The following is a 57671-nucleotide window of genomic DNA, read 5'->3' on the forward strand; positions in this document are numbered from 1 at the left end:
AGATACGCCGTATATGGTAATGTTCCTGGACATATCACAAGCTATAAAGTCGGCGATCAGTTCAAGAAAGTAGGTAGAACAAGCGGGGTTGTTACGGGTACAGTTGAATCGATTCACACGGATATCCAGGTGAATTACGGCGATTATGGGAATCTGGGTACGATCACCTTCAAGAATCAGAGTATTATTCGAGGGAAGGGTCCTGTCTCTTTACCGGGGACTCTGGCTCCGTCTGGCTCACGAAAAAAGGTAATAAAGCCGCTGCCGTCAATTTCGCAGGCTCAGATAACGGCCTTCTATCCATCTCTTACCCCATTGACTGGTTCATGAAAGTATTCGGTGCCAGAGTAGCGAGGAGTGGTAAACATGCCCTCTCCTTACCGGACCGAGGTAAGCAAAAACGCTATGTGTATACACATCCCTTATCCGCCAAAACCTTAAAAACGATCTCCTGTCGCAAGACATCAGGTAAGTCGAAATAGTCCCATGGCATAGCAAGCTTGGCGCAAGAAATAATAAGCTTCAAATACAAAGTGAACAGGACCTGACTCCGTCAGGTCCTGTTCAAAGATAATAATTGTATAAATATAATGATGTGGTTATTCCATGAAATCCTTCAGACGCTTGCTGCGACTAGGATGTCTCAGCTTACGCAGTGCCTTGGCTTCAATCTGACGAATCCGTTCCCGCGTAACGCCGAACTCCTTACCCACTTCCTCCAGCGTACGGGAGCGTCCATCATCCATCCCAAAACGCAGTCGAAGCACATTCTCTTCACGTTCAGTAAGTGTATCCAGTACTTCCTCCAGCTGCTCGCGCAGCAGTTCAAATGCGGCTGCATCCGCCGGTGCCAATGCTTCATGATCCTCAATGAAATCACCAAGATTGGAGTCATTCTCCTCACCGATTGGCGTCTCTAATGAGACCGGCTCCTGCGCAATTTTCATAATCTCGCGGACCTTCTCTGGCGTAATTTCCATCTCAGCTGCAATCTCTTCCGGCGTAGGCTCGCGGCCAATCTCCTGCAGCAGTTGTCTCGATACGCGGATCAGCTTATTAATTGTCTCAACCATATGCACCGGAATTCGGATCGTCCGGGCCTGGTCAGCAATTGCTCTCGTAATCGCCTGACGTATCCACCACGTTGCATACGTACTGAATTTAAATCCCTTGGAATAATCAAATTTCTCTACCGCCTTGATCAGACCCATGTTCCCTTCCTGGATCAAATCGAGAAATACCATACCCCGGCCGACATAGCGTCGTGCAATACTAACAACAAGACGCAGATTCGCTTCCGCCAAACGGCGTTTCGCTTCTTCATCCCCTTGTTCTACCCTTTGTGCCAGCTCAATCTCTTCTTCAGCCGACAACAGAGGAACGCGCCCTATTTCTTTAAGATACATTCTGACCGGATCATCGATTTTAACCCCAGGAGGTAACGAAAGGTCATCTGTCAAGTATGATTCAGTATGTTTCAAATCCTCTGCCATCAGTCAGACCCCCACCTTAAAAATAAAAAACAAATAACTCCACTTTCAATATTTCTACCAGCAGTGTGCCTATTTGACAATTTAGTGCGTTTATGCTAATATATATCTATATTGCATTGAAAACGCCTGTGTTTTGGCTATCCGTCATTTTATCATACATATTTAATAATTACAAGTCAAATTTAAAAATAGATACGCAGATCCATATGGATCTGCGTTTTATTTTTTACGATTTAAGATTTTTGTCTTGAGACAATGAGTACGTCTCGCATCGTAGATCCGCGAAGAAGATGCATTGACAGTGCTTCACCCGTCAGCAGGCAGAGCCCCTTAGGCACCGTTTGCCCGATAATAATCTGTGAGGCGCCTAATTCCTCGGCCCTTGCCAATAATACCGCTGCTGTCTCCTTCCTACGCTTCATATGCAATAACTCAAACTTCCCGCCTAATTGCTGAGTCAAGTTACTGATCCTCTCTAACTCAGGAGAATCATCTCTCATATTATGATGCCCCACATAGGCCACATGCCACTCGGCTTTAAGACGATATGCCAGCCTAAAGCCTCTGCGAATGATCCGCTCAGCTCCAGAGTTATGATCAATACAGACGAAGATGATCTCTTTCTTACGCCACGGTCCCCGTAACGATGTTCTCCTCTCCCATGACTCCAAGCGTTCATCCACATCATCTGCCAATTCACGCAGCGCCAATTCTCTAAGAGCAATCAGATTTCCCATCTTGAAGAAGGAATTCAAAGATTGCTCTACCTTAGACTGGGCGTAAATCTTCCCTTCACGCAGTCGCAACTGTAGCATCTGCGGGGTTACATCAATTAGCTCGACTTCATCCGCCATTTGCAAAATCGCATCCGGAACCCTTTCCCTGACCCTTATTCCAGTCAAACTTTCCACCGAGTCATTCAGACTCTCCAGATGCTGTACATTGACTGTCGTAATTACCGATACACCTGCTTCAAGAATCAGGAGAATGTCCTCATAACGCTTCTTGAATCTACTTCCCGGAACATTAGTATGCGCCAATTCATCGATCAGAACGACCTCAGGGTTACGCTGCAATATCGCTCCTGTATCCATCTCCTCCAACTTTGTTTGACGATATTGTAATTTCATTCGCGGAATCAATTCCAGCTTTCCGATCTGTTCCTGCGTCTCCCGCCGGCCATGGGTCTCCAGTAATCCAATGACGATGTCGATCCCCTTAGCTCTAAGCTGATTGCCTTCACGTAGCATCGTATAGGTCTTGCCGACGCCTGGGGCAGCTCCGATATATACTTTCAGAGATCCCTTCTGCAAGTGCTTCTTCCGCTGATCCGCTTCCTCCAGGCTAGATCTGCGAAACGTTGTGTTCGCATGATAATCTGATTTGAAGGAACGCATGGCCATAATTCTCTCGCCTTCGGTCTCGGCACGATCAGCCATCAGGAATAAATCTGTGTTCTGTAGCTTACGTAGCAGTCCTTTGATCACCGAACCTCTTCTTATGTCTTGCCATGCACTCATTCTGGAATGGCCCATCACGATTCGGGTAATGTTGCGTTCCAGCGCAAACTCTGCCAACTGGCCCGCTAGCCTCCTTCTGCCCAGTAAAGGAAGTTCCAGAAATTCAGCGCCGATCTTGCTGCATAACTGCTGAATCGAACTTTTGAAGGCTCGCTGTTCCTGCGATAATTTGGTGCCTGGTTTCATAAATACGGTAACAATAACCTCACCATTTAATCGCTTGGCAATTTGTTGCCCGCGTCTAATATAGATTGAGCCGTTCCAATGATACTGAACAGACACTAGAATCCGCTCCGCTGTGCCAGAAGGCCCAACAAGTCCCTCCGACATACGGTGCTTATCTAACATATCACTTACCCCATCGGCCATAAGCCGAAGAGACAGTTCGCGAAGGACAGCAACATTGTCCCTACGACAGATAGCTGGATTAACCTTTTGACCGAGCACCCCTTCTTCAATCCGCTTCAATAAGGTCTCGGGTGATACATCGATGAATCTGACCTCGTCAGCGAGATCAAGTGTCTCCGGCGGTACCGTATCTTCTGCCTGTATTCCCGTGTATTGCTGGGCGATCAGATCAGCACCAGACAATTCATATACATTGATCGTCGTAATCACACTGATTCCCTGCTCTAGCAGGAACAATATATCCTCCAGCCTGGTTGCAAATCGAGCTTCTTCCCGATTGCGGTGGGCAAGATTGTCAACGAGCACTACTTCGGGATTACGCTGCAATATTTGTTCTAGTGGAAGGTCCTTCTTCTCACTTCCCTCCTTCATCCAGTGAAGGCTCGGTAGTCGTTCTATCCCCACAAGCTGTTCCACCGTCTCTTGTCTCTGGGAAGTCGATACCGCACAAGCGATTACATCGATCCCCTGTGATCTCAGAAGCTGCCCCTCGCGTAGCATGTGATAGGTTTTGCCCGCACCGCTGGTCGCACCAATCAGCACTTTTAATTTGCCGCGCCTCATTCGCTCAATATACTGCAAAATTTCTTCTGGCGTCTTCCTTCGATAGGTCATTGACTTCTTCACCCCCCACAAGTTATTAACACGTAATTTAGGTCATAACGATCTACGAGTTGCTTCTTGAAATCTGCTCCTTCAATGCCATATTAAGCTGCAGCACATTCACTCTTGGCTGGCCAAAGAGACCAAGATCCCGTCCTGTGGTTGCATCCTGAATTAGTAATTCCAGCTTCTCTGCCGAGATTCCTGTCAACTTACTGACCCGCGGAATCTGTGAATCAGCAGCTTGTGGTGTGATATGAGGGTCAAGTCCAGAGCCCGAATTCGTAATTAAATCAATCGGCAACTTGCTTACCGGTACATCTGGATTGTCCTTCTTCCATGCTTCCAGAGACGACTCCATCCGCTGCATGAGCAGTGGGTTGGAAGGTGCGTAATTGCTGGAGCCTGAGCCCGCTCCGTTATACCCGATACTGGACACCCGCCCTTGAAACAGTTTTGGGTCGGTGAACGACTGACCGATCAACTCAGAGCCAACGACCTGCCCTTTGCTATCCTTTACTAAACTTCCGTTAGCCTGCCAAGGGAACAATACTTGCGCCAGCCCTGTACATACTAATGGATAGATGATTCCGCACAGAACGATCAGAACGAGGCTGAAGCGGAGGCCAGCCCATAAGGCCGTACTCGAAATGGACAACAATGATTGCTTATTAGGCTTGATGACAGCCATATAGATTACTTCCTTTCTGACACCTGATTTAGATCCATAAATGAACGAACAGATCAATTAGCTTAATTCCGAAAAATGGAGCCACAACCCCGCCTAGTCCGTAAATCAGTAAGTTTCTGCTTAGAAGGCGTTGCGAGCTCATCGGCCTGTACTTGACGCCGCGCATGGCAATCGGGATCAGCAGAGGAATAATCACTGCATTGAAGATCAATGCGGACAGTATAGCCGAGAGCGGTGAACCGAGCTTCATTATATTAAGCGTGCTCATCTCCGGAATCGCAATCATGAACATTGCTGGGATGATTGCGAAATATTTGGCAATATCATTAGCGATACTGAAGGTGGTTAACGCACCGCGAGTCATCAAGAGCTGCTTGCCAATTGCTACGACCTCAATCAATTTGGAAGGATCCGAATCGAGGTCCACCATATTGGCCGCCTCCTTGGCGGATACAGTACCACTGTTCATCGCTAACCCCACATCCGCTTGCGCCAGCGCCGGAGCATCATTTGTTCCGTCGCCAGTCATTGCAACCAATTTCCCCTCGGCCTGTTCACGTCGAATGACTTCGATCTTATCCTCCGGCGTACATTCGGCGATATAGTCGTCCACTCCCGCTTCTCTTGCAATCGTAGCAGCAGTCAGAGGGTTATCGCCCGTACACATAATGGTCCGGATCCCCATCTTGCGAAGCTGCTCGAATCGCTCCTTCATGCCGGGCTTAACGGTATCCTTAAGATGAATAATGCCATAGATCATTTCATCGACTGCAACCGCCAGCGGGGTTCCACCAACTGTAGCCACACGCTTGGCAGCGGCCTCTAGATCGCTTGGAATTTGCCCGCCTTGGTTGCTGACCCATCTCATCATCGCATCGACGGCTCCCTTGCGTACCCTCCGGCCATCCTGCAGATCGACACCGCTCATGCGTGTCTCTGCTCTGAACTCGATGCTCGTTCCGGAGGAAGCTAGCGTCTCATCAAATTCAAGGCCTCGCTCTCTCAGTAATTCAAGTACAGAACGTCCTTCCGGCGTCTCGTCGAACCTTGAAGAAATAGCTGCCCAGCGGGCTAGCTCAGCTTCTTCCTTTCCTCCAACCGGAAGGAACTCAGCTGCCATCCGATTACCGTACGTAATCGTCCCTGTCTTATCTAGTATCATCGTGTTAACATCACCAGCTGCCTCTACGGCTTTGCCTGACATCGCAAGAACGTTGTATTGAGTAACACGATCCATACCCGCAATCCCAATGGCAGACAACAAACCGCCAATGGTCGTTGGTATCAGACAGACGAGCAGTGATATTAGCACAGTAGTCCCAAGATGGATATTCAAATAGTCTCCAATCGGCTTAAGCGTAATGACGACGATCAGGAATATAACCGTTAATACGGTGAGCAAAGTACCCAAGGCAATTTCATTCGGTGTCTTCTGTCTCTCTGCCCCCTCGACCAATGAAATCATCCGGTCGATGAACGATTCGCCAGGATCACTTGTGATTCGAACTATAATTTTGTCACTAACCACCATGGTTCCGCCTGTAACAGAGCTGAAATCCCCTCCGGCTTCTTTTATGACAGGTGCCGACTCTCCAGTGATTGCTGACTCATCCACTGAAGCTAATCCTTCGATGATCTCACCATCTCCGGGGATCATCTCCCCTTGGGAGACGACAACAATATCGCCTTTGCCAAGTTCAGAGGAAGCTACGCTGATCGTGCTGTTACCGACTAGTTTGTTAGCCATGACCTGCTGCTTCGTCTTCTTCAGGCTGTCCGCCTGGGCCTTCCCCCTTCCTTCTGCAAGGGCTTCTGCAAAATTCGCGAACAATATCGTGATAAGCAGGATCAAGAAGATGACTACGTTATATCCCGTGTGGTGATCATCTCCCAATAAACGAGGGAATATGATCTGCAGCAATACGAGGAATGCCCCGATCTCTACCACGAACATTACCGGATTTTTGATCATTAAGACCGGATTCAGTTTTTTGAAGCTATCCAGTACAGCCCCTTGAATCAGTTTTCCAGTTAACATTGATTTACGCTTAGTGCTCATCTTTGGCACACCTCTTCGATCTATTTTAGCGTCAGAAATTCGGCAACAGGACCTGCGGCAAGAACCGGTAGAAAAGTTAAGGCTCCGATTAGCAGTACAGTTCCTATGAGAATCCCAGTGAACAGCTTATTATCTGTCCTCAGCGTACCGCTCGTCTCCATAACGGGCTCTTTCAGCATTAATGATCCGGCAGCTGCAAGCAAGGCAATCATGGAGATATAGCGGCCCAGGAGCATGACAAGACCGGTCATGATATTCCAGAATGGGGTATTGTCCATAAGCCCCTCGAAGCCGGAGCCGTTATTCGCTGCTGAAGATGTATACTCATACAGCATTTGCGTCATACCATGATATCCCGGATTTGTAACTGCTCCGTATCCTAATCCGGTCATAGCACTAATAGCGGTCGGAACAAGTACGATCAATGGATGAATAAGAATCGCGATCGCGATCAGTTTCATCTCCCTTGCTTCAATCTTCTTGCCGAGGAACTCCGGCGTTCTACCGACCATGAGTCCACAGATAAATACACCGAGAATGGCATACATTAGCATGTTCATAAGACCGACGCCTTTACCGCCAAATACCACATTCAGCATCATCTGAGCCAGAGCTGCCAGGCCACCAAGCGGGGTTAGCGTGTCGTGCATATTGTTGACGCTCCCCGTAGTCGCTGCTGTAGTTACAGCCGTAAATAGCGCAGAGCCGACTACTCCGAAGCGTACTTCCTTCCCCTCCATATTTCCTTGCGAAGCATCAATACCAAGAGATCCGAATAACGGATTGCCTGCCTTCTCGCTAAAATACACCAGAGACAAAAATGCGAGAAACAAGATCAGCATAGCCGAGAAAATAACCCAGCCTTGTCTTTTGTTGCGAGCGAACAAGCCGAACGTATAAGGCAGTGAAGCACTGATGATCCACATCGACCACATCTCGATCACATTCGTTAATCCGCTCGGATTCTCGAATGGATGAGAGGAATTCGCCCCGAAGAATCCGCCACCATTCGTTCCAAGGTGCTTGATTGATTCCAGCGAGGCCACAGGCCCAAGCGAGATTCGCTGCGCCGCTCCTTCCAGCGTGCTCACTGCTGCCGACGGGTGCAAAGTCTGAGGAACCTGAAGAGCAACAAGGAGTAGCGTCACAAGCAGAGCCGATGGCAGCAAGATTCGGACGATCGCTTTTACAAAATCCTCGAAGAAATTTCCGATTTTCTGCCCTCTCCCTGTAATTCCGCGAATAAAAGCAATGGCGGCACACAAACCTGTCGCAGCCGATGTGAACATCATCATCGTGATTACAGCCATCTGCGAGAAATAACTAAGTCCTGTCTCGCCGCTATAATGCTGTAAATTGGTATTGGTCATGAAGCTGATCACCGTATTGAATGCCAGCGTAGGCTCCATACTGCCGCTTCCTTCAGGATTCCAAGGCAGCCATGCCTGCAGAGTAAGTAGCAAATAACTGACGGTCATCAATACAACATTTGTCGCCAGCAAGCTGATCACATACTTCTTCCAATTCATCCCTTCGCGCCGCCTATAGCCAGCAATATTGAAGATGAACCGCTCCATTCCCCGAAGATACGGTCACTGCGATTCGGTACATTTGAGAAGACATAATATATATAAGTTCCAACTGGCTTTACCAGCAGTACAATCACGCCGATCACGATAAACATTTGTAAATAATCCATGGCATTCACCTCATCAGAATTCCAACTTAATATTTTAAAGCCCTATAGCTCAAGTCCTGATTTTGCTGCAAGCAGGAACCCAACCTCTCCGCTCACGGAATGGATGACATAAGAAGCTCCCAGCCCTTTGTAAATCATGCGCGGATTCCTGTTAGGCGTGATTATGAATATTGAGTTATTGGTCCAATGCCGACAAATCTGCAAGTAGCGGCAGGTTAATGTCGTACTCAGTTCAAAAATATAGCAACAACCGATCGGAACCGGTGGTAAGTCCCAACTCTCCTCATCATCTGTTTTAATCCGCAGCATACGACTAACGCCTAATTTACGTAGGGCTTCCTCCTCCTTCTTGTTGTTCACCAGAACAATGAAATTACGCTTCATCGCCATAAGCAGCAGGATAAATTTTCGGCCTACCGGATTCGGCGATGCTACTAGAACAAACTCTCCCTCCACGGTTAGAACACCCTCCTTGAATGTGTAGAGGACAGCACGAAAGAAGCCGCAGGAAAGATAGTAACCTTCCCCGCGGCCGTATGGCGTGGTATTAACTCCACTGCCTACTCTTCGGTGGTTGCCTCTTCCTTAACGCTTACGAGGTTAGCTGACGGATTCGGGCGTGGAAGTCGCCCTACCTTGGAAGATCCGATCTCCCAAGCGATTCACCCCATGGAACTAAAACTTGAGCCCAGTAATACCGGACATTGTGAAGTTCCTGTTGGTTCCCCCGCTGTTGCAAATTAGTGCAGCATTCAGCGAATTTGATTGATATGACATCAATGATTTCAGTAACATTTTTCAAATTCAAGCGCAAAAAACCACAGAGGCTAATGGTCCTCTGTGGCCGAATTCGTTGCGGCGCGCAGTCACCTTTCCTCTCTCATATCCACGCTGACGAGGTTAGCTGACGGATTCGGGCGGTGAGAGTCGCCCTACCTAAGTAGAGTCCATGGTCTCTACTCAGGATTCACCCCTGTCCGAATCGATCCTCAGTGGCTCTCACACCACCTTTGGCCATTCAGACGATTGAGCTGCCCGTGCTGATCATCACACCGCAAGCTCTTGATGGTTCCCCCGCTCTCCGGAGGATCCCGGAGATTAAGCGATCAGAATTGGTTAATATTGATTCTGGATTGAATCATACCGCTGCCGGGTTCAACTGTAAAGCGAACTTCCGGCTAAAAAAGCGTTAAAATTAATGGAATACGAAAATATATCGCTTACATTAAAGCAACTCTCTCTAATTTTCGCTATAGCTCATTTCTGCTCATTATTTTAAATTCTTTTTTAAGGTTTCCAAAGATTATAGTAACCGACCTCTTGACTCTCCCCTTTACTGGAACGTTATACTCGGTAAGCAAGTTCAAGCCTATCTAAATTACCTGCAGGGATGTGTAGCCATGTTCAAAATCAGTGAATTCTCAAAAATCAGTCAAGTATCTGTCAAGACGCTTCGCTACTACGATCAGTTGAATCTACTTAAGCCCGACTTCACGGACAAACATACGGGTTATCGGTATTATTCAGCGGATCAAATGCTCCAGTTGAATCGTATTTTGGCATATAAAGAGCTTGGCTTCTCATTGGATCAAATCCGTCAAATGCTGGACGAGCAAATTCCGATCGAACAAATCAGAGGCATGTTCCGGGTTAAGCAGAATGAGATTCTGTCTATTCTGGAGAAAGAACAAGCCCGGCTTACCCGGATCAAAGATCGGCTCAGCTTCATTGAGAACGAAGGTGCAAACTTGACCAGGCACGATGTTATTTTAAAAGAAGTCGAGCAACAGCTCGTGATGTCTTACCGTCAGAGAGCTTCATTGGCTCAGATTCCCGAATTGTTCCGGCAGCTTGACTCCCAGCTTCCCGGCTCCACTCCGTCTTCTTTAACGCAGATGGTTCTTTGGCACGGCTGTGATGAATGTGACGATGATATTGATATTGAAGTCGCACGAGTGCTCCCGCAGGAACTGACGAGTCGTCCTCCATTTATCGTAAAGCAGCTTCCCCAAGTTCCGCTAATGGCTACGCTTGTACATCATTGCCACACAACAGCACCTTGCACAGCCAGCACGGAATTAGCTCTATGGATCGAACGCAATGGATATCGGATGATAGAAAATGAGCCTCGGCGAGAGATCTGTCTTCCCCATAACAAATCGATCGATCCGGAGGCTTATATAGCTGAAGTTCAAATTGCCGTCGTTAAAGCTTGAAATCGGAGAGTTAAATATCAGAAAGGGGTTCATATGACAAATTATCATAAACTGTTGGTGTTGAATTTATTTGTACTTACCTTCGTATTGGGAACGAGTGAATTTGTCATTATCGGACTGTTGAGCGAGGTATCTGTGGGGCTCCATATCGGGATTTCAACCGCAGGAAGCTTAGTATCTGTCTTTGCGATCACTTTTGCGATCGGTACTCCAATCCTGACGGCTGTATTCAGCAGGTTCGATAAATATCCGCTGATGTTATCTTTAATTATTATTTTTATTGCCGGAAATATAATATCAGCAGTTGCCGGCTCTTATGAGCTCCTCCTATTGTCCAGAATGATCACCGCGCTTGTAACTGGGGTGCTGATCGCCCTTGCCATGTCAGTGGCCAGCGAGAGTGTACCGTCGGAGAAAGAGCATCCGCTATCGCTATCATTTTTGCCGGATTTACCATCGCAAGCGTCGTTGGGGTGCCCCTTGGCACTTTAATCGGACAACAATACGGCTGGCATATGGCCTTTTGGTTCACCTCTTTATTGGGTGTCATATCTTTGATCGCAAGCTCTGCAACGATTCCCAAAACACTCCAAGGACATCGTAGTTCATTGCAGCAACAACTCAAACTATTTGCTAATTCGCGCATTATCATTGCGTTTTTTATTCCCGCATTCAGTATTGGAGCTACATATACCGTATACACCTACCTGACCCCGATTTTACAGGATGTAATGGCTGTTCCTGCACAATATATTAGTCTTGTATTTTTGCTCTACGGCGTGGTATCCATTTTCAGTACGTTCATCGGCGGTAAGCTGGCGGCAAGAAATGGCATCAGCAAGCTGCGGTTCGTATTTCTGGCGCAGGCCCTCATTCTCGCTTCACTCTATCTGTCTTCCCATTCGCTCGTCACAGGTTTAATCACCATTTCTTTGATAGCTTTGCTAGTATACACGATGAATTCCACCATGCAGCTGTATTTCATCGATCTGGCCGATAGGCACTCTCCAACTGCCAGGGATTTGGCCTCCTCGTTAACGCCTGTGTCCGTCAATGTAGGCATTGCCCTCGGTTCGACCCTTGGTGGCTTCGTTACCACAAGCAGTCGATTGATCGATGTGTCTTGGTCCGGTGGACTAGTAGCGATTGCCGCAGGTGTTTTGGCTGGAATTAGCTACCGTCTGGATCATAATAACTCACAGTCATGCAGTGACTCAGCAGGAGAAAATTGTTGAAACTACAACTTACAACCTAAAAATTTTCACTCATGTCTCTCCTTAGCTATAATAGAGTTAGTTCATCATTTTGCCAAAAAGGAGCGATATCCGTGAAACTAACATATTTGGGACACTCATGCGTCTATGTGGATACTGGTGATCATCGTCTGATCATTGACCCGTTCTTGACAGGAAATCCAAAGGCAGCAGCCCTGGCGGACGACATTGAGGTTAATTATATTCTGCTCACTCATGGACATTCAGACCATATTGGGGATGCTGAGACGATAGCCAGAAGAACTGGCGCTACCATTGTTGCTATTGTTGAATTGGCCGGCTTCTTTGAACAGAAAGGACTAAAAGCTACTGGAATGAACCTCGGGGGCTCTTATATCTTCCCGTTTGGCAAGCTGACTTTCACACCAGCTCTCCACAGTTCTTCCGTTGAAGTGAACGGAACGAATGTCTACCTAGGGGTTGCCGCAGGTATTGTGCTTAACATTGATGGCTTCACTGTATATCATAGTGGCGATACCGCACTATTCAGCGATTTGAAGCTGATTGGAACTAAACATAAGATTGACCTCGCCTTTATCCCGATCGGTGATTTCTTCACCATGGGACCGGAGGATGCCCTGCTTGCTGCCGAATGGATCGGTGCTAAACATGTAGTTCCGGTTCACTATGATACATTTGGTATCATCAAGCAGGATGGCATTCAATTCGCCAACGATCTGCAGAAGTTTGGTATAACCGGGCATGCTCTGCAGCCTGGTGAAAGCCTGGATCGAGCTCAATTGGAGCGTTAATTCCCCATCTCTAGGACGCACGCCACTCTTTGCGGGACAAAATAAAAATAGCTGCTTATAAGCAGCTATTTTTATTTTTCAGACTATTGACCATCCCTTACAACTCTAGCTATGATGAACAAAACAGCCCCCGTATTTGCTTCGAATCGTAGGTTAAAATGGATACTGTAGAAAACCCATTTCAGAGCTACAAAGCAAAAGGAGGCTGTCATTAATGCAGTTTACCACAAAATACGTCGGTTTAGATGTATCAAAAGAAAAAATTTCCGTTGCCATTGCAGATGAGGGACGAGAATTGCCACGTTACTACGGAACTATAGCACATACACCTGCCGCTCTTCGGAAACTTATCAAGGAATTAGGTCCTGCAAATTCCTTAGCATTCTGTTACGAAGCTGGTCCGACTGGATACGAAACACACCGCTGGATCGAATCTATGGGAGCAAGTTGTACCGTGATTGCCCCTTCCCTTATGCCCAAACGGCCTGGCGACCATGTAAAAACGGACCGCCGGGATGCGGAGCAACTCGCTCGTCTTTTCCGAGCAGGTGAGTTGACCGCGGTTCATATACCATCGCGAGATGACGAAGCATTGCGGGATTTAGTTCGTTCCCGTGAAGCAGCCAAGGAAGATGCGCACCGCGCTCGTCAACGGATCCTTAAGTTTCTCCTGCGCCATCAAGTTCATCCGCCAGATACCATCAAACGTCGTTGGACAAAGAAATATCGCGCTTGGCTGGCTTCATTGTCATTCGAACATGAAGCGATGCAGGTCGTGTTTACCGAAATGATTCATGCGCTCGAGGAAGTTGAACAACGCATGGGCCGTTTAGAAGATGCGCTTCTTAGGCAAGCCACAACGGGTGCAAAGGCGGTTGTGATTCAGACCCTTCAATCCTTGCGCGGTGTTGCGCGTCTTACGGCGATTACCATTGCTGCGGAGATTGGCACGTTCGCGCGGTTTCGCTCGCCTGCTCAGCTCATGGCCTACTTAGGTCTAGTTCCTCGTGAGCATTCGTCAGGTCAAAGTACACGACGAGGTTCTATGACCAAGGCCGGTAACAGCCATTTGCGTCGAACGTTAGTGGAGTCAGCATGGAGCTACCGTCATCGACCTGCTGTAAAAGGTGAACTAGCGAACCGCCTAGAAGGATTGCCTCCAGACGTACAACTTTTGTCTTGGAAGGCACAAGAAAGATTGCATACGAAATATCGACATCTTGTTTTTGGAAAAAGCAAACCTAAAAACGTAGCTATTGGTGCCGTGGCCAGAGAATTAGTCGGGTTTATTTGGGCGGTTGCTCGGATTGCAGAACAACCTCAAAATTCTTATTTGTAAAAAGGGGAAAGGGTATAACCCGGTTCTCTCCACAGAAGTCGTTCATGAGAAAAGAAAAACGGGTATAAGTAACTGCTTTAAACCTATGAAGGATTAACCACCGGAGCATTAGACCCGGGGCAAACGAAGGTTTAGGAGAGAATTTGCGAGTTTCGTTTGCACTAGGTGACAAACTGAACGTGCGTTTCTAGCTGGCAATCGCTCTCCTTGACGAAGGCATTGAATGTGGTAACCAACCCACGGATAGCAGCGTGCCGACCGTCGCTCGCTTATTTGCTCCCGCGCCTAGTGCTTCGATGGAAATACGATGGTTGACAAAAATGTTCATAGCAACGAAACTACAGATCGTTATTTTCGCAAAAAAAGTAGTAAATGAATCTAACGAAACACCATATCGTTATTTGGTCTAAATACTGTCTAAAAAGCATGATTTGGGCTCAATAACGATACCCAGTTTCGTTAGAAATCTCAACGGCCTAAATTAACGCAAATAACGATACCACGTTTCGTTAGAAGTGCCTTGGACACGCTTAGGTTCTTACTAGTCCTCTAATTCCTTGCCCTTCGTCTCAGTACCAAGCCACAGTACGGCAATCGCGCCGATCAGAACGGTAACGAAGAACAACCAGAAGATCGAGCTAATAGCGACCTCACGAGCAACTAGCCAGCCAACCAGGAATGGGGCAATAACCCCACCGACCCGGCCAAAGGAAGCAGCGAAGCCAACACCAGTTGACCGAACTTTTGTTGGATACAACTCCGGAGTATAGGCATACATACCGCCCCACGCCCCAAGGTTAAAGAATGATAAACAAATTCCCGAGGCAATCAACATTCCTTCCGTCGTAGCGCTGCCGAACCAGGCCGCGCTCGCAGCAGTCAGAACAAGGTACAAGACCAATACGAACTTCCGACCAAACTTCTCTATGAAATAAGCAGCCGTGAAATATCCCGGTAATTGAGCCAGTGTCATAATCAACACATATTCAAAGCTCTTAACGAGACTGAAGCCCTTCAGCACCATAACCGACGGCAGCCACAGAAACATCCCGTAATACGAGAAGACTACAGTAAACCACAGAATCCAAAGCATGATCGTCGACCGACGATGCGGTGCTGACCATACAGATTGCAGCTTCTCTCCTATCGAAAATTTCTGTCTCCCCGCATCTGATTGTGCGATGAACCTCGGAGGGTCCTCAATGGACCTGCGTAAGTATAGTGCGTACACGACAGGTACCGCACCAATAACAAAGGCTGTCCGCCATCCGTACGACGGAATCACAAAGTAAGCAATCAGCGCTGACAGAATCCAGCCGATGGCCCAGAAGCTCTCTAGCAGCACTACCGCCCGGCCCCGATCCTTGGCAGGAACGGATTCCGAGACTAAGGTTGATGCTACGGGCAACTCGCCACCAAGCCCAACCCCCGCGATGAAGCGTAGCACGCACAGTATGGCAAATCCAGTAGCAGCAGCGGACAAGCCGCTAGCGACAGCGAAGATAACCAACGTCCAGAGCAGAACTGCTTTACGACCGAACTTGTCGGCCATGAGGCCGGCCAGTGCGGCTCCGAATACCATTCCGATTGAGTTAATACTCGTGAACAGGCCTGTTTGCTGCGGGCTTAACCCCCAGTCGACCGCCAAAGCAGCGGCGATAAATGATATGATCCCAACATCCATTGCGTCGAACATCCAACTGAAGCCGGCGCTAAATAGCAACTTCCTCGTCTTCGGCTTCGTCGCTAATTTCGTTGCACTCATTGTGCCACCCCATTCTCCACTCATATCTCTTTATATCTATCTAATTATATACTTCGGCTATACCGACATACTGCGGTCACGCTTGATCATATTCCGATTTCTGAACCAGAAGATGACGCTAAGGGCAACTAGAAAAATGATATAACCAAATATTAATTTACGAAGATCCGTATTCGGAAATAAGACCGATGCACTTAATATTCCATACAGCCATATTCCGGACAAATTGCCGATCATATTCGACCATGCATACGATGACATCTTGATATTAGAAATAGCTGACATGAACGAGATTAAATTGTTAGGCATAATGGGTAGGGTACGCAGAAAAATTACCCCCCATACACCATACCGTTCCAAACCTCTTTGCCATTTCTCATATTTTTGCAGCTTATGCATCCATTTGCGATTGAACCAGTCGGAGAACAAATAACCGCATAGTAAATATACGATCATCCCGGCTATCGCCCCGGCGATCCAGCTGGCTATAAGTCCGTTCTTGATTCCCAATACAGAGATATGCAGCATGACGATGGTTGCAAACGGGAAAATGCCAATCGTTCCTTGAAGAAGCGAGAGCGGAATCGTGATGATCAGTATCGAAAAACCGCCCAACTGTGTGGCCTCAATCAGCCAATTCGTCCATTGTTCTATCCATGCGTTCAAGCGATTCTTCTCCATTCTCGACTTTTTGGTCAAAGTTAGTTTTCAATTCTTCTTCCTAAAATAACAAGGTCTCGTTCGACCCCATCCATTTTAGCGACACGCGGTAAGTGTCCCCACTGCTCAAACCCAAATTTTCCAAGCAGTGAGAGACTAGGCTGATTATGTGCAAATACAAAGCCAAGCAGTGTAGTTGCTGAAATTTGTGGACAATAATCGATAGCTCGCTTTAGCAGAATGCTCCCTAGTCCCTTACCACGACTTTCAGCAGAAATGTAGATGCTGATCTCCGCTGTGGCGAGATACGCAGGACGGCCATAGAAGGATTGGAAGCTGAGCCAAGCGACGATCCTTCCTCCTTCCTTGAGCACCCATAGCGGTCTAAAATCCGGCGTGTGTTCTTCGAACCACGGCAGTCGGCTCTCCACAGTGATCGGCTCCAAATCAGCAGTAACCATCCGTCCAGCAATCGTCTCATTATAAATTTCTACAATACGGCCCAAATCATCTAGGACAGCATCTTCAATCGTATATTGTTCAATCATCTGTGTTCCACTCCTAGATCTATTCAGCCTACTGAATGTTAACCTTTTATTATCTTCTTAAACTGTTTGATGATGCCAAAATGCATCCCTTCATGGTACAGGCTAAAGCTTAGAAATGATCCGATACGGTCCATCGTGAATCCAGAGCTAGTCGTGAAAGGCTGTATCGAAGGTTCATTCAAACGCCCAGTTAATAGTCTTCTGATCTCGGACGGCTGCTCGCCTACTAATCGACACACTTCCTCGAATTCAGGTCCTTTCCCCGTCCAATCCAGCGGCGACGTACCGTTGGCGAACCATTTCGGATACTGCTCCGGGAGACCCGAGGGAAGTCCTGCGAGGAGGAATGCGAAGCGATCTTGTACGACGGCGATATGCCCAGATTCCACAAAATATTATTACGGAACCCTTCAGGGATCGTTCGCACTTCCTCCTCTGTCAGCCCCTGCACCATTTTTAAAGTTTGGCTTCTAATAAATTCAAGCTGATCAAAAATAACTTCATCCGCACTCATTCTCATAACCTCCTTCAATGTCTTTACATCTCTAATTTAATCTGAACATAGTGCTCGACCAATGGGAAGGGATCATAGTAATGATGCAGCAATGCCTTCCATTCTTTGTATTGAGGAGACTGTCTGAATCCTACTTCATGATCAGTAATCGAATTCCATTTAACGAGTAGAATGTACTTATTCTCCGTCTCTACGCATTTATGTAGCTCATGTCCCAAATATCCGCGCATTTGTGAAATGATCTTCGATGCCTGCCGGAAGCTGCTCTCGAAATCGTTAATCGTACCCGGTCTCACCTGCAGATGGGCTACTTCAAGTATCATCGTCACCATCCCCTCCGTTTTCCTGATTATAGCATGGTGTCCTGGCATAATGAATCGCTTATTTTTCATTCGATTGAATATGCATCTGATCCGCTTTCTATATATAATTCTACGATCTCCTGATATTTGCGGAACAAAAGGATGGTTCATCTATAAATGCAAAAGGACCTACAGATCCGCTTATTAAGCAGAACTGATGGTCCTTATAGCATAGTAACTCTACATCGCGCAGAGACGAGAATTACCTCAAATGCTAAGAGCCAAGTACAACCCGATCATCGCTCAGCTTATGACCGCTAATCCGTTCAAATTCTCCCAGTAGCCCTTCAATGGTCAGATGTTGCTTCTCGTCTTCATGTATATCGAGGATGATTCGGCCTCCATCCATCATAATCAGCCGATTTCCAAGGCGGATCGCTTGCTCCATATTGTGCGTTACCATCATGGTAGTCAGCTTCAGCTCACTAACAATCTTCTGCGTGAGTTGAGTCACCAACTCAGCCCGCGCCGGGTCTAATGCCGCGGTATGCTCATCGAGCAGCAATATCTGCGGCTCAGTAAATGTAGCCATCAGCAGACTAAGCGCTTGCCGCTCACCACCGGATAGTGTGCCTACCTTGGCACGTAGTCGGTTTTCAAGACCGATGCCAAGCTTGCTTAGCTGTTCTCTAAACAGTTCTTTTCTGCCTACCTTAATACCAATCGACAGCCCGCGAGACTTGCCACGTGAGTAAGCCATCGCCAGATTCTCTTCGATCGTCATATGCGGGGCAGTTCCAGCCATCGGATCCTGAAAGACACGGCCGACCCAACGACTACGCTTATGCTCAGGCAAATCCGTAATATCATTGCCAGCAATATGAATCGTACCGGAATCTGGTTTCAGTGTACCCGAGATCATATTCATCAGCGTTGATTTCCCCGCACCATTACTGCCGATCACAGTCACGAAATCCCCAGGCTTCAGCTGCAGATTCACGTTAATCAGTGCGATCTTTTCATCCACGGAACCGGGATGAAATAACTTAGACAAATGTGTAATTTGCAACATCACAGCCCACCTCCAACACTTCTCTGTTCAGTGTCAGAGACTAGTTCCAAGGAGCGCTTACGAGCGAGCGACTTCTGCTTCCATGATCTGCGCAACGTTGGTAGAACTAAGGCTATGATAACGATCAGCGCGGTGAGCAGCTTTAGATCAGTCTGTTCCAGCCATTCGATCCGTAGTGCTAGAGCGACAACTAGACGGTAGACAATGGAACCAAGCACGACAGCCAACGTTGCAAAAAATACATTTCGAGCTCCGAATATAGCCTCACCGATTATAACGGAGGCAAGCCCGATGACAATCATCCCGATCCCGGCGGAAATGTCAGCAAATTGCGACTGCTGGGCAATTAACGCACCAGACAAAGCGACGAGTCCGTTCGATAAGCTAAGTCCCAGAATAATCGTATTGTCAGTGTTAGCGCCAAAGCTTCTGATCATCCGTTGATTGTCTCCCGTCGCCCGTAGCGCCAGCCCAAGCTCTGTACGAAAGAACAGATCAAGCAGCAGCTTGATGGCAATAACAACAAAAGGCATCAGCAGAAGCGGCGACACGGAGCTGAATACCGTCTTCTCCCCGATCAAGCCTACATTCGGCTTCCCCATAATTCGCATATTTATTGAATATAATGCGATCATCATCAGAATTCCGGATAACAAGCCGTTTATACGGCCCTTGGTATGGATAAGCCCCGTAATCACTCCGGCTAATAGTCCCCGCCAAAGGCACAAATTGTAGATATCCAAGCGGGTGTGCCATTCGTGATCATAATGGCCGCGATAGCCCCGCCGGTTGTAAAGCTTCCATCCACGGTCAAATCCGGAAAATCTAAGATTCGAAAGGTGATGTACACGCCGAGTGCCATCAGTGCATATAACAATCCGGATTCAAGGGCTCCGAGTAATGAGTTCATCATGATGATACTACCTCCTAATCTTGGAACGCCTATTCGAGGATATTGTTCACCTTATCCTGAACCTGGTCCTTCATCGTATCTGTAACCGTAATCCCTTGAGCCGCAGCAGCTTTCAAGTTAATAATAAGATCGAGTTTCTCTGGTACTGTAACCTTCAGATCTCCAATCTTCTTGCCTTCCTTGAGAACTTGCAGCGCCATTTGCCCAGCTTGGTATCCATGGTCATAATATTTGAAACCTATCGTTGCAAAGGCACCCTTCTCAACAGAATCTCGATCGCTTGAGAAGAATGGAATATGATTGTCATTTGCGACTTGAATAACGGTACTAACTGCTTCAACTACTGTATTATCAAGCGTAATATAAATCGCATCAGCGCGGCCTACCAGAGATTCTGCAGCTTGCTTCACCTCTGAAGTATTTGTAACTGAAGCTTTAACAATCTTGATGCCGTGCTTCTCCAGTGCCTTCTCAGCTAAATCAGTCATAACAACGGCATTCGGTTCGCCCTGATTAAGAACGACACCAACCGTCTTTACATTTGAAAAGTTCTCTGCAATAAAGTCCATTAACCGGCTAATCGCCTCTGGATTCGTATCAGAGGCTCCAGACACATTACCGCCTGGATGCTCCAGATTGTCTACCAATTTAGCATCTAGTGGATCAGTAACCGCTGCGAACATGACTGGCGAATTCTTCACTTGGCTAACAAGCGCCTGAGCTGGTGCCGTCGCGATGCCTAGAACCAGATCGTACTTCCCACCAGCTATTTTCTGGGCAATCGTCAAATTGTTATTTGGGTCACCTTGCGCATTGTTGTAATCCAGCTTCAGATTTTCTCCTTCTACAATCCCCCCATCCTTCAGCGCTGCTATGAAGCCTTCACGGGTAGCATCCAGTGACGGATGCTCCACGATTTGCGAGATGGCGATCTTGTACTGCTTCTCGGAGCCTGAGCTCCCACATCCGACCACAGCTACAAGCATTATCGAGATGACTAATAATAGACCGATTTTTTTCCTCATTTCCAAAAACCCCCTCAATTAATTTACCACATTAATAATTTACTTAATCGATGCGAGCCCCGGTTAACGCTTTTATCCGCGAAAGTGATAAAGCGAAAAAATGTGATCTTTCCCACTTTTCCGGAAGATTATATTATTCTCATATTAAATGGCGGTCAATTTCTAGTCAATCCATAATCTACTATTTTTTGAATTTAGATCATCTGGGCATAGAAAAATAAGAGATAGGCCAGAATCTGACCTGCCTCTTATTTACATCTACTTATGAGCTTCGTTCTACATACTGCCGCTAGTGCTTTCGCTCCATATAAATATGCTTCGCCTTTATCGTCTCTCCTGAGATCTGCAGCAATCCGAACGAATACTTCAGTTCACGTCGTTTGTCGGTGGGAGAACCGGGATTGAACAGTAGCAGATTATCCTCTCTCTTTAACAAGGGCTTATGTGAATGGCCAAACAGGATAGCATCTACCTGCTGCCCCTCGAAAATCCGTATTGCCTTCTCTCGCGCATTTCCGCGGCCTTCTGGCAGAAAGCCATGGGTAAGCCCAACTTTATGAGCGCCGAGCTTGATGATTTTGTGATAACCAAACCGCTGAATGATTTCCTCAGGATCATTATTGCCCGCCACCCCTTCAACCGGGGCGAGTGCAGACAGCTGCCTGTAGACCTCCATACTAGTCCAGTCCCCTAAATGGATAATCAGATCCACATTGCGAAAATAAGAGACCAACACGGGCGGAAGTGCGGATGCTCTCTTCGGCATATGGGTATCTGATACAACTCCGATCTTCATCGCTTATCGTAGCGGCGAAGCCGCCATACGAATATACGTATGCCTTCGGCCGCGTATCGCGATGGACAGAGTCATAATATTGTCCGGAATCGCTATTCCGGTATATCCTGCATCACCGATATGAAACACATCGGCTCCCGCCCTTTTTGCACTTAAAGCTATCGCTTTTATTGTCTCCGTATCAGCGCCCTCTTGACTCGTACCGATCGCAGCCAGAGCAAGGGCCCCCTTCTCCTTCACCTCAGCGAAAATCACAGCAAGCTCCTCTTCACGAAGCCCTGGTACCGTACCTGGAGCAGGCAGAAGGATAATATCTGCTCCGGCTTCGGCAAAAGCAAGGGCCGCTTCCCGGTCGATCACTTTGCCGCGTGTTCCTGCACCATGCATTTTCCCGGCGATAATCAGTCCGCCAAAATGCTCATTCGCGAGCCGGATCGCCTTAGTAATCTGTACATTGGTTACTCCTGTCTTCGGATTTCCTGTCAGACATACGAAGTCGGCCCCCAATTCCTTCGCCTTAGCTAGACTCTCAGCTGTCGCTCTGCGTCCCTTAGGCAATTGGCTTAGTTGCTCGAGCGCTTCCGCAGATTCATCAACTGGCTCCAGATTAATCCCAATGGGCAGTCCAGTTAATCGCTTTACCTCAGCGATCGGATTCTGGGTATGCTGCTCTTCGCCGGTTGGATGAAACACATCATTTGGAACAAGCCCACGAACTACAGGGTTAAATACATCGAACACATTGAGCAGAATCATATCTGCACCGAAGGCCTTAGCCAGTTCTGCATTGCTGACCTCTGGCAGCATCGGCTGCGAGACAGACACCATCTCCGCGATGACCGTTCTCCCTTCGGACGCAAGAATCGCTCCCTTCAACTGTTCACGCCTCATCCCGCGGAAATCAGACGCCCGGCAATCTAGAATTCTCTTCATCGACTCACCTCATTTTTATATTCATCAGCATCCAAGCCTTATACTTTAAATCGCTTCATGCACTATATACCACTATAAATCGTCTTATGATGAATTATAACATTTCCTGTAAATTAATTCCTAACGGATAAGAAATATCTCTACTTAGCAGTCAACCCTGTAGTATAATGTTAAAATGTTTAAAAAATCATGGTTTTGGTCCGGTAATCGGGCCCAAGGAATGGAAAGGAAGAAATCACTATGAGTCTTACAGCAGATGGTTCATCTGTATCTACACAACAGCCTCAAACCCCATCACGCCGTCTGCAAACGGTGTTAATCCTAGGCTGCTTATCGGCCTTCGGTCCATTTTCACTGGATATGTATTTACCAGCGCTGCCTTCTCTAGCTAAAGATCTGAATACGACAGCATCGATGGCACAGCTTAGCCTGACCGCCTGCCTGCTCGGTCTTGCTATTGGCCAGCTTATCGTTGGCCCCTTGAGTGATGTTCGCGGTAGACGGATGCCGCTGATCATTTCAATGACGATGTATGCCATCAGTTCCTTGCTCATCGTATTCGCACCAACCGCAGGAATACTTAACATTTTGCGTTTCATTCAAGGCCTATCAGGTTCAGCCGGAATCGTTCTATCCCGAGCAATCGTCCGGGATATGTACTGGGTACCGAGCTTACTAAATTCTTCTCGATGCTAATGCTTGTTAACGGGGCGGCACCGATTCTGGCACCGATCTTTGGCGGTCAACTGCTACAATTTGTCTCCTGGCGTGGCGTGTTCGTCGTGTTAACCATCATTGGCGTAATTATGATGCTGTCCGTATTGTTGGGTCTTCCTGAAACTTTACCTAAGGAAAAGCGTCAATCCGGCGGATTGGGAACGACACTTCATACTTTCCGCAAATTGCTAAACGATCGCTTATTTATGGGCTATTGCTTGTCCCAAGGCCTAATAACTGCTGCAATGTTCGCTTATATATCAGGTTCTTCATTTGTATTGCAGAACATCTACCAAGTATCTGAACAAACTTACAGTCTGATCTTTGCTATGAACGGGGCTGGAATCATTATCGCTAGTCAACTTACTGGCCGTCTGGCTGGTCGCTATAAGGAGACCTTCCTGTTGCGTATCGGTTTGGCCTTGGCTGCGGCGGCCTCCATCGCTCTGTTGATAGCAATCCTCCTGCATGGCGGTTTAGCATCAATACTGATTCCACTATTCTTCGTCGTCTCCTGTGTCGGGATTGTCGGAACCGCTAGCTTCACTCTAGCCATGCAAGATCAAGGTGAATCAGCAGGAAGTGCATCCGCCTTACTTGGATTATTACCTTATATTCTCGGAGCAACCGTAGCCCCATTAGTTGGCCTTGGCGGCGAGATGAACGCGCTGCCGATGGGTATCGTCATCGCCGTAGCAGATATCGGAGCGGTCATCTTTTATCTGCTTATCGTACAAAGAAAGAATCATAATATGAGGAAACATAATTTCAACCAATCTATGTGAAAAAACCTGTAATGAGGAGGTTCTATAAAGATGGCTAAGCTGCTATATAGCATCGGAGGGGTTCTCATCTTTGCTGGACTAATATCGGGTTTCCTTTATTATGGATGGGGTGAGCATGCCTGGGGTGCAGCATTTATCGTTGCCATATCAGGATTTCTGTCAGGAATTATCTTTGTTGCGCTAGGTGCGATCATCGAACGTCTCGATATGAATGCCTATTATTTAGAAGAGATTCTGCACAGAACACCCGCACCACCGGCTAGCGATAAGCCTCGTCCAGCTCAGCACTCATATCTTAAGAACAATAATAGGAAAACTTCGCTCGAGGCACTAAAAGGCTACAAAATGGACGCTAAAGACTAGCCAGCATTATTACCATCTTATGACCATACTTCATTTACAGCAAAAAGACAGCATTTCCCACAGTCAATCGTGAACCGATTTTCTGTAAATGGAGATGCTGTCTTCTATTAATGTTACTATTTCAAGCCTTTAACCTCGAATCCATAGATGCGCGCTGCCGTGTCTCCACCTTGCGTCGGCTTCTCAACGATCAGCCTTGCATAGCGGGCAGAGGTCAGTGCAATCGCATGCTTGCTGACTCCCTTTGTATTGTCATTGACAGTAACTGCATCCGACCAGTTCTCTCCGTCCAGACTCAACTGAATTTTGAAGACTCTCGTATTGAATGCCGCTGGCTCACCGCCAGCTTCGGCATGCTTGATGATGAATTCGCTAACCTTATGTTCGGCGCCCAGATCAATCGTCAGTGTATGCGGAGCATCACCTACCGCACACCATTTCGTATGATCATCCCCATCAACAGCAAATTGCGGTGCTTCCTTCTCATTGACGAAACTGGATGCAGACGCCTTCTGGTTCAAGGCAAGATCAACAACACCACCAGCCGCCTCCTTGGTCACCGTAATCATTTGACGGCTGACTACATCCTCGCCTTCACTATTTTTAGCTGTCAGCGTTACTTCGTAGGTTCCTTCTACATTATAAGTAACAACTGGATTTTGCTCTGTACTAGAAGAAGGCTCACCACCCGGGAAGCTCCAGTTCCAGCTCTCAGTAACTTCAGACGATTTATCCGTGAACTTCACGCTATCTCCAGGAGCGATCAGAGTCTGATCCGCTTCAAATGCGGCTACTGGCTTTGGATATGCCGGCCACTCAAAGGTCACGCCCGCTGGCTTACCTGCTTCATAATGACGATTCAACGGAATGACCACCAGCTTCGTTGCTATTTCCTTATCAAGCCGTCTCATTTCCGGTACATAGTAAACGGTATTCCCGGTCAGACCCATCAGCTCGTATTTACCGTCCGGCTTCACGCGGTAAACCTGATAGTACAGTACATCCTCATCATTCTTAGGAGCACTCCACGACAATCTAGCGTCGCCATAGATACCATCACGGAAGTCATTTTCCGTGACTTTCAGGTCTGTGACAGCCTTTGGAGTCTTGGCCTTATCATTCACATTCGTTACAGCCAACTGACCGATATTCACTTGATAATCCTTAATGGCGGTCGTGCTCTCGAACACTAGCGATAAGCCAACGATTGTCCGACCTTTATATTGATTCAGACGAACCTGGCCTTGCAGCCAATCTTTGCTGTCCCCAGCCTGCGTCCATTTCTTCGGTTCAAAGAAGGTATACTTATTTGGAGCATCTGAGAAGGCAACGCCGATCTTCACCTTACCAGCCTGTGAATTCGCTTGATAGATCACCGACAATTCGGTCGTTGCTTCCACCGATATATTTGCCTTGTATAGCTTCAGGTGCGTCGGATTCGCTGGTGACAAGTCACCTTCCAACTTCAAGGAACTACCTCCGTTATACGCTGTGCTGAAGTCAAAGCTCGGAGCAAGTGGTGTCGCCCCATCCTTGGTCTCGGCGATCCAACGCCATGTTGGTAGAATATCCTGTAAACTGCGGTTGCTCCAATCCTTCTCGCGCATGATCTTGCCGTTAAGCGCATACAAATGTCCGTTACCAGTATTAAAATGAGTGATAAACTCAGAGCCGTCAATCACGCTCTTATCAACGATGTCATGCGCAATACCTCTCCAAGAGTACGGATTGTCTGCCTCAGAAGAATCGGTATTATTCGGGTTTTTATTGTGACCAACCCAGAAAATCTCTTCCTTCTCCATATATTCCTCTTGTGTCTTCGAGCTGTTATAAGCCCAATCCGGACGATAGATACCAAGTGAAGTCGTAGCCTCTTTACCTTCCGGGAACAAAACGGCCAATTGAAGTCCTCGTTGTAACCATTCGCTTCCACATCAATACCGGCGAACAAATCATATGGACTGCGGCCAAGCTCTTTCGCTTTTTGTGGAGAATTCAGATAAGGTGTCACGTAATCATATTTACCATTTACTTCATCCTTGTACTGCCAACGGAAATCAAGGAACATCTGGTCGGAGACGCGAGTCTTATTATCCTGGAAGAACATCTTGTTCTTGTCGGTCAGAGATCCCTGCCATTTAATCTGCCCCTCGTCGATCATGGAGTCATACCAGATGACCTCCATTTTCGGCCCTTTAATCTGCTGCATATACTTAAGGAACTGCTGCATCTTAGCCGCATCATCCTTGTTGGCACCCTGGGTCTCCTGGTTGATGAACCAGCCATCGAAGCCGTAGTAATTAGCTACTTCAATCAGTTTGTCGGCTACCGGGAAGGTTCCATCCTGGCGCTGCTGGAGCAGATCCTTCATCCAATCAATCTTGCCGCCATGCTCGGTCTGCGGCAGGAATACCGTACCTAGCACTGGTACCCCATTCTTATGAGCCGAATCGATGACATCTGCACTCGGCGGTACGATCAGACCTTCACCTGCTGATCCTCCCCACATTACCAGCTTATCGACATATTGCCAGAAGCTGAACGTATATGAATTGAAATTGTCCGAACCTTGAGATGGAGCGCCGCTCGTGCTCGGATACATTGAAGAAAGCGCTATCACTTTTGGTTGAACTTTAGAAGTCGAATTGGTCTTTATACCTTGGAAGCGTCCTTCCTTCAGTTCTACTGTACCTCGGTTAAATGGTGCATCCTTATCCTTCGCCGCGGACCATTCCAGTAAGGTATTCGGATACCAATAAGAAGAATGAGGCTGCGCTGCCTTGGCTTGGCCACTGAAGCCAAATAAGGTCATGGCAAGCACTGCACTTCCCGCCATCATAGCAATCTGATGTTTCCTCTTAGATTTCATTAAGTAACTCTCTTTTGCTCTTTTCATTAATTTGCCTCCTCTGTCTGATTAAATCTATTGAAGTAGAACTGTTTAGAAACAGAGAAACGGTTAATTTCTCAACCGTTTCTCTTCTATGAAACTATTATTTTTGCTTAGCTTTCCAATCATCGAATTGCTTTTGAGCTTCAGCGATAACTTTATCAATACCAGCATCCTTGAACTTCTGAATTGCCTTCGGCAAGTATTCGTCTGGATCAACAGAACCGGTGTACAGCGATGGAATGAATTCCTTAGCTACGTTCGTTACCGAAGCAACTTCTGTCTTAACAGGAGCTGTATCGAAGTTGAAGCCAAAGGTTGGCGCTACGATTGCCGAGGAGTTGAATTTCTCAAATGCATCCCATTTATCCTTCGGTTCACCATCATGCAGGTAAGTCAAGAACATATTGCCAAGTGCGAAGCCTGGCATAGCATAGCTCTCTTGCATAGCAGGAAGGTCTTCAATGTATGGATCTTCCGTCTTCTTGTAGTGCACATCTTCAATACCATATTGAATCAAGTTACGCAGATAAGTGTCTGTGTTAAGCAGGTTCAGGAACATCATTGCACGCTCAGGATTTTTCGAATACGAGGAAATCGCGAGCATGGAGCCTGCAGCAGAGCTTGTGTAGATTACAGGATCTTGCATTGGTCTAGTGATGATGTCATAACCCGCACTTCTCGACCAGCCAAGTTCTGCATATGGTTGAGTAATCTCACGGTCAACGAGCCATTTACCGGTCTTCATGTTATCAATACCGTCAAGCGTAGCGATATCCTCGCGTACATATCCGGCTTTGTAATAGCTGCGCATTGTCTTCAGAGCCGCTTTCAATTCAGGTGTTTCCAACAGGTTCGTGAATTTGAAATCCTTCGTATCGAGATACATACCGATTGGAATTTCATCGCCAAGCAGGAAGTCTACAGGCATGTATGGTTTGAAGCTCTTTGGTACAGCCAGTGGAGTAATGTCCGCAGGCTCGTTCTCTTTGATAGTCTTCAGCAATGGCTCAAGATCCTCAAGAGTTGTTACGTTGGAAATATCGAGATTGTATTTATCAACATACTTCTTGTTGAAGCGCCATACGAATTGTTGAGCCAATTCTTTGTTCGCTGGAATACCGTAGTTAACGCCGTTCACTTTAGTACCTTCCAGGAAGCGAGGGTCAAGTACTTCCTTGATTCCTTTGCCATATTGATCAAGCAGATCATTCAATGGCATGAATGCGCCTTTAGCCGCATTTGGCAAATAATCAAAAGCCCATGAGCTTGTAAAAGCGATATCATAATCTTCACCGGAGCTAGTAATTACCTGCATGCGTTGGCTGTAATCGCCCCAGTCAATCATCGTAATATCCAATTTAGCATTGATTTTCTCAGTGACGTATTTATTGATCTCTTCCTGTACCTTAGGTAGATCCTTTTGGTTAGGTCCGATCAAATACAGCTTCAAGGTTACTGGGTCCAGCTTGGAAGCATCGATCGTACCGTCGTTCTGTACGGCGTTCTCCTCTTTGCCAGATGATGCACTGTTGTCTTTGTTGGCTCCGCATCCGGCAAGTACTACGGACAGTAGCATAACCATCGCGAGTGACAACAATGATAACTTCTTCTTAGTCATTTTCTTTCCCCCTGAACTAATTTTTGTGTTGCATTTATTGAAACCGCTTAACAATTCGCCCGGATAACCAGCGACAAATGCCCGGCCAATCCCTAATGCTAAATGGTTAGTGCGGTGACAAACAAGATTAGATGTGTCAATAAATCCTAATAGTATAAGTTCTGTCTTAACCTTTAACTGAACCTACAGTTAAACCCTGTACGAAATAACGTTGGAAGAACGGATAAGCCAGAACGATCGGAGCTGTGGCTAATACAACCATCGCCATCCGTACTGTCTCCGTTGGCAGGTTTGCCGCCATATCAACCGAAGAGCCGATATTATGAGCATTTTGAATCAGAAAGTCCATATTCTTCTCAATCTTCATCAGCATGAACTGCAACGGTGGTGTAACCTTCGGACTGTTGAAATACAACAAAGCGTTGAACCAATCATTCCAATAACCGAGTGAGCTGAACAATCCAATCGTTGCGATCCCCGGTAAAGATACCGGCATTACAATTCTGGCGAAGGTCAGGAACTCACCGGCTCCATCAATTTTCGCCGATTCTATAATTTCCTCAGGAATGGTGGTCTGGAAGAACGTCCGCATAACGATAATGAAGAACGCATTCATCGATAGAGGGAAGATCAAGGCCCAGATCGTATTTTGCAAATGCAGGAACTGTGTCATTACGATATAGCCTGGAACCATACCACCCGAGAATAACATCGTGAAGAACGCCAGGAAGCTGAAAAACCCTCGGAATTCAAAGCTTCTTCTCGATAATGCATACGCGTAGGTTGTAACTAGAGTCAAGCTGAGTAGAGTACCCATGACGGTCACGAGTAGCGTAACCCCGAAGGAGCTAAGCAGTTCACTACCTGATTTGAAAATATATTCATAAGCCTGCGTACTGAACTTGCTAGGAAATAAGCTAAATCCATTAAGCGCTAGCGTCCTCTCATCCGTTAAGGAGATAATAATGACGTAAATAAACGGAAAGACACAAGAAAATGTAAACAATCCGATAATAACGTTGAATACTGCATTCCAGAAAGGTGACAAAGCGTTATAATCGCGCTTCTTCTTCTACTCCCCGCTTCTAACTGTCCGGCGGGCTGGGTCGTAACTTGTGGCATAATAGCACCTCCGTTAAATTAGAAGATCGCATGATCTCTTTCGATTTTTCTGACGATATAGTTCGCGAGTAGAATTAGTACCAAGCCAACGAGCGATTGATACAGACCCGCTGCCGTACTCATCCCGATATCACCCATGTTGATCAAGCCGCGATATACGAATGTATCGATAACGTTGGTTACTGGATACAAAGCACCCGAATCTTTTGGCAATTGATAGAACAGACCGAAGTCCGAACGGAAAATCCCGCCGATCGCCAGTATCGTCAAAATAATCATTAACGGTTTGAGCAGTGGTATTGTGATATAGCGGATTTGTTTCCATTTCGTAGCTCCGTCGATAACCGCTGCTTCATAGTAGGATTTATCAATACCTGTAAGAGAAGCCAGATAGACTACGCTATTGTAGCCAACCCCTTTCCAAATCCCAACAAGGACCAGAATGAATGGCCAATACTTCGGTTCGGAATACCAGCTTATCTTATCTCCGCCGAAGAGTGTAATAATGTGATTCAATGAGCCCTTATCCATGCTCAGGAAAGTAAAGGCGAAATAACTGATAATAACCCAGGATAGAAAGTGCGGCAGGAACATCCCTGTCTGATACACCTTCGCCATTTTCTTATTCACCAATTCACTCAGCATAATCGCAAAGGCTACCGCAATGATAAGCCCCAGAATAATGAAGCACAGGTTATACAAGATGGTGTTCCTCGTAATGATGTAAGCGTCGTTCGTTGAGAATAGATACTCGAAATTCTTGAAACCGACCCACTCACTGTTAATCACGCTGGCAAAGAAACCATCGCGGCTAATTCGGAAATCCTTGAACGCAAGAACCGTACCGAACATAGGCAAGTAGGCAAAAACTAAAAACCAAATTGTTCCCGGCAAAATCATGATCAGCAAAGCCCTATTTCTAACTACTTTCTTTAAAAATGCTACCATGATTCTCTCCCCTTTACTGCTGTCATCCTCATGGTGCCTAAAAGCCCGCTTGGATGGAATATGGAATCTAGCATCTTCTAACTGCTTCTATTTTCCCAAGAAAGCGCTACCTGCAACAAGTTGAAAAATGCTCGAATCAGATGTACAAATTAAAGATATATGTACAAAATTAAAGAACCGCCCGCATACACGGACGGTCCTTAGCTCACTTCATAGACATTTACTTCGTGTACATATGTCTTAATTCTGTCGGAGAGACCCCGGCATATTTCTTGAATTGACGATAGAAATAAGACGTATCAGTATAGCCTACGCTAATTGCGATCTCCGCCGTCTTCTGGTCTGTATGAATTAACAATTGCGTCGCTTTCTCAATCCGGTATTGATTCACATAGTCGGAGAAGCTGAGACCCACCTCCTGTTGGAACAACTGGCCTAAATAATTCGGATGCAAATCCAACTTCTGGCTCAACGTTTTGAGCGATAATTCCTCAGCATAATGCTCCTTTACCTGCTCGATCAAAATAGTCACATGGCCGCTATACTCTTGCTGAACCGTATTTCTGTTACCTAAGCTGCGCTGAACAACCGCGACTACATGCCGGATCAAACCGTACATCGTGTTCATTCTGGCAAGTGGTGCAAATACTTCGCTATAATCAGGGCGATCCTCCATATCCTTCGCAATCAGCATGAGCTGACTCGCCATATTAATACACTCTCTTCTTGGGATGGTATTATTCTTGAACTGTCCCGGGAGTACTGCTTCAATAAATTCTATAACTGGCTCTTGCTTCCCTTCGATCAGCAGTCTAATATACTTCTCCTGATCCCATATTACTGGCTTAGGACTCTCCACTTTCGTCGACGGACCATCCATATATACTGTTCTGTCCTGACCAGAGATAAAGCATTGCTGGAACACCTGCTTGACTTGCTTATAACTGTCCTGAACCCCGTGGAAATCGCTGCTGACTACACTACTGATCGCCCACACCGGCAATCCAGTCAGCTCAGAGATTCTCTTCGCCGTTACCGGAGCATTCTCCAGTATGGAGTGATGATGCTCTGGATCATCAGAGACATATAACATTACTAGATCTTCGTCCGCATCTGGGAAGCAGATTACTTCATCCTCTGCCTCGATAGCTTCCCGTGCGATAGCGCTGCATTCCTCGCTCAGACCATGCAACCAGGTACAGCCGAGAGATCGGCTTCTCCTCCGAAATAATGCGGAACACCAGAGATTGAACATATTTATAATTCAACGGTATTCCTAACAATTCAGCACGGTGCTTGAACTCCTGGCCTTCAATTTCACCCAGAACCCAGCGCTGCAGAATATTGCTGCGTAGCACCCGCCAATCTTCCTCATAACGGAACTGATTAAGCTCTTCCCGCTCCCAATCACCGCGAATATGTCTGATTGTCGATTCTAGTTCATCGATGTTAATCGGCTTCAATATGTAGTTCTCAATACCGAGCTTAATCCCCACTTTCACATACTCGAATTCCTCATAACCACTCAATACAATAAAGCGGGTCCGTGGATGAATCTGCTTGACCCTGCGAATCAGCTCCAAGCCGTTCATACGCGGCATCATAATGTCGGTAATCAATAGGTCCACCGGTTCCTCCTGGATCCGTTGCAACGCCGTCTCTCCATCATTTGCAGACCCGGTAATTTCAATGCCGTATTGCTGCCAATCCGTAATAGAGCGTAGACCTTGGGCAATCAATGGTTCATCATCAACAAAAAATACCTTTTTCATCACAGTATCCCCTCTCTCAGCATAGGTATTTCCATTCGAACCTCCGTACCTTCTCCAGGCTCACTAAGTACGGTTAAGCCATAATCCTCACCATAGTTCATTCGAATTCTGTCATGCACATTAATCAGGCCGATGGAAGGGCTGCTCTTCTCCATTAGATTGGAGGATAGATGAGAAGAACCAGATAGCATCTTGTCGATTTCTTGCATACGCTCAGCCGGAATCCCGTTGCCGTTGTCCTTCACGGTAATAACTACCCGCTCCCCTTCTCGTATTGCAGAGATCCTCACCTGATTATCATCTTCGAGGGAACGGAATCCGTGCACGATGTAGTTCTCTACAATCGGCTGAACAAGTAATTTTATAATACTGCAGCCACTAATAGCGGGCTCCACCTCTATTGCAACCTCTATCCGACCCTCATAGCGGATTTGCAGCAAGTCAAGATAAATAGCGCACATCTCAATTTCTTCTTTGATCGTGATGACTGTATCCTTCTTCACCATGCCCTTGAACATCACAGAGAGGCTGTACACCATCTTACCGACATCCCGAGCCCCCTCCGAATATGCCTTCATTCGAATCGATTCAAGGGTATTGTATAGAAAATGAGGATTAATCTGTGATTGCAGAGCTACCAGCTCAGCATGCTTCTGTTTTATTTCAGAGGTATACATTTTATCTATGTATTGCTCTAACCTCTCACACATATCATTGAATCTTTGTGAAATTTGCTGTAGCTCATCCTCTCCCGGCATTTGAATCCGCGTTGATAAATCTCCTTCTCCAATGCGGCTCATGGACACAATAATTCTACGGATCTTCTTGGAATATTTTCTCATCACCGTTGAAGTTAACACGAAGCTAGCGACAAAGAACAATAATGTAATGAGTATCAGCGTATTTCTGAGACTGCCTGCGCTAGCCTCAATCGTCGATTTGGACACGATCCCTACGACGGATAGCCCCGCATTCCCGGTATCGAGAACATTAACCTTGGAGGGTTCATCTAATTGGGCCCACTTACCAGACGTATTCAATTCATAACGGTAGGGATAATCCCGCCGACATATTCCCCTGTTGAGTCATACAGCACCTTGCCCTGCGACGTCATCACCAGCACCTGCCCGTGAGTAGCGGGAACCCGGTTACTTAACCAATTCGCAAGCTGCTTGCTATCAAAATCAACGATAAGTAGCCCGATTCTGTCCAATGTCCATGGATCTTGAAGCTCACGTGAGTACGAGTACACCTGCGCAGAAGATGCATCAGGTGAGGCATTATCATCAGAGTCATTGCTTACCGTATCCCAAGCATGGGAGCGGCGCATCATTAGCCAACTGTTCCATGACTCCTCGGAATCGTTTTCATATTGGAGCTGCTGATTGTCTCTTTCGAAATTCATGCCGAATTTACGTGGATAACTGTAAATAGACACTCTCTTTGCTGCCGGATCTTGCTCCATATAGTTCTTGACCAAAGTACTGTAAGATCGAAGACGTTCATTGGTCTTGGTAAATTGATTAAGACGATAACCCAAATAACTCTCATAAGGATGATTCAGAAAATAAACAAGATCATCGCTTAATGTCGCGTCTCCGTATATCTGCTGAATGGTATTCTGGATATTCTCATACTGCCGATTGAGATAGAGGCTCAGAACCTGCGCCGTCTTCATATTGGCTTCTGTCTCTTCGCGGATAATTCGCTGCATCTGGTACTCGTACACCATTACCGCCGCCGTTACAAACAGTACCATCATAACAGCCGAATACAAGAGAACAATCTTATTGAACATTTTCCGTTTCAGATGATTGAGATAAAATCTGCGAATCTTTGACACGAGAGAACACTCCTGTTCATTGATATACTGTCCGCGTTACAGTGTACCATCGGTCCATAAAATCGGGCAAACTGATTTTTTGTGAAGATTGCCTCTTCATGAGGAAAAGATAAAATAAAAAAAAACTGCGAACGTATCTACTTCATACGTTCGCAGTCTCTATGAATCATTTACAATCCACTAGTGATAAGTCTCAACCATCTGCACATATTGCCTGTGTAATACATCAAATTGTTGCTCGGCTTGTCGCTTCGAGTTAGCCAATTGATCCATAAGCCGATCTACTTCAGATGCTTTGGTGACGACATCATTCGACATCTCTTTGATCCGTCCCTGAACAAACCAATCCGTAATCATATTATCAAAGAAATAATCCGTGAATGTAAGAAATCCATCAATCTTCATATCGATAGAAAATGTATCCCCTACATCTTGCAATTCCTTCTTAAAACGTTGTAAATTATTCTCCGCTCTATAAACATGCTCCATAGCCTCATCAATGCGATTGTGCTTGATATGAGTCGATATCATACCTCCGCCCAGCATATCGTAGGTCCCCCAGTTTCTGGCCGAGTTCAGACTTTCTTCCGCCAGACTTAAATCTTCCTGGACACTTATTCCCGCATTCAGCGCTTCTTCCAGTTCTTTATTCTGTACCGTCAGTTCAGCCAGACGGTCTGCCAGTTCTCTCAGCTCTATGTTACTGTGAAGAATACTCCGTTCCTTCTCATGGAACATTTGCTCATAATCCGCTTTCGAATCGCGGGCCTCGCGTAGCCGCTGTTGTACTTGGTCTATTTGCTGCTGCACATCCTGAACCGCTCTTTCAGCATGCTCGTATTTTATCTTCGCCTCCAGCGCTTCACGTTGCTCCTGATCAAGCTTCTCCAGTTTCTTGCCAAGGAGGGAATAGATGAAACCGGATATTGACACCCCGCTCAAGCGCTCAACATCCTTCTCCTCGGAAGCCAGCCTCCTGCGGGATTGATCCCTTTTACGTTCAAGCTCTGCAAGTTCTTCCTTCAGCTGATGAAGTCTCGCTTCCCACTTTTCCATCCCCCGTGCCTTTTCTTTTACTGCAGCAAGCCGTTCGTTCATATCCTCAAACATACACATCCCCCTCTCTGAAGATAAAATTGATAATAAAGAAAAATACAAATAGATTAACGATCAAGCTTCCTGATCCAGAGTCTTGTATAGCTCTCGTCCAATCGAACGGAATGAGAGAATAAGCGTAAATATGCTGATAAGTGAAACAACCATCCCCACCAATAATTCGTTAGAAACATCTGAATTTATAGCAAATGGGTACACAATCAGTAAGTACGTCGCACAGATGAAATAGAATACCCACCGAGCCGTAAGGGACCTAGCCATATCATGGAGTCCTCTCATAACTAGCAGATAATGAGCCCCTATATAAATCGAAGTTAGCATGAGTAGCTGTAGCAAACCTTGAATCAGTATAACTGCATACTCCCCGTTAGTAATCATGCCGATATCTACTTCGCTAAGATGGATTCTGATAGGATAAAGTATTTGCGGAAGAGATAGCAGGCTTAATACTCCTGCCGCCCACATCCCGATACGGAAACCAGGCGCTTGCCGACGCAAACTGACCAAGGCCGACATGATTAATAGATATCCGATGAAATCAGGAAGTATGTCAAGATCAGAGAGAAACCGAATATCAAATATGACGAAGATGAGACCATAACCAATCCTGTAAAATAGTGATCTCATTCACTGTTCCCCCTCGCGGCTGCCACAATCCTCTTTACATCATGCTCTGACAAGTCTGAGTTTTGGGGAATCATGATTGAATAGACGGCGTTCTTCCCATTTTCCGGCTTAAAGTTAAGTTGAATCAATAACTGATATATATCTGCGAAACCGGAAGATGAATTTGTTAGTGGTTGGTTAAAACGATATCTAAGCGAAAATTCTTCGTCTTTATTGATGGAAATCGGATATGAGATAGCATTCAACGGAGTCTCTTCAACGGATTGATACGAGGCGATATCGCTTTCTGTCGGCAGCTTGCGTCCGATAGCTATAGATAATGAAAAGTTATCCCCGAGCTCATTAAGATAAGCTGATGTAATTCCGATTAGCTGGAATTTTTTCAAAGCCATAAAAGTGTTTTGTCCCGTTCCATTCGAGGAGGCACTTGATCTATTACTTGAAAATGTACTCTCCTGGTTATCCGTAGGCAATGTGTACAATCGGACTTCACCAATGTCCATATTCTCAATAGAACCATCCGAGAAATAACCTTGTACCGTATGAATGATGATAGTTTCTCCGTCGCCAGTCTGCTCTTCCGATGCATCAAGATCCGTAATTTGAACCGTCATAGAGCCCATCGCTTGATGGGTATAGCGATTTCGATCAGGCATTGGTGTAATCTTGGCATTTGGCAGTTCAGGAATCAAAATCCGATTCAGTTTCCGCGTCTCTTGTTTATTTTCTAGATAAAATAACTCGAAGCCATATCCAGAAGCTCGGACAGCCTCTATATGGTGCTTCAGAAACATCGTCCTTGGCAATTGCGAATGTTGATAATAGACGAGATTACCCGCCCAGCTCGCGGCGATTAGCACCATCGCTGCTATTAAAGCAATATAGATCAAACGCTTCATCCGATGACCCTTTCAAATCATAATTGTAATTCTTGATTGTTATAACGTATAAAATGGAAATTGGTTTCATGCATCAAGTATTTTATCTAGATTCCCAGGTCAGAGCCCCAAGTTTCTCAACTTCTTGAACGATCAATTCGCAAATGTGATGACTCTCCAGCGCGTCCGTTATAGTAATCGACGGCAGTTTACCCTCGCGTACGCAACTCAAGAAATGATCTGTCATATCGGAGAATCCTCTCCGGTATAACACCGGATCCCAATCCTTGAACTTCACATGCTTCTCCTCGCCGCCGGTCCAGTGAATCGTCGTATTCAGACCTTCAATAAGCCATTTATTACCGGGGTTCATCACCTCAAGAATCTCTTCATTAGCACCGGAGTCACGGTTCATTACCCCTATGCAAGTAAACCCGTCACCTTCCAGCTGCAGTGTAATATGATAGAGCTTTCCTTCATGAATATAAGGTGAGACTTTAATCTGCTTCACTTCACTCGGAGCCAAAAAACGCAGCGTATCAACCACATGAATGAAGTCGTCAAAAATAAATCGTCGCGCCATGTCAGGTAATGAAATACGATTCTTCTGTAGCATGATCATTCGCGGAGCTGTGTGATTTTTCAAAGAAGCGATCATTGGTGCAAAGCGGCGATTAAATCCTACCATCAGCAGCACCTGCTTCTGCTCAGCCAGCTTGGCGATTCTCTCGCATTCTGTGTAGTAATAAGAAATTGGCTTATCAATGAACACATGAATTCCGTTATTGATCAATTGTTCTGCAATTTGGGCGTGCGTTTCCGTCGAAGTATGTATGAAAGCCGCCTGAATTCCGGACGCGATTAATTGTTCAACACTTCCCATCGTTTCAGCAATCCGATATTTAGCCTGTAGATGATTCAAAGTATGGACATTTCTTGTACACAGCACCAATTCGATATCTTCTCTATCCGTCATGACCGGTAAATATGCCTTCTTGGCAATGTCGCCAAGTCCAATAATACCAACCCGCATGATTATTTCCTCCTAGTCGTTATTACATTTCTCCACTATATTCTAGCTTATTACATGAATCAAAGCTTGAGCATTTTAACCTGCCCCTTTTTCATTTTCGATTCTACGGGTACAATAGTATAGATTAAAGTAATTTTAAACTATTAGATTTGAAGAGGTTATCGATCCTCAACTACTTGAAATCAACTTCGTTAATCAGTAATTTTAGAATGAAAGGAAAGACACCATTTCATGATTATTAAACCAAGAACCCGTGGTTTCATCTGTACGACCACTCATCCAATAGGATGTGCCAAGCAGGTACAGAATCAAATTGATTACGTCTCCAAGCAACCGACAATACATGGACCAAAAAATGTACTCGTGATCGGAGCTTCTACCGGTTATGGACTGGCTTCACGAGTAGTAGCAGCTTTCGGAGCGGGAGCGAATACGATCGGCGTGTATCGCCCAAGTGCAGCGACAGCAACGCGGACCGCTTCCGCAGGCTGGTACAATTCCGCTGCCTTTGAACAGGCTGCTGAGTCAGCTGGTCTGAAATCTTACAGCGTTACAGGCGATGCTTTTACAGATGAGATCAAAGAGAAAACGGCGAAAGTCATTGCCGAGAAGCTCGGCAAGGTTGATATGGTAATTTACAGCGTTGCGACGGCACGCCGCACAGATCCTCGAACAGGTGAAACATTCAATTCTACGTTGAAACCAATCGGTCAGCCGTATACGAATAAGACTGTTAACTTCCATACAGGCGAAGTCAGCTCAGTCACGTTGGAACCTGCGACAGATCAAGAAATCAATGATACCGTCGCTGTCATGGGCGGTGAAGATTGGAAGTTATGGATCCATACACTTTCAGAAGCCGGTGTCATCGCAGATAATGCGATGACGATCGCCTTCTCCTATATTGGCTCGGACATTACTCTGCCTATCTATCGTGATGGTACGATTGGTCAAGCGAAAGATGATCTTGAGCGTACGGCATGCGAACTGGATCAACGCTTGAGTGCTAACGGGGGCCACGCTCATGTCATCGTCAGTAAGGCACTTGTGACCCAGTCCAGTTCTGCAATCCCAGTCGTGCCCCTCTATATGTCCACCTTATATAAAGTTATGAAAGCAAAGGGAATTCATGAAGGAACAATCGAACAGATGTATCGTTTGTTCTCTGAGCGGTTATATGGCCCGGATGTCGTCCCTGTCGATGAAGAAGGGCGAATCCGTATTGATGATTGGGAAATGCGCGAGGATGTTCAAGTAGAGGTTACGAAACTGTGGGAGCAGATGGATACTGACAACGTCTACGATCTAACCGATCTCTTCGGCTACCGCCAGGAATTCTTCCAGTTATTCGGCTTCGAGGTAGATGGTGTTGACTATGAAGCTGATGTAGATCCAGCAGTTACCGTGCCTCATGTGGAGTAGAAACACAAAATAATCAAACGATGTACACAAAATAGAACTAAAGGTATGGATGCTTGAGCTATTCATTCCCTTAGTTCTATTATTTTAGAAGTACTATGGCTCATTCTACACAGTCCATAAAAAGAGTATTACCCTCTTCTTTTTTGGAACGCAGAAAAACCATTTGCCATAAAATATTTAATTAAAGACAGCCAAACACTGTAATCGGGATTTGGACGTTTGCCTTTGCTTATTCTTTCTAACTGCTGTTCATACCAACCGATTTCTAGCATCGCTGCCTTAGAATCAACCCATTTCACCCCTGTCCGGATTGGTTGAATCTGTACCGTATTATATTTACCTTGGAAAATTTGGTTTGGCAGATCGGGCACTAGTGTAAATGCTTTTCCTATCCCTACCATATCAATTGCACCACTCGCAATAGCCTCTGTCATTCCTTCTTCAGATTTAAAACCTCCTGTGACTACCAATGGAACAGAAATTAATTGTCTCGCCTTAGCAGCATAATCCAAGAAATAGGCTTCGCGCTTTTTAGTTCGATCACTGGCATCTGCTATGAACATCTTGGGATTCTCATAGTTTCCTCCTGAAATTTCGATAAGATCTATACCAATTTCAGATGTTTTTTGAAGTACTTGCATGGATTCCTCTTCTGTAAACCCTCCCCGTTGAAAATCTGCAGAGTTTAATTTAAGGCCGATAGGAAAATTATCACCCACTTGATTTCGGATTGCATAATAAATCTCTACCAGGAATCTCATACGGTTCTCTATGCTACCTCCCCATTGATCCGTACGCTGATTATGATATGGAGATAAGAACTGATTAATCAGATATCCATGGGCGGCATGGATTTGAACCCCTGTAAAACCAGCCTTTTTTGCAATTTTAGCTGCAGTTCCAAACCGTGTAATTATATCTTTGATCTCTGACTCAGTAAGGGCACGTGGTTGATTAAATAGATTTTTAAGATTTCCTGTAAGGGGAATCGCACTAGGTGCTAATGGTTGTATAGATACTGTTTTAGGGGACTGCTTCCCAGGATGATTCAACTGCATCCAAAGATGTGTTCCGTTTTTGGTGCCGGCTGTCGCCCATTTTTTTAGCATATCCAAGTTAGTTTCATCCTCTACAACGACATTGCCTGGTTCACCAAGAGCTTTCCGATCAATCATGACATTCCCTGTCACCACAAGACCTGCCCCACCGTTTGCCCATGTTTCGTATAAAGTAATAAGAGACTGTGTTGGTTTATGATCTTTTGATGCAAAATTCTCGCTCATAGCAGCTTTATAAAATCGATTCTTAATGGTCGCCCCATTAGGAAGTTGTAATGAATTAGCTAAAATATTGTCTTGTGTCATGTTACTTACTCCTTTGTAATTTTTATATAAAAGCACTTCGTATAAACGAAGCTCTATAATCACTTTTTATTATAAAACCAGTTCATAGGTTTAATCCGTTGAACCAATTGGATCTACTATTCTTATTTGTCCTGATTCATGTTAAGAAGCTTTAGTTCTTGGACTGAGAAGGCCAATAATCCGTCATAAATTCTTCAATATGTTCAACTAAATTTTTTAGCAGCATAATTTTACTTTGATTTGGATCTAAATAATAATAATTTTTGGTTCCCTTGCTGTGAAGATTAACGACTTTTGCATCTTTTAAGATTTTCAAATGATGGGATACTGCAGGCCGTGATAAATGAGTTCTTTGCGTTATTTCACCAACACGCATGCCCTCCTCACATCTTGTAGCCATTAGAGCGATAATGATAGATTGCCTTGTTCTATCTCCAATCGCAGTTAATACTTCTTGACACTCTTGAAATTCCTCGGCTATTTTATCCAGCTCCTCTATGTCTTCCATATACAATACCCCTTCATCGTTTAATCGTTTAAACTAATGGACCGTTTTATCATAACATAAATTTTGATACAAAAAACATTGGTAAAGAAAATCGAGACCATTAGTAGTAGACTGGGCGGATTTTCCGCACAATATTCAAAGCAACCCCCGTGCTGCTCTTGTATCACACGCCGCTCATGTTACAATAGCTAAAGGTATTAGAAGCAATTTATAATAAGGAGCTTAACAAATTACATGACGAAATCATTCCAGAAGCTGGGCATTCGTGCCGAGCTGGTACAGCAATTGCAAGAACTGGGGATCACAACACCAACTCCGATCCAAGCGGAAGCGATCCCTTATATACAAGCCGGACATGATATTATTGGCGAAGCACAGACTGGCACCGGCAAGACGCTGGCATTTATCCTGCCGATGCTTGAATGTATTAATGTGAATAATCCAGAGGTCCAAGGGCTGATTCTGACTCCTACTCGGGAGCTAGCCATTCAAATTACTAGCGAGCTGAAGAAGCTTGCCTCAGTGGTTGGGGCACGTGTTCTTGCCGCTTACGGCGGCCAAGATGTTGAACGCCAACTCCGCAAGCTGGAGGGTGCAATTCATATCGTTGTCGCCACTCCTGGCCGCTTGCTGGATCATCTGCGGCGTGGCTCGATTCATTTCGGAAAGCTGAAAATGCTCGTCCTTGACGAAGCTGATCAAATGCTGCATATGGGCTTTCTTCCCGAGGTTCAAAATATTGTAGAGCAAACTCCTCTACGCCGTCAGACCCTGCTCTTCTCTGCGACGATGCCGCTCCAGGTTCGACAGCTTGCACAGGCTTACATGCAAAAGCCGCAGGAAGTGAAAATTCCTACTCAACAGATCACGCTGACTGAAATTTCGCAAATAGCTATCCAAGTGACAGACCGCTCGAAATTCAAGGATCTCTGTACCCTTATCGAACAACAGCGTCCTTATCTTGCAGTCGTCTTCTGTCGTACCAAGCGACGGGCCAGCAAATTGAATCAGGAACTGCAGGAGCAAGGCTACGCTTCGGACGAGCTACATGGCGATTTATCGCAGGCGAAGCGTGAACAGGTCATGAAGAAATTCCGGGATGCAAAGCTGCAAATACTGGTTGCTACCGATATGGCTGCAAGAGGGCTTGATATTGAAGGCGTGACACATGTGTTCAACTATGACATACCTGCCGATGCTGAATATTACATCCACCGTATCGGACGGACAGGCCGTGCCAGGCAACACCGGGGTGGCGATCACATTCGTAACAGCCCATGACCGTGGAGCCCTAGAAGCTATTGAACGCGGCATTAAGATGACCCTGCCAAAGCGGCAGCTTACCGAATCTGGACTGAAACGTATTGAAGGCCCAGGCTCTACAGTCGATAAGGGCTCTCGCAAAAGAGACCTTCGTACGGACAACGCACGTTCCGGTAGAAATGCCAGTTCGGATGAATATGGTACTGGACGCGGCGGAAGACGAGGACAAGGTAATGGTGAGCGCAGCTCCGCCGGACGATCAGGACGGTCTAGCGAACGTGACAACTCGCGTGGACGCAGCTCCAGTCAAGGAGGGCGGGATTCAGCTCGCTCTAGCGAGCGCGATAACTCACGCGGACGTAACTCCAATCAAGGAGGCCGGGATTCAGCTCGCTCCAACCGTACCGGGCAGCAAGACTCTGGACGCCAAGGACGTCGCGGTAATGAAGGACGTAATAGCGGACAAGGCAACAGACAAGGAAGCGACCGCCAGAGCACATCGGGAAGCAACCGCGGTGGCAGAGGTAGACGTTAAAATCAGCTTTCTGCACAAAGGCTGATTGTTTAAAACAAATAACCGTTCCAATTGTAGATGGTGACGCAATTCTCCATCAACGATTCGGAACGGTTTTCTTTTTGACCCCAAAATGCTTGTCCCTACATATTCTTCATAAGCAATCGCAACCAAGTTCACCTGATTAGCGTATTAAAAAATAAAACACAGAAAGGAAGACGCTTACCCCCTATGGCGGTGAAACTCAAAAAGATCCTCTCACCCACTATCATTTTCTTTGCCAGTGTAATAATCGTGTCCATTATGGTCGCTGTATTGTCTAGACCTTACTTCACAGAGCCTATCTTCAATATGAATGAGAACAAGTACAAGTTCGCAAGTGAGCAAGGCAATCTAGTTACTTATCACAGTAGAACGGCAGCGCCTATTCAAGTCAGCATTGATGATCAAGGGCATACAGTAACTATTAATCACCAGGAATATTACATTACAAAAGACAATTCTCCTTACAATAATAAATATGACGTGATATATCCGAATGGCCGTAAATATGAAGTACAAGATCAATCTGGATTTTTAATGAGCTTCGATGAAAAAGGTGATTTCGTAGTCGAAATCTTTGCATACGTAAATGGGCATAGAGTGATCCAAGAAGGCGAAGATGAATTTACCCCATCTATGCTTGTAACTGCCTCTTACCCGGAATATCATTATACTCGAGGGATTCCCGGGTTTTTATTTCTAGCATTGGCTTTATTGATATATGGATGGTGCAGCTATCGATATGAAAAATTTCAAGATATCCAGTTTTATCTCTCGCCACGTCGACTCTGGTACAATGACCCGAACCTAGCGACTTTTATTACTTTATGTGTAAGGTTGGTGGGATCTTCGTTATGGTCTTTGCCATCTGGGTCGCCTTTAAAGCATTCTGAAACGAGAAACGAGAACACGAACGTAATACAAAATCTCCCATCCATAACTTACCTGACCTCTTTTCCTTCAAGTCATGTTAGAATGAATTTGCGAAAGGTTACAACATTGTTACCGAGTTGTAATTTTTAAATCGCAAACTTAATAAGTTGACTTGGAGGGAACAAGAGAATGAACAATAAAAAATTGAAATCTCTATTTACAGGAAGTATGGCAGTGGCTGTTATCGCTGCAGGAGTCGTCTTGCCACATGGAGGAAAAGCGAACGCAGCTGCAGCTCCTAATATAAATTGCAATCAACAAACACAGCAGGTACAAAAGATTTTACAATGGAACTGGAGCGGTTCTTTAGACGATTTGAAGTCGCTGCTATCCCAGCTTCCTAATCTTAATCTTCAACTGCCTAATAAGCCAGAGCAAGAAAAGCCAACTGCACCAAGTGAGAAGCCAACGGCTCCAGACCAGGGTTCATCCGATAATAACAATAATAGCGAAACACCAACTAAACCAACTGAACCTACGAAGCCGACAGAACCAACTAAACCAACAACACCAACGGAGCCAACTAAACCAACTACTCCAAACGATAATAACAATGGATCATCCGATCAAAAGGACAATGCTTCTTTCGCAGAGCAAGTAGTTAATTTAGTAAATCAGGAACGTGGCAAGGCCGGCCTTAAGCCATTGACTACACAAGATAATCTGACAAAAGTAGCTGCAGCCAAAGCAGCTGATATGCGCCAAAATAATTACTTTGATCACCAATCGCCAACTTATGGCTCTCCATTTGATATGATGAAGCAATTTGGAGTAAGCTACAGCTACGCTGGTGAGAATATCGCAAAAGGCCAACGTACACCTCAAGAAGTAATGAACGCTTGGATGAACAGTGAAGGCCATCGTCAAAATATTATGAACTCGAACTTCACTAAGATTGGTGTAGCTTACGATAACGGCTACTGGGTACAAGAATTTATCGGCTAGGTCTGTTTTGATCACGAAGTGAATCAAGAAGTGAATTCGGCATCGAATCTTGAATTGAACCCTCTCGGTGCTGAAAACCGACAGCCTAACGCATAAATCCAGAAATTCTACAAATCCTAGGTACCAAGATGGTGCCTAGGATTTTTTCTAACTTCCCATGGTTAAAACTCCATTGTGTGAATCGTCCTCTTCATTTCAATACAGAAGCGGTAATCCCCTTGCTGATGATCCAGCCAAATACGGCCACCATGCAGTTCAACAATATTTTTGGCAATCGATAGGCCTAGTCCATAGCCAGGAGGCATGTTCATATCGCTCTGCATAGGCTCCATCCTATAGAATCGTTGAAATAGCATTTCTTCCTGCTCTTTGGTTATCGGTTGGCCTTGATTCTCGATCGATAGTTGTACATACTTCTCACCAGTAATAAGGCTGATCTTCACTTCACCAGGCAATAGTGAGAACTTCGTAGCATTCATGAGTAGGTTGTCGATAGCTCGAACCATTTTCTCGACATCTATACTCATCATAACCGAACCAGGGCTTAGCTCTTGAATCAGATTAATCCCCTGTTCTCTGGCAACCGGTTCAAATTCCGAAACCATTTGCTCAATTAGACTATGAAAGTCTACCTCTTGGAAATTCAGCTGAACATCACCATGGGATAGTCGGGTATATTCAAACAGATCATCAATCAGCTGCTTGAGCTGTTGGGTTTTATTATACGCATTGTCTATATAACGCGCCTCTTCCTTCTCGTCCTGAAACGCTTGCTTCTTAAGCAAATCCAGATATCCAATAATGCTAGTCAGCGGAGTCCTCAAATCATGCGATACACTTGTGATTAAATCCATCCTAGAGCTCTCCAACTGTCGTTCACGTTCTACCTGCTCCTGTAATTGCTCCGCCATATGATTTACATTCTGGGAGACGATCCCGAGTTCATCCTGCCTCGATACAGGGAGCCTGTAATTCAAGTCCCCACTTGCGATAACCATTAATCCATTCGAGACTTGCCAGATAGATTTCACAATGGGTCGAGTAAGGATAGTAAAACTAACGATAAATATGGCTATAAACAATATAAGACTTGATAAGGTATTCTGGAAAAATGAAATCAGAGTTGTTGTTACGACGAAGCTCAGAAAAATCGCCCATATCAATTGGGCACGAATGCTCTTCTTACCGCTGATGAATACCCATATCTTATTTATCAATCCGATACCCCACTCCCCATACCGTTTTAATATATTGAGGATTTCTTGGGTTGTCTTCGATCTTCTCTCTAAGGTTACGAATATGGACCATAACTGTATTTTGGGAGTAATATGCGTGTTGTTCCTTCCAAACTTTCTGATAAATTTTATCGATGTTAAACACTTGCCCGCGATGAGTGGCGAGCAGTTCCAGGATCGAGAACTCAATCGGCGTTAATGATACTTCCTTGCCCTTGACCGTTACCAGATAATAGTCCTTATTGATCACGAGGTCATCAATACAAATCTCGCTCTCATTCGCCGATACAGTAGTCACAGCAGTATAGTTTTGACGCCTTAATTGCGCCTTTATTCTAGCTATTAACTCTAGCGGATTAAATGGCTTTGTCATGTAGTCATCCCCACCAAGAGAGAGACCCGTTATTTTGTCGAGATCTTCTCCTTTTGCAGATAGCATAATAATGGGAACCCCTGAGCTCTCCCTGATTTTCAGGCAAGCTGAAATACCATCCATATGCGGCATCATTATATCCAGAATAATCAGATGAATTGGCTCTCGCTGCAAGAGCTCCACCGCCTTCATCCCATCTTCAGCCTGTATTACATGATATCCTTCATTGCGGAGATAAATATGCAGAATATCGCGGATCTCCGGGTCATCGTCAACAACCAATATATTTACGCTCATTATTTGGCCCCCCAAGGGTTACTTCATGCCTTACATGACATGAATCTAGATGACAAGGTCAGTTTATTATTCTATAGAGAATTCAGCAAGCTCCGATTTTATGGATTGAGCTCGTTACTGATCATTTTTCCCGATTTCAAGCGAACCGCCAAGCATTTTCCTATTATAAAATAGAGCACTTCCGCAATTAAAATAGCAGCAGCGATATCTAGTAAATAGTGCTGTTTTACAAACAGTGTTGAAAGTACGATAGCTACGAACATGAAACTCGTGAAGAAACGCATGACTATATTTATACCGTTACGCTCCAGTGCTCCCCTCCAAACTAAATACGTCGTTAAAACATGAATGCTAGGAAAGCAATTAAACGGATTATCTGTTATATAAGTAAAACGCACCAATGAATATAGAATCCCCTCCCCAGTGATCAGCGGACGAGACACTGTTGTTTGGTAAAAGTAATAGATGAAATAAGATGTAATTAGTCCGAGACATAAAGCAATCAAAGTTCGATAATAGGTCTCTCTGCTATTCGCTAAAATAACGATTAACATAATAATGATAAATGGGTACCAGGACAGATAAGGAACTATAAATGCGGGAACAAATGGAATCTGTGCATCGATATCTGTCATCAGATTATATACGCGCGGGCCTTCATGATTTAAGACCATATAACAGATGTTTAATAAGGGAATTAGCAGAATCCATAGTAAAGGACGATATTCCATTAACTTAGAGGAAAGGGCCGGTAACATCAGCGTATCCCCCTTTTCCTGCACACATAGACAAAGGACGGCGGTACATTAAGAGGGACGAACTTGATCTCTTCAATATCAAATCGCAAAGCAAGCTGCTTCTTCATTTGACGAGAGTATTGAAAAGCGATGAACATTCCTCCGTCCTTGAGGGAAGCGAATATCTCATTCAGCAGATGATCCCGCACAGTCTGTGAAAAGTTAAAAAAAGGAAGCCCACTAATTATGCAATCAAGCTGCTCCAACTTCTCCTGACTCATAACGTATTGCAATCGACAGGCATCCCTGTAAACTCCATAATCTGCATATTGATATCTTAATTCCCTGTAAAGAGCAGGTTCCTTCTCAAACAAAAGTACCCGGTACTGTCGTTAGCCGTCGTTTGAATATACCTCGTAATGGCCCCTGTTCCGGCGCCAAGTTCCGCTATACAGTTGACTTCACCCAGGGAACCGAACCAACCATGGCTCTAGCTAGAAATTTCGAGCTAGGTGTTACACTACCAATCTGTCCAGGAGTACGTAGGAATTTATAAAAGAACATAGCTTTTTCTTGAATCAACTCACTAACACTTGGAGTCATAGCGTCTCCCCCTCACCATTTTTCATCATCATAGCGAAAACTTCTTCAGATCAAGCTCGGAAAAATCCGAATTAATTCTGAAGATTAATAAGGGAGGTGGCTACAAAGTAGACCACACTAATTGATCAGTGGACACGATGGGATAGCTTCGATCGGCAGAGGCTGTAATACGACCTAGTCTGCGGCCTGACAGCACTATTAAGGTGGTATCGCTATTTGCACCAAAAAGGACTATTAACAACTCTAACGAAACTGGGTATCGTTATTCAGTCAATTTAGTGACTTTAAGCTAGTATTCAACCCAAATAGCGATATGTAGTTTCGTTAAAGTTTATTTCCCTCGAAATGTGGGTCAATAGCGATATGTAGTTTCGTTAGAAACTGCAAAAGGACTTTCCGGCTCGAACAGTGTCTCCATGTGAGGGTTCGCACCAGCCTATTTCCGTTAGCCAACAATTAGACGAGTCCGATCGTTTTTAGTTCAATATGAGAATCTCCTCCATCAACTCAGAAACCGCCTCCGTACGCCTTACCCAAGCACAGAAAAACCCACGTCCAATCAGACGTGATGTCTGTTCGAACGTGGGTTTCTCTCACAGCCTTACTTCCCAAGAAAGCTCTTGATGAAGAAGTCTAACTGGTACTCCATGCTAAGCGGGTCGTTGAAGTAGAACGATTTGGCGTCAGCTTCATAAACATGGTTGTTCTTGACCGCTGGCAGGTTCTTGTAGGTTTCGGTATTTTGGAAAGAGCTGTCCTCATCCGCATTTTTGCTAAAAATAACGTAGTCGCCAAGGTAGTCTTTGAGTACTTCGGTCGAGAGAGCCAAGTAACCGTCCTTCTGCGTAGCTTCTTTAACCTTTTCCGGCATGGAGAGACCGAACGCTTGATAGAGAATCTCCGTACCGCGGCCAAAGTTATCGCCATAGACATAGAGCTGTTTATTGAATGTCTCAATAACCGATACGGTTGCATTCTCGCCGATCTTGGCCTTGATCTCTTCTCCAGCCTTCTTCGTACGGGCTTGGAAATCATCCACCCAAGCTTGTGCTTCCTTCTCCTTGTTCAACAGCTTGCCGATTTCCAGTTGCTGTGAAAGATAATCCAGCTTGCCATACGTATAAGTAACCGTTGGTGCAATCTTCTTCAGCTTGTCTATATTCTTGATATCGGACAGCCCAATAATCAGATCTGGGTTCAGTTCGATAATCTTCTCCAGACTCTCATCGGTTACAGCCTCAACATCCTTCAACTTATCTTGGAAGTTCGGGTTTTCTTTAGACATCTCATCTACGCCAACCAGCGGTACTCCGAGTATCATCACGTTACCGGTAAGAAATCTTGTAATAACGACTACACGCTGCGGATTCTTTGGAACCTCAACAGGACCGTTCTCAGATTGGTAAGTAAATGTACCGGATTCCTCATTCGCAGCATTTGCCGCATTTGCAGCAGACGGCTCGGTTGAATTCCCCTTATTCTCAGCATTGTTCGCCTGATTCCCGCCGCAAGCGCTGAGTGCTAGGACCAACACAAGGACTAACGGAATAAACAGCTTCTTCATATAATGACTCTCCCCTTTAAAATACTATGTGATGAATGATTCATTCATTGATTATGAAAATCATTCTCAATTGCATAGGTTAATTATAGGGAGACGGCCACTTTCGAACCATGCCTTTTTGTTGGAAAAGTAGCTTGCACTATTGATTGCTTATCAATAATTCTACCGCACGCTGAAGCTGAAGACGCACAGATACTGGATTGTATGGCACCCAATCATCCACATCAAGTAAATCTACTCTCTTCTGCTGAACAGCAGGAAGGCTATGCCAGTAGGGAGACCCAAAGATCTGCTCAGAATGGATGGTGCTTCCCTTCTCATCAGGATACACAATGACCAATAGACGCGAACCTGAATCCGCGTACAACTCCATATCAGATAGTTCAATGGGGACGGAATGAAATTGATCCCCATATTTTCGAATCTCTGCTTCAATGAGCGCTGGCGGACGAAGCCCTAATGACCGATAGATGACATAACCAACATTTCGCGCACCATACACGAACACTCCCTCAGGTTTGATCACGAAGATCGTAATAATCTCTTCCACCACAGGGCTGTTCTGTATTTGCTTCCTTGCCAGCTTCTCCTCCTGCTCGAACTCAGTAAGCCACTGCTCCGCTCGTTCGCTCCTCTGAACCGCTCTGGCGATCAGCCGCAAATGCTCCTTCCAGCCCATCTCCATCCAGGCGATTTCAACAACCGGGGCAACGACACGCAATTGCTCTGCGCTAAGCCCATATTCCCGCATATGCTCTGTTGCTCCTATGATGATCTCTACTTGACGAGTCATTAGCACTTTCTTCATCTGTTCCCAGGAACTACGGATGTCGATGAATTTCATCGTACTTGGATGTATTTCATCGGTATGAACATATTCACTCGTCTCGGTGATCGTAATGGACGGCTCCATTCCCAGCGTGAGCAGGTGGCTAGCATATGGCGCAAGCAACACAGCAACCTGCTGAACCCCACCCTTATTATAGTCGGAAGGTGAAGTCCCCGTATGCTGCTTGAAGCGTCTACTAAGGTAAAATTCATCCTTATATCCTACCTTCGTTGCAATTTCTCGGAGTGTGCTTGATCCGATGATCAGCAGTTCCTTCGCTCGGTGTACACGTAGTCGTGACAAGTACTCACTTGGAGAAAAGCTTGTGTGTTGCTTGAACAGGACCGAGAAATGAGAGGTGCTGACGCCTGCTGCCTTGGCCAATTGCTCCCGTGATATTTTCTCTATAGTGGTGCTCGAGATAAGCGATGCTCCGCTCCATCGACGGCAGCTCGTCACTCTCCAGTTCAGCATTTTGACGTTCTAATAACCGAAGAATCAGCTGATGGAAAACAACCTGATTCCTCACATGACGGATCTCGCTTACAGGCAGACGATGAGTATACAGCTCTTCAATATTGGCAACCATTCCCAGTTCATCATCATAGATATGTACAATCGCATTGGAGACAACTTCGCTGCTCCGCATCATAGCTCTAGCGGCCGAATCTGAATTCTGTTCGATCCCTCGGATCACCAGCTTATAAGCATGTAGCAGCTGCGGCAGTTCCGCCACGAGAGCAACATCAGAGTGCGCAGGGATAAGAATTATGCTTCCTTCCTCTAGCTTATACGTCTGATCCTTGATACGAAGGATCCCACTCCCTGCCGCAATTGCAACCAACACGGTCAACTCGTCATTAATCTTATGCTCCGGCAGATTCGATGTACAGTATAGCGAATGAATGCTGTCGACAGCATATAATGGGAAGCGGGACTCTATCCACTCTGGAACATATTTTTCCATTTAAAGGCCCTCCATTATGATTAGATTCAGCCTTTATGTCCAGCGTGCTGCCCATAGCTTCATCTCATGGCAGATCACGTGCAGGTCCTGCCCTTTCGGGGTCAACGAGTATTCTACAGTAACAGGAACCGTTGGATATACTTTCCGCTCTAAGACTCCTTGTTCCTCCAAATGCCGCAATGTACTAGTCAATGCCCGCGGACTAACGCTTGGAATTTTACGCTGTAGCTCACCAAACCGTAGAGTGCCGCCGAACAGCTCGCGAATAACGAGAAAGGCCCATTTTCCCCCAGTACATCTAATGTTTTCTCAATATTGCACTCGATATGTTCTGGTGTCTTTGGAATATAGCTACTTGCTTTTTTTGCCGTACTTTTTGTGGTGGTCATACCTTCACTCTCCCATTATATTAACTATACATTGTATAGTATCTATAGCTCATATAATTAAGTGAAAAACATTTCACTTCTTCAAATTGTATATGAAATTCTATAGAATGAGAAGTGTTGGAATATTTACTAAAAATGAGTGTACAAAAAAGGAGGCCTTTGCAATGAAATACAGAAGATTAGGCGGAACTGGTCTGAAAGTCAGTGAGATCAGCCTCGGAAGTTGGCTTACATATGGCGGTTATGTCGAACGTGAGAACGCGGTGAACTCTATTAAAACCGCTTACGATCTCGGTATTAACTTCTTCGATACAGCCAATGTATACGAGAGAGGCGCTGCCGAAGAACTCGTTGGGAAAGCGCTTAAAGAGTATCCTCGTGAATCTTATGTACTGGCTACCAAGGCTTTCTGGCCTATGGGCGACGGACCAAATGATCGCGGCTTGTCCCGCAAACATGTAATCGAGCAGGCAAATGCTAGCCTGAAGCGTCTTGGGCATGATTATGTTGATATTTTCTACTGCCATCGTCATGATCCAGAGACTCCATTGTATGAGACACTTCGCGCGATTGATGATCTTGTCCGTCAGGGCAAAGTGCTGTATGTCGGTGTTAGCGAGTGGCAGGCTTCACAAATTGCTGAAGCGCTTGGTGTTGCAGACCAACACTTGCTGGACCGTATCGTCGTTAACCAACCGATCTATAACATGTTCGAGCGCTATATAGAGAAAGAGATTATTCCGCTCAGTGAACGTCACGGCATCGGTCAGGTTGTATTCTCGCCACTGGCACAAGGCTTGTTAACTGGTAAATATACATCAACTTCCGACATTCCTGAAGATAGCCGTGCAGCTAAGCTGGATTGGGTTCGCAAAGGCATCACCGAAGAGAAGCTCGCCAAGGTGAAGCAGCTTGAAGGTATTGCTGCAGAGTTGGACATCTCCGTAGGAAATCTTGCACTGGCTTGGATTCTGCGTCAGAACAACGTAGCGAGTGCTCTAGTTGGCGCAAGCCGTCCAGAGCAAGTGACCGAGAATGCCAAAGCATCCGGCATCGAGCTAAGTGAAGACGTTCAGAACCGTATTGAAGAGATCTTGAAGTAATCCTCGTACAAGGAGAATTCATATATGAAAAAGGTAGTCGTTACAGGCGGAAGCGGAATGCTCGGACACTGGGTTGTACGACATTTCGTAGAACAAGGATATGAAGTGCTGAACGTGGACACCCGTCGTCCAGAAGAAACGCTGTGTCCAACGCTCATCGCCGATCTGGAGAATCTCGGCGAGACTTACAGCGTATTGGCTGGCGCAGATGCAGTCGTTCATCTAGCCGCGATCCCTGCGATGAATATTCGTACGCCGGATGTTACATTCCGCAACAACGTCATGTCGACTTATAACGTGCTAGAGGCTGCCGCCGGACTGGGTATCCGCAAAGCGGCCATCGCTTCCAGCGAATCTTCCTATGGAATCGTATTTGCAGAGCATAGAATCATGCCGCAATACGTTCCATTAGACGAAGATCATCCGCAACTGCCGCAAGACAGCTATGGCTTGTCCAAGATCGTTAACGAAAAGACGGCCGAGATGTTCCACCGCAGAACAGGAATGCAAGTCGTGTCTTTACGTCTTGGAAACGTCATTCCTCCGGATTGGTACGAACGCTTCCCTTCCTTCATCCATAAGCCGGAGGAACGAGAACGCATTCTCTGGAGCTATATCGATACTCGCGATGCGGCTTCAGCTTGCCGTCTGGCTATTGAGGCGGACGGTCTCGACGCCATAGCTCTGAATATCGCAGCGGATGATTCCAGTATGGCGATCCGTAGCCGTGAATTAATGGCTGAACGCTATCCGGATGTCACGAATTTCAGAGCGCCACTCGAAGATTACGAGACACTGTTCAGCAATGAACGAGCCAAGCGCCTACTCGGCTGGCAGCCTCAGTATCAATGGCGCAACGAAGTAGGGCGAATCGAAGAATAATCTTAAATCTACTCGATCCTCAACAAAGCCGTCCTTAAGCATGGCAATTGCTTAAGGACGGCTTTTTAGCTATGGTTATTTCCCAAGATGTTGCTCGATTCGCGATGAATAATACTAGATAAAATCCATTCTAATCAATTCCTCTATGCTCTCAGGATGGTAAAGCGCCATACCTGTCTTCATTCTTCGGAAACCCTGTTCTTCATACCAGGAGACTGTATTGGGATGAGTGTACAACACTACGTTACAGCTTGTCGTTTCCTCCAGAATCAGAGAAATGATCTTCTTGCCCAGCCCCTGATGATGATAGGACTCCTCGACAGCAATATTGTATATCGCTGCCTGGGAGATACCGTCGGATAACGCTCTACCACAGCCGATCACCTTACTCCCATCTAGGATGAACACGTTCACAGCACTGTTCTCGAACGCAGTCTTGGTCTGATCCGGCGTGAAGTCTGTGAGACCGAAGCCGTTCAATATGTTCGTCACTTGCACCCAATCTATATTTTCACGGTTCTTCTGATAAGTGTATGCCATAGGGAACCTCTCTTCTATATCGCAAATTCCGGCTCATGATCCCGGTAGTAGTTAGCCAGAAATTGCTTCGTCCTCTCCGATTTCGGGTGGGAGAATACCTCTTGCGGTGTGCCATCCTCCACGATTAAGCCTTGATCGAGGAACAGCACGCGTGTAGCTACCTTGCGCACGAAATTCATCTCGTGAGATACGATCAGCATCGTGTTTCCTTCCTCCGCCGTCTTTTTGATCGTATCGAGCACCTCTCCAACCAGCTCTGGATCGAGTGCTGAGGTCGGTTCATCGAACAACAGAATCTTTGGCTGCATCGCCAGAGCTCTGGCGATAGCTACACGCTGCTGCTGGCCGCCCGAGAGCTGCTTCGGATAATGATGAGCTCTCTCGGACAGACCCACCTTCGCCAATTGAGCTTCTGCTATTTTGCGCGCCTCTTCCTTCGCTATTTTCTTGACAACGATGAGCCCTTCCATCACATTCTCAAGAGCTGTCTTCTGACGGAATAGATTAAACTGCTGGAAGACCATCGCTGTACTTTTCCTGAGCTCCAGTACTTCCTTCTTCGTCTTCTTCGCAGTATCTACGTGAAGTTCATCAATCTTGATCGTCCCCGCATCAGGAGTCTCAAGCAGATTAATCGATCTCAAGAGGGTAGATTTGCCCGCGCCAGAAGAGCCTATGACCGCAACCACATCGCCTCGCCGAATCGTCAGATCGATATGATCTAAGACGGTATTTCCATGAAATGACTTCGTTAATCCACGAATCTCAATCAAGGATAACCTCTCCTTTCCGCTTCCTCAGGCTCTTGAAGTCAATGTCCAACCGTCTCTCCAGAAGTGCAATCGCCCGCTCGATCAGGATCGTCATCCCCCAATAGATTAAAGCCAAAGCGCAGTAAGATTCGAAAAATCTCAGGTTATTCCCGGCTAGAATTCTCGACTGTGCGGTAATCTCCACGACAGAGCAGACAAATGCTAGCGAGGTACCCTTCATCAGTCCGATCAGGGCATTGCCCAAGGTAGGAAGTGCCACAATAAAGGCTTCGGGAAGAATAACACGTCTTAGTACCTGACCATAGGTCATTCCTAAGGAGTGGGCCGCTTCAATTTGTCCTCTGTCCACAGACAACAGCGCCGCACGAATAATTTCTGAGTTATATGCAGCTTCATTTAGTGATAAGGCTAATAGTACATAGAAAATCGAAGGAATCGAGTTCACGTTATAACCTGTATCATGATAGAAATTATAATATTTCAGAAGCAGCGGAATCCCCGCATATGACAAGTATAGTTGCACCAAAATGGGCGTCCCGCGAATAAAAGAAATAAATACGACGCTTAACTGGTACAGCACCGGAATCTTCTTGATTCGGATTATAGCCAGCAGGAGTCCAAGTAGGAGTCCTGCTAGCATCGATATCGCGGTCAGCTCAATCGTAACCGGTAAATACTTCAGTAGCTTGGGGATGAGCGTAAATATAAGCTCAACGTCAAATATATTTGGCATAAGACTAACATCCCCTATTGAATGTCTGGTGCAAAGTCACCATTCAAGTATTTCTCACTAATTTTTGAAATCGTACCGTCTTGAATCAAGGCTTTGATCCGCTCGTTAACATCCTTCGTTAATTGCTCACTATTCTTCCCTTTGCTCAGAATCAGGTAGCTGTAAGGTACGCCGATCCGGTCAGAGTCCTCCTGTGAGAGCGGAATAGCCTTGAGCTTCAAGCCATATTCCTTAATATAGAGCTGCAGCATAGCGGCATCGATTAAATTGAAATCATCGGCTCCACTCTCCACATTCTGTAGCACTGTCGCCAGCTCTGCCTCAGAATAATTCAGGATGACCGGAGTTTTAGCGTGATCCTTGTTATAATTTTCGAGAGCCACTGTATAGTTCACGCTTGGACTTACCGTCGTCTTCTTACCTTCCAGATCAGCGAAGGTTTTAATATCATCACGATTAGCCGCAACAGCAATTACGAATTGATTCTTAAAGATCGGGTCGGAGTAGATATACTTCTCCTTGCGTTCTGCATTGCTGGCGAAGTTATTAGCGCCGATTTGATAACGGTCCGAATCTAGCCCTGCGAAGATCGACGGGAACTCCGTCTTCTCGATATTAATTTTGTACTGCGGCAAACCTTCGAAGATCGCTTTGACAATTTGAATATCATATCCATCAATCTCATTGTTGTCATTTACATAAGAGAACGGTCTTGGAGAACCGCCTGTCGCAATATTTACGACAATCTTATCTTTATCTGTTGAACCACCGCTTCCGTTCTTGGAAGAAGAACTCTCATTACCGCAAGCTACGACTCCGATCAGCAAGAGTATTGCTGCTAGACTTAATCCTAATCTTCTCCATGTCGCCATATTTGGTTCCCCCTATTTTCCCTATCCAATTTTAAATTTGTTCTCCGGATCGGAGCTTTTCTCTTTGCGGTTCTGAGGTTGTGACCAACGACCTTCGAAGTCAATCTGATCCCAGAAACGTGTATTATAATCGATAAATATCGTGTCTCTATTACCGTCAGACTTCGCAAGATCCCGCAGATACGTATTATTTTTAAAGGCCGGAATTTCGTACAAATCACGCGCATAACCCCAAATGTTCTTGAAATCAACGATACGATTGCGAATTGGACCGAGATTCTTGAAATAATAAGTATCAAAGCGAGCCAAGGTGACAAACAACCGAATATCTGAATCTGTCACATAGTCTCCGAATAGAAAGCGATTCGTCTCCAACCGTTCCTCAATTGAATCCAGTGCCGCATAGAGATGCTCAAAGGCGTCATTATACGCTTCTATCGATTGAGCGAACATCGCCTTGTACACTCCGTTGTTGACGTTATCGAA

The 57671-nt window shown here is 45.7% G+C and carries 52 protein-coding genes, 7 pseudogenes and 2 riboswitches (2 of these 61 cut by a window edge); of the genes and pseudogenes, 14 read left to right on the forward strand and 45 right to left on the reverse strand.

All coding sequences use genetic code 11. The features are described 5' to 3' along the window. Nucleotides 1–330, forward strand: the 3' end of a protein-coding gene (locus tag RE628_RS15480; protein ID WP_309153929.1) for a hypothetical protein. The gene continues 600 nt to the left of window position 1, outside the view; 330 of the gene's 930 nt are visible here — the last part of the coding sequence; its start codon lies beyond the left edge, outside the window; it ends in the stop codon at nt 328–330. A gap of 269 nt (nt 331–599) precedes the next feature. Here the strand turns inward: RE628_RS15480 and rpoD are convergent, their stop codons facing one another. The 6 genes and pseudogenes from rpoD to RE628_RS15510 form a co-directional block, all read right to left on the reverse strand. After that, on the reverse strand, nt 600–1493 hold the full coding sequence (gene rpoD, locus RE628_RS15485; RefSeq protein ID WP_309153930.1) for an RNA polymerase sigma factor RpoD: 894 nt from the start codon (nt 1491–1493) through the stop codon (nt 600–602). Between the two features lie 233 nt (nt 1494–1726). Next, a complete protein-coding gene (locus RE628_RS15490; RefSeq protein WP_309153931.1) occupies nt 1727–4036 on the reverse strand; it encodes a histidine kinase in 2310 nt (769 codons plus the stop codon). A gap of 52 nt (nt 4037–4088) precedes the next feature. Next, entirely contained in the window at nt 4089–4715 is a 627-nt protein-coding gene (gene kdpC, locus RE628_RS15495; RefSeq protein WP_309153932.1) for a potassium-transporting ATPase subunit KdpC, read from the reverse strand. Nucleotides 4716–4743: 28 nt separating this feature from the next. Beyond that, nucleotides 4744–6774 (reverse strand): potassium-transporting ATPase subunit KdpB, encoded by a 2031-nt coding sequence (kdpB, locus tag RE628_RS15500; RefSeq protein ID WP_309153933.1) that lies wholly within the window; start codon nt 6772–6774, stop codon nt 4744–4746. A gap of 20 nt (nt 6775–6794) precedes the next feature. Beyond that, nucleotides 6795–8473, reverse strand: a pseudogene (gene kdpA / locus RE628_RS15505) (potassium-transporting ATPase subunit KdpA). Between the two features lie 42 nt (nt 8474–8515). Next, a complete protein-coding gene (locus RE628_RS15510; RefSeq protein WP_309153934.1) occupies nt 8516–8929 on the reverse strand; it encodes a hypothetical protein in 414 nt (137 codons plus the stop codon). Between the two features lie 118 nt (nt 8930–9047). Beyond that, nucleotides 9048–9241: riboswitch (cyclic di-AMP (ydaO/yuaA leader) on the reverse strand. A gap of 104 nt (nt 9242–9345) precedes the next feature. Continuing rightward, nucleotides 9346–9588: riboswitch (cyclic di-AMP (ydaO/yuaA leader) on the reverse strand. A 285-nt stretch (nt 9589–9873) separates the two neighbouring features. Between RE628_RS15510 and RE628_RS15515 the strand changes: the two genes are divergently transcribed. From RE628_RS15515 to RE628_RS15530, 4 genes and pseudogenes are all read left to right on the forward strand, one after another. After that, complete coding sequence (locus RE628_RS15515; protein ID WP_309153935.1) at nt 9874–10689, forward strand: MerR family transcriptional regulator; 816 nt, start codon at nt 9874–9876, stop codon at nt 10687–10689. A 33-nt stretch (nt 10690–10722) separates the two neighbouring features. After that, nucleotides 10723–11924, forward strand: a pseudogene (locus RE628_RS15520) (MFS transporter). 92 nt (nt 11925–12016) lie between these two features. Then, on the forward strand, nt 12017–12715 hold the full coding sequence (locus tag RE628_RS15525; RefSeq protein ID WP_309153936.1) for a metal-dependent hydrolase: 699 nt from the start codon (nt 12017–12019) through the stop codon (nt 12713–12715). 214 nt (nt 12716–12929) lie between these two features. Continuing rightward, nucleotides 12930–14054, forward strand: a complete 1125-nt coding sequence (locus RE628_RS15530; protein ID WP_309153937.1) for an IS110 family RNA-guided transposase — start codon at nt 12930–12932, stop codon at nt 14052–14054. 187 nt (nt 14055–14241) lie between these two features. On the opposite strand, the gene RE628_RS15535 is transcribed toward RE628_RS15530, so the two are convergent. From RE628_RS15535 to RE628_RS15585, 11 genes and pseudogenes are all read right to left on the reverse strand, one after another. Then, complete coding sequence (locus RE628_RS15535) at nt 14242–14382, reverse strand: hypothetical protein (protein ID WP_309153938.1); 141 nt, start codon at nt 14380–14382, stop codon at nt 14242–14244. A gap of 213 nt (nt 14383–14595) precedes the next feature. Further along, nucleotides 14596–15843 (reverse strand): MFS transporter, encoded by a 1248-nt coding sequence (locus RE628_RS15540; RefSeq protein WP_375142920.1) that lies wholly within the window; start codon nt 15841–15843, stop codon nt 14596–14598. Between the two features lie 33 nt (nt 15844–15876). Beyond that, complete coding sequence (locus RE628_RS15545; RefSeq protein ID WP_309153939.1) at nt 15877–16485, reverse strand: TVP38/TMEM64 family protein; 609 nt, start codon at nt 16483–16485, stop codon at nt 15877–15879. Nucleotides 16486–16520: 35 nt separating this feature from the next. Then, nucleotides 16521–17027: a GNAT family N-acetyltransferase gene (locus RE628_RS15550; RefSeq protein WP_309153940.1), complete on the reverse strand. Its 507-nt coding sequence runs from the start codon at nt 17025–17027 to the stop codon at nt 16521–16523. A gap of 38 nt (nt 17028–17065) precedes the next feature. Next, the gene (locus RE628_RS15555) at nt 17066–17416 is read right to left on the reverse strand and encodes a DinB family protein (RefSeq protein ID WP_309153941.1); all 351 of its coding nucleotides are present in this window, start codon (nt 17414–17416) and stop codon (nt 17066–17068) included. A gap of 148 nt (nt 17417–17564) precedes the next feature. Beyond that, on the reverse strand, nt 17565–17864 hold the full coding sequence (locus RE628_RS15560; protein ID WP_309153942.1) for an antibiotic biosynthesis monooxygenase family protein: 300 nt from the start codon (nt 17862–17864) through the stop codon (nt 17565–17567). Between the two features lie 253 nt (nt 17865–18117). Further along, on the reverse strand, nt 18118–18915 hold the full coding sequence (locus RE628_RS15565) for an ABC transporter ATP-binding protein (RefSeq protein ID WP_309153943.1): 798 nt from the start codon (nt 18913–18915) through the stop codon (nt 18118–18120). Then, nucleotides 18915–19828: pseudogene (locus tag RE628_RS15570) on the reverse strand (ABC transporter permease). Before RE628_RS15570 ends, RE628_RS15565 begins: the two are co-directional and overlap by 1 nt. Before the next feature lie 29 nt (nt 19829–19857). Continuing rightward, the gene (locus tag RE628_RS15575; RefSeq protein ID WP_309153944.1) at nt 19858–20853 is read right to left on the reverse strand and encodes an ABC transporter substrate-binding protein; all 996 of its coding nucleotides are present in this window, start codon (nt 20851–20853) and stop codon (nt 19858–19860) included. A gap of 289 nt (nt 20854–21142) precedes the next feature. Beyond that, nucleotides 21143–21649, reverse strand: coding sequence for a metallophosphoesterase family protein (locus tag RE628_RS15580; protein ID WP_309153945.1), 507 nt, complete (start codon nt 21647–21649; stop codon nt 21143–21145). Between the two features lie 3 nt (nt 21650–21652). Continuing rightward, complete coding sequence (locus RE628_RS15585) at nt 21653–22582, reverse strand: DUF7916 family protein (protein WP_309153946.1); 930 nt, start codon at nt 22580–22582, stop codon at nt 21653–21655. A 240-nt stretch (nt 22583–22822) separates the two neighbouring features. On the opposite strand from RE628_RS15585, the pseudogene RE628_RS15590 reads away from it, so the two are divergent. Both RE628_RS15590 and RE628_RS15595 read left to right on the forward strand, forming a co-directional pair. Further along, nucleotides 22823–24084 (forward strand): annotated as a pseudogene (locus RE628_RS15590) (multidrug effflux MFS transporter). 30 nt (nt 24085–24114) lie between these two features. Next, nucleotides 24115–24447, forward strand: a complete 333-nt coding sequence (locus tag RE628_RS15595) for a hypothetical protein (RefSeq protein ID WP_309153947.1) — start codon at nt 24115–24117, stop codon at nt 24445–24447. Between the two features lie 116 nt (nt 24448–24563). Here the strand turns inward: RE628_RS15595 and RE628_RS15600 are convergent, their stop codons facing one another. From RE628_RS15600 to RE628_RS15660, 13 genes and pseudogenes are all read right to left on the reverse strand, one after another. Beyond that, entirely contained in the window at nt 24564–26348 is a 1785-nt protein-coding gene (locus tag RE628_RS15600; RefSeq protein ID WP_309153948.1) for a discoidin domain-containing protein, read from the reverse strand. A gap of 47 nt (nt 26349–26395) precedes the next feature. Next, nucleotides 26396–27343 (reverse strand): annotated as a pseudogene (locus RE628_RS15605) (endo-beta-N-acetylglucosaminidase); the annotation flags it as partial. A 97-nt stretch (nt 27344–27440) separates the two neighbouring features. Then, nucleotides 27441–28958: an ABC transporter substrate-binding protein gene (locus tag RE628_RS15610; RefSeq protein WP_309153949.1), complete on the reverse strand. Its 1518-nt coding sequence runs from the start codon at nt 28956–28958 to the stop codon at nt 27441–27443. Between the two features lie 166 nt (nt 28959–29124). Continuing rightward, nucleotides 29125–30006 (reverse strand): carbohydrate ABC transporter permease, encoded by an 882-nt coding sequence (locus RE628_RS15615; protein WP_309153950.1) that lies wholly within the window; start codon nt 30004–30006, stop codon nt 29125–29127. A 92-nt stretch (nt 30007–30098) separates the two neighbouring features. Continuing rightward, complete coding sequence (locus tag RE628_RS15620; protein WP_309153951.1) at nt 30099–31028, reverse strand: ABC transporter permease; 930 nt, start codon at nt 31026–31028, stop codon at nt 30099–30101. 220 nt (nt 31029–31248) lie between these two features. Continuing rightward, complete coding sequence (locus RE628_RS15625; protein WP_309153952.1) at nt 31249–32220, reverse strand: helix-turn-helix domain-containing protein; 972 nt, start codon at nt 32218–32220, stop codon at nt 31249–31251. Next, nucleotides 32159–32800, reverse strand: coding sequence for a response regulator (locus RE628_RS15630; RefSeq protein WP_309153953.1), 642 nt, complete (start codon nt 32798–32800; stop codon nt 32159–32161). Before RE628_RS15630 ends, RE628_RS15625 begins: the two co-directional genes overlap by 62 nt. Beyond that, on the reverse strand, nt 32800–33840 hold the full coding sequence (locus RE628_RS15635) for a sensor histidine kinase (RefSeq protein ID WP_309153954.1): 1041 nt from the start codon (nt 33838–33840) through the stop codon (nt 32800–32802). Before RE628_RS15635 ends, RE628_RS15630 begins: the two co-directional genes overlap by 1 nt. Further along, nucleotides 33837–34643 carry a cache domain-containing protein gene (locus RE628_RS15640; RefSeq protein ID WP_309153955.1) on the reverse strand — a complete coding sequence of 269 codons (807 nt, stop codon included), beginning with the start codon at nt 34641–34643 and terminating at the stop codon, nt 33837–33839. Before RE628_RS15640 ends, RE628_RS15635 begins: the two co-directional genes overlap by 4 nt. 180 nt (nt 34644–34823) lie before the next feature. Continuing rightward, complete coding sequence (locus tag RE628_RS15645) at nt 34824–35753, reverse strand: hypothetical protein (protein WP_309153956.1); 930 nt, start codon at nt 35751–35753, stop codon at nt 34824–34826. A 60-nt stretch (nt 35754–35813) separates the two neighbouring features. Next, nucleotides 35814–36386, reverse strand: coding sequence for a hypothetical protein (locus RE628_RS15650; RefSeq protein WP_309153957.1), 573 nt, complete (start codon nt 36384–36386; stop codon nt 35814–35816). Beyond that, complete coding sequence (locus RE628_RS15655; protein WP_309153958.1) at nt 36383–37285, reverse strand: hypothetical protein; 903 nt, start codon at nt 37283–37285, stop codon at nt 36383–36385. Before RE628_RS15655 ends, RE628_RS15650 begins: the two co-directional genes overlap by 4 nt. Nucleotides 37286–37367: 82 nt before the next feature. Then, on the reverse strand, nt 37368–38297 hold the full coding sequence (locus RE628_RS15660; protein WP_309153959.1) for a Gfo/Idh/MocA family protein: 930 nt from the start codon (nt 38295–38297) through the stop codon (nt 37368–37370). 231 nt (nt 38298–38528) lie between these two features. On the opposite strand from RE628_RS15660, the gene fabV reads away from it, so the two are divergent. Then, nucleotides 38529–39719 carry an enoyl-ACP reductase FabV gene (gene fabV / locus RE628_RS15665; protein ID WP_309153960.1) on the forward strand — a complete coding sequence of 397 codons (1191 nt, stop codon included), beginning with the start codon at nt 38529–38531 and terminating at the stop codon, nt 39717–39719. Nucleotides 39720–39847: 128 nt separating this feature from the next. On the opposite strand, the gene RE628_RS15670 is transcribed toward fabV, so the two are convergent. Together RE628_RS15670 and RE628_RS15675 are read right to left on the reverse strand one after the other, a co-directional pair. Further along, nucleotides 39848–41083 (reverse strand): NADH:flavin oxidoreductase/NADH oxidase family protein, encoded by a 1236-nt coding sequence (locus RE628_RS15670; protein WP_309153961.1) that lies wholly within the window; start codon nt 41081–41083, stop codon nt 39848–39850. A gap of 151 nt (nt 41084–41234) precedes the next feature. Then, nucleotides 41235–41591 (reverse strand): ArsR/SmtB family transcription factor, encoded by a 357-nt coding sequence (locus RE628_RS15675; RefSeq protein WP_309153962.1) that lies wholly within the window; start codon nt 41589–41591, stop codon nt 41235–41237. Nucleotides 41592–41825: 234 nt separating this feature from the next. On the opposite strand from RE628_RS15675, the gene RE628_RS15680 reads away from it, so the two are divergent. The 4 genes from RE628_RS15680 to RE628_RS15695 all read left to right on the forward strand — a co-directional run bounded on the left by RE628_RS15680 (nt 41826) and on the right by RE628_RS15695 (nt 45288). Beyond that, a complete protein-coding gene (locus tag RE628_RS15680; RefSeq protein ID WP_309153963.1) occupies nt 41826–42872 on the forward strand; it encodes a DEAD/DEAH box helicase in 1047 nt (348 codons plus the stop codon). Nucleotides 42873–43033: 161 nt separating this feature from the next. Continuing rightward, entirely contained in the window at nt 43034–43414 is a 381-nt protein-coding gene (locus tag RE628_RS15685; protein ID WP_309153964.1) for a hypothetical protein, read from the forward strand. Between the two features lie 823 nt (nt 43415–44237). Further along, nucleotides 44238–44303: a hypothetical protein gene (locus RE628_RS29680; RefSeq protein ID WP_375143118.1), complete on the forward strand. Its 66-nt coding sequence runs from the start codon at nt 44238–44240 to the stop codon at nt 44301–44303. A 169-nt stretch (nt 44304–44472) separates the two neighbouring features. Continuing rightward, nucleotides 44473–45288, forward strand: coding sequence for a CAP domain-containing protein (locus RE628_RS15695; protein ID WP_309153966.1), 816 nt, complete (start codon nt 44473–44475; stop codon nt 45286–45288). Between the two features lie 161 nt (nt 45289–45449). On the opposite strand, the gene RE628_RS15700 is transcribed toward RE628_RS15695, so the two are convergent. The 8 genes and pseudogenes from RE628_RS15700 to RE628_RS15735 all read right to left on the reverse strand — a co-directional run bounded on the left by RE628_RS15700 (nt 45450) and on the right by RE628_RS15735 (nt 52282). Next, nucleotides 45450–46505 (reverse strand): HAMP domain-containing sensor histidine kinase, encoded by a 1056-nt coding sequence (locus RE628_RS15700; protein WP_309153967.1) that lies wholly within the window; start codon nt 46503–46505, stop codon nt 45450–45452. Continuing rightward, nucleotides 46495–47193 (reverse strand): response regulator, encoded by a 699-nt coding sequence (locus RE628_RS15705; protein WP_309153968.1) that lies wholly within the window; start codon nt 47191–47193, stop codon nt 46495–46497. The genes RE628_RS15700 and RE628_RS15705 overlap by 11 nt, the downstream gene beginning before the upstream one ends. 98 nt (nt 47194–47291) lie before the next feature. Further along, entirely contained in the window at nt 47292–47924 is a 633-nt protein-coding gene (locus RE628_RS15710) for a phosphatase PAP2 family protein (RefSeq protein ID WP_309153969.1), read from the reverse strand. Nucleotides 47925–47950: 26 nt separating this feature from the next. After that, nucleotides 47951–48533: pseudogene (locus RE628_RS15715) on the reverse strand (class I SAM-dependent methyltransferase). Between the two features lie 601 nt (nt 48534–49134). Beyond that, entirely contained in the window at nt 49135–50097 is a 963-nt protein-coding gene (locus RE628_RS15720) for an iron-hydroxamate ABC transporter substrate-binding protein (protein WP_309153970.1), read from the reverse strand. Between the two features lie 139 nt (nt 50098–50236). After that, complete coding sequence (locus RE628_RS15725; RefSeq protein WP_309153971.1) at nt 50237–51310, reverse strand: helix-turn-helix domain-containing protein; 1074 nt, start codon at nt 51308–51310, stop codon at nt 50237–50239. After that, nucleotides 51234–51893, reverse strand: coding sequence for an AraC family ligand binding domain-containing protein (locus RE628_RS15730; RefSeq protein WP_309153972.1), 660 nt, complete (start codon nt 51891–51893; stop codon nt 51234–51236). The genes RE628_RS15725 and RE628_RS15730 overlap by 77 nt, the downstream gene beginning before the upstream one ends. A gap of 33 nt (nt 51894–51926) precedes the next feature. Next, nucleotides 51927–52282: pseudogene (locus RE628_RS15735) on the reverse strand (winged helix-turn-helix transcriptional regulator). A 164-nt stretch (nt 52283–52446) separates the two neighbouring features. On the opposite strand from RE628_RS15735, the gene RE628_RS15740 reads away from it, so the two are divergent. Both RE628_RS15740 and RE628_RS15745 read left to right on the forward strand, forming a co-directional pair. Beyond that, a complete protein-coding gene (locus RE628_RS15740; protein ID WP_309153973.1) occupies nt 52447–53385 on the forward strand; it encodes an aldo/keto reductase family protein in 939 nt (312 codons plus the stop codon). A 24-nt stretch (nt 53386–53409) separates the two neighbouring features. After that, nucleotides 53410–54267, forward strand: coding sequence for an NAD-dependent epimerase/dehydratase family protein (locus RE628_RS15745; protein WP_309153974.1), 858 nt, complete (start codon nt 53410–53412; stop codon nt 54265–54267). A gap of 114 nt (nt 54268–54381) precedes the next feature. Here RE628_RS15745 and RE628_RS15750 read toward each other — a convergent pair whose 3' ends face one another. The 5 genes in view from RE628_RS15750 to RE628_RS15770 are tightly spaced (at most 21 nt apart) and all read right to left on the reverse strand, a layout consistent with a single transcriptional unit that may run on beyond the window. Then, on the reverse strand, nt 54382–54807 hold the full coding sequence (locus RE628_RS15750; protein ID WP_309153975.1) for a GNAT family N-acetyltransferase: 426 nt from the start codon (nt 54805–54807) through the stop codon (nt 54382–54384). 14 nt (nt 54808–54821) lie between these two features. Then, the gene (locus RE628_RS15755; protein ID WP_309153976.1) at nt 54822–55580 is read right to left on the reverse strand and encodes an amino acid ABC transporter ATP-binding protein; all 759 of its coding nucleotides are present in this window, start codon (nt 55578–55580) and stop codon (nt 54822–54824) included. After that, the gene (locus tag RE628_RS15760; RefSeq protein WP_309153977.1) at nt 55573–56313 is read right to left on the reverse strand and encodes an amino acid ABC transporter permease; all 741 of its coding nucleotides are present in this window, start codon (nt 56311–56313) and stop codon (nt 55573–55575) included. The genes RE628_RS15755 and RE628_RS15760 overlap by 8 nt, the downstream gene beginning before the upstream one ends. Before the next feature lie 14 nt (nt 56314–56327). Beyond that, complete coding sequence (locus RE628_RS15765; RefSeq protein WP_309153978.1) at nt 56328–57185, reverse strand: transporter substrate-binding domain-containing protein; 858 nt, start codon at nt 57183–57185, stop codon at nt 56328–56330. 21 nt (nt 57186–57206) lie between these two features. Next, nucleotides 57207–57671, reverse strand: the 3' portion of a protein-coding gene (locus RE628_RS15770) for a glutathione S-transferase C-terminal domain-containing protein (RefSeq protein WP_309153979.1). Its footprint extends 543 nt past the window's final position; the window shows 465 of its 1008 coding nt (coding positions 544–1008); the start codon falls outside the window, past its right edge; its stop codon occupies nt 57207–57209.

Source organism: Paenibacillus sp. D2_2 (assembly GCF_031199965.1).
GTDB lineage: Bacteria > Bacillota > Bacilli > Paenibacillales > Paenibacillaceae > Fontibacillus.

What these genes read in the sequence shown, in the direction of transcription:
- RE628_RS15730 (WP_309153972.1), bottom strand. Translation starts at nt 51,893, where the DNA reads ATGGAAAAATATGTTCCAGAGTGGATAGAGTCCCGCTTCCCATTATAT.
- RE628_RS15660 (WP_309153959.1), bottom strand. Translation starts at nt 38,297, where the DNA reads ATGCGGGTTGGTATTATTGGACTTGGCGACATTGCCAAGAAGGCATAT.
- RE628_RS15675 (WP_309153962.1), bottom strand. Translation starts at nt 41,591, where the DNA reads ATGGAAGACATAGAGGAGCTGGATAAAATAGCCGAGGAATTTCAAGAG.
- RE628_RS15490 (WP_309153931.1), bottom strand. Translation starts at nt 4,036, where the DNA reads ATGACCTATCGAAGGAAGACGCCAGAAGAAATTTTGCAGTATATTGAG.
- RE628_RS15750 (WP_309153975.1), bottom strand. Translation starts at nt 54,807, where the DNA reads ATGGCATACACTTATCAGAAGAACCGTGAAAATATAGATTGGGTGCAA.
- RE628_RS15740 (WP_309153973.1), top strand. Translation starts at nt 52,447, where the DNA reads ATGAAATACAGAAGATTAGGCGGAACTGGTCTGAAAGTCAGTGAGATC.
- RE628_RS15710 (WP_309153969.1), bottom strand. Translation starts at nt 47,924, where the DNA reads ATGGAATATCGTCCTTTACTATGGATTCTGCTAATTCCCTTATTAAAC.
- RE628_RS15620 (WP_309153951.1), bottom strand. Translation starts at nt 31,028, where the DNA reads ATGGTAGCATTTTTAAAGAAAGTAGTTAGAAATAGGGCTTTGCTGATC.
- RE628_RS15645 (WP_309153956.1), bottom strand. Translation starts at nt 35,753, where the DNA reads ATGTTTGAGGATATGAACGAACGGCTTGCTGCAGTAAAAGAAAAGGCA.
- RE628_RS15745 (WP_309153974.1), top strand. Translation starts at nt 53,410, where the DNA reads ATGAAAAAGGTAGTCGTTACAGGCGGAAGCGGAATGCTCGGACACTGG.
- RE628_RS15720 (WP_309153970.1), bottom strand. Translation starts at nt 50,097, where the DNA reads ATGAAGAAGCTGTTTATTCCGTTAGTCCTTGTGTTGGTCCTAGCACTC.
- RE628_RS15585 (WP_309153946.1), bottom strand. Translation starts at nt 22,582, where the DNA reads ATGAAGAGAATTCTAGATTGCCGGGCGTCTGATTTCCGCGGGATGAGG.
- RE628_RS15685 (WP_309153964.1), top strand. Translation starts at nt 43,034, where the DNA reads ATGCCAGTTCGGATGAATATGGTACTGGACGCGGCGGAAGACGAGGAC.
- RE628_RS15540 (WP_375142920.1), bottom strand. Translation starts at nt 15,843, where the DNA reads ATGAGTGGAGAATGGGGTGGCACAATGAGTGCAACGAAATTAGCGACG.
- kdpB (WP_309153933.1), bottom strand. Translation starts at nt 6,774, where the DNA reads ATGAGCACTAAGCGTAAATCAATGTTAACTGGAAAACTGATTCAAGGG.
- RE628_RS15670 (WP_309153961.1), bottom strand. Translation starts at nt 41,083, where the DNA reads ATGACACAAGACAATATTTTAGCTAATTCATTACAACTTCCTAATGGG.
- RE628_RS15530 (WP_309153937.1), top strand. Translation starts at nt 12,930, where the DNA reads ATGCAGTTTACCACAAAATACGTCGGTTTAGATGTATCAAAAGAAAAA.
- RE628_RS15680 (WP_309153963.1), top strand. Translation starts at nt 41,826, where the DNA reads ATGACGAAATCATTCCAGAAGCTGGGCATTCGTGCCGAGCTGGTACAG.
- RE628_RS15550 (WP_309153940.1), bottom strand. Translation starts at nt 17,027, where the DNA reads ATGATTGAACAATATACGATTGAAGATGCTGTCCTAGATGATTTGGGC.
- RE628_RS15515 (WP_309153935.1), top strand. Translation starts at nt 9,874, where the DNA reads ATGTTCAAAATCAGTGAATTCTCAAAAATCAGTCAAGTATCTGTCAAG.
- RE628_RS15705 (WP_309153968.1), bottom strand. Translation starts at nt 47,193, where the DNA reads ATGAGCGTAAATATATTGGTTGTTGACGATGACCCGGAGATCCGCGAT.
- RE628_RS15630 (WP_309153953.1), bottom strand. Translation starts at nt 32,800, where the DNA reads ATGAAAAAGGTATTTTTTGTTGATGATGAACCATTGATTGCCCAAGGT.
- RE628_RS15560 (WP_309153942.1), bottom strand. Translation starts at nt 17,864, where the DNA reads ATGATACTTGAAGTAGCCCATCTGCAGGTGAGACCGGGTACGATTAAC.
- fabV (WP_309153960.1), top strand. Translation starts at nt 38,529, where the DNA reads ATGATTATTAAACCAAGAACCCGTGGTTTCATCTGTACGACCACTCAT.
- RE628_RS15565 (WP_309153943.1), bottom strand. Translation starts at nt 18,915, where the DNA reads ATGTTGCAAATTACACATTTGTCTAAGTTATTTCATCCCGGTTCCGTG.
- RE628_RS15580 (WP_309153945.1), bottom strand. Translation starts at nt 21,649, where the DNA reads ATGAAGATCGGAGTTGTATCAGATACCCATATGCCGAAGAGAGCATCC.
- RE628_RS15650 (WP_309153957.1), bottom strand. Translation starts at nt 36,386, where the DNA reads ATGAGATCACTATTTTACAGGATTGGTTATGGTCTCATCTTCGTCATA.
- RE628_RS15535 (WP_309153938.1), bottom strand. Translation starts at nt 14,382, where the DNA reads ATGAACATTTTTGTCAACCATCGTATTTCCATCGAAGCACTAGGCGCG.
- RE628_RS15765 (WP_309153978.1), bottom strand. Translation starts at nt 57,185, where the DNA reads ATGGCGACATGGAGAAGATTAGGATTAAGTCTAGCAGCAATACTCTTG.
- rpoD (WP_309153930.1), bottom strand. Translation starts at nt 1,493, where the DNA reads ATGGCAGAGGATTTGAAACATACTGAATCATACTTGACAGATGACCTT.
- RE628_RS15695 (WP_309153966.1), top strand. Translation starts at nt 44,473, where the DNA reads ATGAACAATAAAAAATTGAAATCTCTATTTACAGGAAGTATGGCAGTG.
- RE628_RS15610 (WP_309153949.1), bottom strand. Translation starts at nt 28,958, where the DNA reads ATGACTAAGAAGAAGTTATCATTGTTGTCACTCGCGATGGTTATGCTA.
- RE628_RS15575 (WP_309153944.1), bottom strand. Translation starts at nt 20,853, where the DNA reads ATGAGGAAAAAAATCGGTCTATTATTAGTCATCTCGATAATGCTTGTA.
- RE628_RS15655 (WP_309153958.1), bottom strand. Translation starts at nt 37,285, where the DNA reads ATGAAGCGTTTGATCTATATTGCTTTAATAGCAGCGATGGTGCTAATC.
- RE628_RS15760 (WP_309153977.1), bottom strand. Translation starts at nt 56,313, where the DNA reads ATGCCAAATATATTTGACGTTGAGCTTATATTTACGCTCATCCCCAAG.
- kdpC (WP_309153932.1), bottom strand. Translation starts at nt 4,715, where the DNA reads ATGGCTGTCATCAAGCCTAATAAGCAATCATTGTTGTCCATTTCGAGT.
- RE628_RS15595 (WP_309153947.1), top strand. Translation starts at nt 24,115, where the DNA reads ATGGCTAAGCTGCTATATAGCATCGGAGGGGTTCTCATCTTTGCTGGA.